Below are 55,146 nucleotides of genomic sequence, written 5' to 3' on the forward strand. Positions count from 1 at the left end.
CGGGTGCGGCAGGTCGCGGGCCCGCTCGGCGGACACCACGACGAGCGCCTGGCCGCCGTCGCTCTCCTGGCAGCAGTCCAGCAGGCGCAGCGGCTCGGCGATCCAGCGCGACGCCTGGTGGTCCTCCAGGGTGATCGGCCGCTCGTAGAACCACGCGTTCGGGTTGGTCGCGGCGTGCTTGCGGTCCACGACGGCGACGCGGCCGAAGTCCTCGGTCGTGGCCTTGTACTCGTGCAGGTACCGCTGCGCGAACATCCCGACCCACTGCGCGGGCGTCGACAGCCCGTACGGGGTCATCCAGGAGTACGCGGCGCGGTCGGCGCTGACGTCCATCGGCCGGTCGGCCTGGCCCAGCCCGTACCGCGTCCCGGACCGCTCGTTGAACGCCCGGTAGCAGACCACCACGTCGGCGATCCCGGTCGCGACGGCCATCGCCGCCTGCTGGACGGTGGCGCAGGCGGCGCCGCCGCCGTGCCCGATCCGGGAGAAGAACTTCAGCTCGCCGATGCCCAGGTTGCGGGCGATGTGGATCTCGGAGCTGGTGTCGGCGGTGAACGTCACCATCCCGTCCACGTCGGACGGTTCGAGCCCGGCGTCGGTGATCGCCGCCAGCACCGCCTCGCAGGCCAGCCGCAGCTCGCTGCGGCCGGAGTCCTTGGAGAACTCGGTGGCGCCGATGCCGGCGATCGCCGCCGCGCCGGGGAGCACGCCGCTCACTGATCATTCCCTTCCGGGAGTACTAGGGCCACGGTGCCGGTCACGTGCGGGCCGATCGCGTTGACGCCGCGGATCTCGATCTCGACCCGGCGGGCGTCGTCGTCCTTGGCCGTCACGGTCCCGGTCAGCACCATCGTGTCACCCGGGTAGTTGGGGGCGCCCAGCCTGATCTTGATGCGCTTCACCACGGCGGCGGGCCCGGCCCAGCCGGTGACGTAGCGGTCGACCAGCCCGTTGCTGGTCAGGATGTTCATGAAGACGTCCCTGGAGCCGCGCTCCTGGGCCAGCCCGGGGTCGTGGTGGACGTCCTGGTAGTCGCGGCTGGCCAGGGCCGTGGCCACGATGAGGGTACGGGTCAGCGGGATCTCCAGCTCGGGGAGCGCGTCCCCGACCGCCACGTCCTCGTACCGCCGGGTCGCGGGAACGACGGTCACGACGCCACGCTCCCCTCGACGGCGCGGCCGTCCGCGATCCGGTCGCCGAGGCGGGCCAGGTCGGACGAGGCGCCGCCGAGCGTCCCGGAGATCTGCTTGCCCCACAGGAAGAAGCGGTGCACCGGGTAGTCGACGTCCACGCCGATGCCGCCGTGCAGGTGCTGGGCGCGGTGGACGACGTTCAGCCCGCCCTCGCCGGCCCACCACTTGGCGACCAGCACGGCCGAGGAGTCGGCCCGCCCGTCCGCGCCGACCGACGAGATCGCCTGCCACACGCAGACCCGCATCGCCTCGATCTCGATGTAGCAGTCGGCCAGCTGGTGCAGCACCGCCTGGAACGATCCCAGCGGGCGCCCGAACTGCTCGCGCTCCCGCAGGTACGACGCCGACAGCCCGAGCGCGCCGTCCGCGACGCCCACCTGCACGGCGGCCAGCGCGATCCTGGCCAGGTCGACCGTCCCGGCCGCGGCGCCCTCGCCGGGGACCTCCCGGGCGGGCGCGCCGTCGAGCGTCAGGTTGCCGGCCATGTCGCGGCTGGTCGTCTCCGTGCGCTCCCAGCTCGCGCCGGACGCGCTCGACTCGACCAGGAACAGCCCGGTGCGGCCGTCCTCGCGGCGCGCCGAGACCAGCACGTGCCCCGCCCCGGCCGGGCTCGGGACGGCGGCCTTGACGCCGGTCAGCCGCCAGCGGTCGCCGCCGTCCGGCACCGCCGCGGTACGGGGTTCGGCCGGGTCCTGCGGGCCGAACTCCTCCAGCGCCACGGTGATCCGCGCCGAGCCGTCCACCAGCGCGGGCAGCAGGTCCTCGCGCTGCGCGTCCGTCCCGTACGAGGCCAGCGCGAGCGCGCCCACCAGCGCGGGCCACAGCGGAACGGGCGCGACGTGCCGGCCCTGCTCCTCCAGCAGCACGCCCAGCGCCGGGACGCCGAGCCCCGCGCCGCCGGCGTCCTCCGGGAGCGCGACGCCGAGCAGGCCCGCCCGCGCCAGCTCGCGCCACAGGGCCTCGTCGACCCGGTCGGCGCTCGCCTCCACCTCGCGCAGCCGCTCGTGCGCGGTGCGGTCGGTGAGGATCCGCCGCGCCAGGTCGCGGACCGCCTCCAGTTCCTCGCCAAGCGTGAAGTCCATCAGCGCTCCTCCTGCCCGGTGTCCGGCCGGAACACCGGAAGCGTGAGTTCGGGGTCCGCGTCGAGCCAGTCCAGGACGACCGGCATGCCGATCTCGACGTCCGCGGGTTCGATGCCGATCAGGTTGGTGATGAGCCGGGTGCCCTCGGCCAGCTCGACCACCGCGACCACGTGCGGGAAGTCGAACGCCGGGTGCCGCGGGTGGTGGTTGACCACGTACGTGTAGACGTGGCCGCGGCCGCCGGCCTCGACGGCCTCCCACTCGAACGACCCGCAGTGCGGGCAGGCCGGGCCCGGCGGGTGCCGGGGCGTCTCGCAGGCCGAGCAGCGCTGGATCACCAGCCGGTGCTCCTTGGCGGCCTCGAACCAGAACGCGTTGTCCGGGTTGATCGCCGGCCGCGGCCGCAGCGCCTTCGGCTTCTCCTGCTCCTTCGCCTTCTCCGCCGCCTCCTCCGGAGGCTTCGGCTTGAACCGCAGCAGCCGCCAGTGCTGGGTGGCGACGACCTCGCCGTCCTGGTCGCGGTACGTCCGGACCGTCGTCACGAACCGGCCCAGGCCCAGCCCGGTCTTCTTCTCCGGGGAGATCGACTCCACGACCTCCTGGACGCTGATGTGGTCGCCCGGCACCAGCTCGCGGTGGAACTCGAAGTCGGAGTCCGTCGCCACGACCGAGGTGTAGCCGCCCTCGGCGAGCACGTCGGTCAGCTCGTCGCCGACCGTCCTGGTCCCCTCGTCCGGCCGGACGGACGCCGCGTACCCGCGCATCGTCCACGCCTGCGCCATCGACGCGGGCGCCACGATCCCGTCGCGGCCGGTGGCGCGGGCCGCGTCCTCGTCCAGGTAGACGGGGTTCGCGTCCTCCATCGCCTCGACCCAGTGCCGGATCATCGGCACGTTCACCGGGTCCTGGCCGGGGCGCGGCGCGACCAGCTCGCGGCCCTCGAACGCCTTCAGCCTGCTCTCGTAGTCCATGTCCCGGCCCGTTCCGGGCGCCGCCTCGGTCATGACCGCCTCGCCCGGGGCATGCCCAGTCCCTGGGTGGCGACCATGTCGCGGAGCACCTCGTTGACGCCGCCGCCGAAGGTGTTGACGATGCCCTGCCGGGACAGCTGCTCGATCTGCCCGTACAGGACCGCGCCCGGCGACTCCGGCCGGATCCGCCCGGCCGCGCCGAGGATGCCGGTGAGCGTGCGCTGCACCTCGATGTGCGTCTCGGTCCCGTACGTCTTGGTCGCGCCCGCCTGCGCGCCGGACAGCTCGCCGGTCGCCTGGACGGTGGCGGTCATCTTCCAGTTGAGCAGCCGCATCGCCTCCAGCTTGGCGTACGTGCGGGCGAGGTCCTGGCGCACCCACGGCAGGTCGATGACGCCGTTCTCGCGGGCCCAGTCCACGACGTCCTCCCACAGCTTGATCATGCGGCCGCCCAGCGCGGCCAGCCCGATCCGCTCGTGGTTGAGCTGCGTGGTGATGAGCCGCCAGCCGCCGTCGACCTCGCCGATCACGTTGTCCGCCGGGACGCGGACGCCGCTGTAGTACGTGGCGGTGACCACCATCCCGCCGACGCACTGGATCGGGCTCCAGGAGAAGCCCTCGGCGTCGGTCGGCACCGTGATGATCGAGATGCCCTTGTGCTTGGGGGCGTCCGGGTCGGTGCGGGCGGCGAGCCAGATGTGGTCGGCGGTGTTGGCGCCGCTGGTGAAGATCTTGCTGCCGTCGATCACGTACCGGTCGCCGTCGCGGACCGCGCGGGTGCGCAGCGAGGCCAGGTCGGTGCCGGCGTCCGGCTCGGTGTACCCGATCGCGAAGACGATGTCGCCGGCCAGGATCCCCGGCAGGAACCGCTTCTTCTGCTCCTCGGTCCCGTACCTCATCAGCGTCGGGCCGACGGTGTTCACGGTGACGAACGGGAACGGCAGCCCGGCCCGCTGCACCTCGTCGAAGAACACGTACTGGTCGGCGATCGACCGGCCCTGGCCGCCGTACTCGACCGGCCAGCCGTAGCCGAGCCAGCCGTCCTTGCCGAGCATCTTGACGATCTCGCGGAAGTGGTCGCCGCCGACGCCCTCCTCGCCGGCGCGGCGGCGGACGTCGGGCGGCAGCAGTTCGGCGAAATAGGCCCGAAGTTCCGCGCGCAACTCCTGATGCGCCGCGGACTCTCGCAGATCCATGGAGGCCCTTTCTGTGTTCAGCGGGGCGGGGAGGTCACGGCAGGAAGCGCAGGCGGCCGTTCGCCGCGAACTCCTCGCGCAGCGCCGCCTTGTCCTCCTCGGTCATCAGCGTGTACGCGGGGGCGCCCCGGCCGGCCCACCGGTAGACCGGGTCGTCGCACCGCCAGCCTTCGAGCTGGAGCTGCTTCTTGCTCAGCTTGCCGGACCCGGTCGTCGGCAGGCCGTGCGAGACGCGGACGAAGCGCGGGGTGCCCTTGGTGCCGAGGTCCGCCTGCTCCGCCAGGAAGGCGGGCAGGCCGAGGTCGTCGAAGCCGACCCCCTCGGGGATCTCCAGGGCGGCCATCACCTGGTCGCCCGAGCGCGGGTCCGGGACGCCGAACGCGACCGCGTCCAGGACCTTGCCGTGCCGGCGCAGGACGTCCTGGGTCAGCAGCGCGGAGATGTTCTCCGAGTCGACCCGGATCCAGTCGCCGGACCGGCCCGCGAAGTAGAGGAAGCCGGCGCCGTCGAGGTAGCCGAGGTCGCCGGTCCAGTACCAGCCGTGCCGGACGCGCTCGGCGTCGGCCTCGGGGTTCTTGTAGTAGCCCTCGAACCGGGCGGCGCCGTGCACGTCGACGATCTCGCCGATCGCCTCCTCCGGGTTGGCGACCCGGCCGTGCTCGTCCAGGACGGCGGGCGCGCACGTCTCCCGGGTCTCCGGATTGACGATCCGCACCCCGTCGTGGGCGGGGACGCCGAACGCGCTCGGCGGCGCGTCCCTCGACAGCCTGATCATGCCGGCGCCCTCGCTGGAGCCGTACCCCTCGACGAGCGGGCAGCCGAAGCGGCGCAGGAACTCCTTCTTGTCGCCCGGCGACGCCTCCGTCCCGAACGCGTGCGTGAGCGTGTTGTCGCCCTCGCCCGGCCTCTCCGGCTGCGCCAGGACGTACGCGATCGCCTTGCCCACGTAGGTGAAGAAGGTCGCGCCGTAGAAGCGGACGTCGTCCATGAACCCGGACGCCGAGAACTTCGGCGTCAGGCAGATCGTCGCGCCCAGCGACAGCATCGGCGCCCACAGCGCCATCAGCGCGTTCCCGTGGAACAGCGGCATCGGGCAGTACGCGACGTCCTCGCGCGAGTGGCCGTACTTGGCGCTGTTGTCACGGGCCAGCTCGGCGAGCCGGCCCTGGGAGCAGCGCGCCGCCTTGGACGCGCCGGTCGTCCCGGAGGTGAAGAGGAGGAGGAACTGCGTCTCCGGCGTGATCTCGGGGTCGCGTTCGGGGACCCGGCCGGGGGCGAGCGCGTGCCGGGCCACCCGCTCCGGGTACGACCCGTCGTCGATCAGCAGGAAGCGGTCGCGGGGGACGCCGATGTCGAGGCCGTCCAGCAGCTTCGCGCCGGCCGCGTCGGTGACCAGCAGCTGGAGGTCGGTGTGCCGGACCTCCTGCTCCAGGTACGCGCCGCGCCGGGTGGAGTTGATCCCCACGATCGTCGCGCCGCACAGCGCCGCCGCGCCCAGCCACAGGACGTACTCGGGCACGTTGTCCAGCAGCACGCCGATGTGGAACGGCCCGTCGCGCCGCAGCTCGCGGGCCAGGTCCGCGCGCGCGGCGCTCTCCCGGACGACCTCGTCCCAGGTCCAGGTCCGCTCGCGGTCGCGCAGCCCGGGATGGCCGTCGCCGGCCCTCGCGAGCAGCAGATCCGCGATCGTCTCGTTGCGCACTCTCGCCCTCCCCTCTGCTTCCCGGGCGCGCGTCAGGCCGGCTGCGGGACGAGCACGCAGCGGGTGCCGCCGTAGATCGCGACCATGCACTTGTTGCAGTGGATGCACAGCGACTCGATGTCCGGGTCCTGCTGGAGCCGGTTGATCAGGTCGGGCTCGCGGAGCAGCGCCCGCGCCATCGCCACGTACTGGAAGCCCTCCTCCATGGCGAGGTCCATCGTCCGCTTGTTGGTGATGCCGCCGAGCAGCACCAGCGGCAGCTTCGTCTCCGCGCGGACCTGCCTGGCGTCGTTGAGGAGGTAGGCGTCCTCGTACGGGTAGCTCTTCAGCACGTGCTTGCCGAACAGCTGCACGCCGAGCTTCACCGGCTGCGGCATGACCCCGGCGAACTCGCGCAGCGGGGCGTCGCCCTTGAACAGGTACATGGGGTTGTGCAGGGAGCTGCCGGCGGTGAGCTCCAGGGCGTCGACGGAGCCGTCCTCCTCCAGCCACCTGACGACCTGGATCGCCTCGTCCAGCCAGAAGCCGCCGGGCACGCCGTCGTCCATGTTCAGCTTGGCGAGGATCGCGATCCGGTCGCCGACCCGGTCCCGGACCTCGCGGGCGATGTCGCGGGCGAAGCGGGCGCGGTTCTCCAGCGAGCCGCCGTACTCGTCCTTGCGGCGGTTGATCTTCGGGCTGAGGAACGAGCTGGCCAGGTAGTTGTGGCCGAAGTGGATCTCGACGGCGTCGAAGCCCGCCTCGATCGCCATCTTCCCGGCGACGCCGTGCCGCTTGACGATGCGGCGCAGGTCGTCGTGGGTGGCGGCCCTGGTGAAGCTCGTCGTGGTCTTGTGGAAGAAGCGGCCCGGCGCGAGCGCGGGCAGGCCGTTCGACTTGGGGTTGGCGACCGGCCCGGCGTGCCCGATCTGCGCCGACACCGCGGCGCCCTCGGCGTGCACGGCCTCGGTCAGCCGCCGCATGCCGGGCAGCGACTCGTCGGTCCACTGGAGCTGCCGCCGGTCGGTGCGCCCCTCCGGCGCCACCGCGCAGTACGCCACCGTCGTCATGCCGACCCCGCCGGCCGCGTGCCGGACATGGAAGTCGATCAGCTCGTCGGTGACCAGGCTCTTCCTGCTGAGCCCCTCGTACGTGGCGGCCTTGATGACGCGGTTGCGCAGCGTCACCGGCCCGAGCTTCGCGGGCGCGAAGACATCGGGGGCGTTTCGGGTACGGGTCGACTCGGTCACGTGTGGGGTCCTTCCGTTGGCACACCCGAACGGGTGGCGGCCTCGACGCTAAAACAGCGGGATGGCCGACATGCCGGCCATCCCGCTGATCGGGAGTTTCGGGGGCTGACGGGCCCCTCGGGCTAGGGCCTGCCCTCCAGGGCGGCGGCCAGCCGGTCGGCCTGCTGCTGCGACTCCACCAGCTGGCGCAGCAGCCACAGCCGCAGCACGCGGGCCACCGCGGCGGCCAGGTAGAGCGCGGCGCCCATCACGGTGACGGCCGCCCACGCGGTGGCCATCACCTGGAACGAGCCGACGTTGCGCAGGTCGTCCTGCGCGAGCGAGTTGTTGTAGCAGACGAACGCGCCCACCACGCCGGTGATCATGAGCAGCACGCCGGCGACGCGCAGCGCGCCGTCGTACTTGCCCTGGTCGGTCTTCAGCTTCTGCCGCGCCACGTCGTCCTTGAACCGCGCGCGCCGTTCCTCGGTCAGCATCCCGTCAACCTCCTAGATAGTCGCTGGACAGCCGGTCCTCGATCGCGTCCGGGTCGCCGGCCGCCACCACGCGCCCGTTCAGCATCAGCGCGGCGGTGTCGGCGATCGGCAGCACCGCCCGGGCGAACTGCTCGGCGACCAGCACCGACAGGCCGCCCTCGACCAGTTCGGCGACCGTCTCGTACATCCGGCTGACGATCATCGGCGCCAGCCCCATGGACAGCTCGTCGAGCAGCAGCACCGCCGGATCGGTGCCGAGGGCCCGGGCCAGGGCGAGCATCTGCTGCTCGCCGCCGGACATCGAGCCGGCGAGCTGGGTGCGCCGCTCGCCGAGGACCGGGAACCGCGCGTACGCCTTCTCCTCCAGGTCCTCCAGCCGCGCCCCGGTGCCGGTCGCGGCCCACAGGTTCTCCCGCACGGTCAGGTTCGGGAAGATCCCGCGGCCCTCGGGAACGGAGCACACGCCCAGCCGGGCGGCCTCCTGCGCCGAGACCCCGTTCACCGCGCGGCCCGCGTACCGCAGCTCCCCGCCGGTCGCGGGCATGAGGCCGGCGCAGACCTTCATCGTGGTGGACTTGCCGCCGCCGTTCGGGCCGAGCAGCGCCAGCAGCGAGCCGGGCCGCAGCGCCAGGTCCACGCCGTGCAGAACCTCGATGGCGCCGTACCCGGCCCTGATCCCGGCCAGTTCGAGCAGCGGCTCTGCTTCCGTGTGGGGGGGCGACCCCCCACTCCCCCCGCACCCGAGGCGGGCGCCCCCCGCGCCCCCCGCTGGGGGCTTCGCCCCCTCGACCCCCTTGATCTCGGTTCGCTTCGTCATGACGCGGCCTCCGCTGTTCCGATGTAGGCGGCGATGACCTCGGGGGACTCCTGGACCTCCTGGGGGCTGCCGGAGGCGATCAGGGCGCCGTAGTCGAGGACGTGGATCGTCGCGCACAGCCTCATGACCAGCGGCAGGTCGTGCTCGACCAGGCAGATCGCCAGGCCCTCCGCCGCCAGTCCGGTGAGCATCTCCGCGAACGCCTCGGTCTCGGCCTCGGTCTGGCCGGAGGCGGGCTCGTCCAGCAGCAGCACGCGCGGCGAGGTCATCAGCGCGCGGGCCACCTCGACGACGCGGGCGCGGCCGATCGGGATGTCCGACACGTCGCGGTCCGCAATGTCGGCGAGCCCGGTCCGTTCGAGGATCTCGTCGGTCCGCGCGTCCAGGTCGAAGCGCTTGCGGGTCGTCGTCCTGAGGATGTCGCCGGCCACCCGGACGTTGTCGCGCACCGACAGCGACAGGAACAGCTCCAGCCGCTGGAACGTGCGCGCCATGCCCTTCCGGGCGCGCTTGGCCGGGGACAGCCGGGTGATGTCGGCGCCGTCCAGCAGCACCCGGCCGGAGTCGGGCTTCTGCAGGCCGGTCATCGTGTTGAACATCGTCGTCTTGCCGGCGCCGTTCGGACCGATGAGGCCGGTGATCTGCCCCTCGGCCACGGTGAGGCTCACGTCGTTCACGGCGGTGTTGCCGCCGAAGCGGACGACGATGCCCCGTGTTTCGAGAATGGGCGTCTCAAGCGGTGACACTGGCCTCTCCCTTCGTCGCCGGGATCGGCACGGGCCGGTGCGTGACGGGCAGGCCGAGCTCGCGGTCGAGGCGGGCGCGCAGCTCGTCGGTGTACGGCTCGTCCACGCCCACCAGCGCCAGCGGCGTCGCGCGGCGGCGGCCCTCCTCCAGGACCATCCGCCCGACGACGGGCAGCAGCATGATCACGCAGAGGGCGGCGATGGCGAACGTCCAGGCGCCGATCACGTCCGCCAGCGCCAGCGCGTACAGCAGCACGCCGAGCGCGGCGCCGCCGTACAGGACGGGCTTGGCCGCGCGCAGCCCCCGGTAGGACTCGACGATGTCGTGGACGAAGCCGCTGGGGTTCTTCCCGACGCCCATCCCGACCAGGGCGGTCGCGACCAGCACCAGGTTGCCGAGCGCGGTGTAGATCGGCGCCGCCGCCTCGTGCTCCAGCGCCAGGTCGGTGAACGTGCCGACCAGCACGTGCGCGCCGACGCCGATCATCAGGCCGCCGATCAGGGCGCCGCTGATGTAGCCGATGCCGGCGACCACGGTCATCATCACCAGGCCCAGGCTGGCGGTGATGATGAAGGTCTCCTGGGCGACCGAGCCGGTGGCCGACGACATCAGCACGCCGCCGAGCCCGGCGATCGCCGCGGAGATCATGAAGACGCTGAGCTTCAGCCGGACCAGGTTCTGGCCGAGCATCGCCGAGGCGGCCGGGCTGTCCTTCATGGCGGCCAGCCGCCGCCCGTAGCCGCTGTTGCGCAGCGCCGCGATCCCGACGGCCAGCACCGCGAACAGCACGGTCGCGGTCATCAGGGCGGTGGTGCCGTTCCGCAGGTCGAGCGGGCCGATCTTCAGCGGCGGCACGACCAGCGCGCCGTCCGGGAAGATCGTGAACTTCATCCCGAACAGCTCGTGCTCGGTGGTGTCGCGCAGCACCATGTTGGACAGGAAGACACCGAACGCCATGGTCGCCAGCGCCAGGTAGAGCCCGCGCAGGCGCAGCGCCGGGAGCGCCACCAGCCCGCCGACCAGGGCGGTGAACGCGACCGCGAGCAGCACGCCCTGGACGTTCAGCCGGGCGTCCAGCCCGGTGCCCTGGATCCCGAAGTGGAACGCGACGATCGTGGCGATCGCGCCGAACGACAGCGGGGCCAGGTTCAGCTCGCCCGCGTACCCGGTGAGGACGGTGAGCGAGAGCGCGATGATCGCGAAGGTCATGCCGAGGGCCAGCGTGGTGACGCCGGAGTCCTCCAGCAGCAGGCTGTAGAGGAACACGACGCCGACCAGCACCGCGCCCCAGACCGCCGCCGACCGCACGGTCGGGGCCCGGTAGCGCTCGCGGGTCCGGATCGCGGCCCCGCGCAGCCGGTCCTGCGGCAGCACCACCAGCACCACGAACAGGATGATCATGGGCAGCGAGACCCGCAGGTTGCCGGTCAGCGTGCCCGCCGAGGGCAGGTAGGCCAGCACGTACGTGGCGGCCAGGCCCAGCACCATCGCGCCCACGAAGGTGCGCGGGATGCTGCGCAGCCGGCCGAACATCGCCGCCGCGAACGCGTCGATCACCAGCAGCGTCAGCGCGTTGGCCTCCAGCGCGCCGCCGCTGATCGGGACCACCAGCACGCCGGCGATCACCGCGAGGGTGGAGCCGAGCGCCCAGGACAGCATGGCCGCGCGCTCGGGGTCGTGGCCGTTGAGCCGGAGCAGGTCGGGGTCGTCCACGGAGCCGCGCATCACCACGCCCATCCGGCTGCGGGTGAAGAGCACCCTCAGCCCGACGGCGATGGCCACGGCGGCGACCAGGCAGACGATCTCGTGGTACCGGATCACGACCCCGGCCACGGTCAGCTTGGCGTCCGCGCCGAAGAACATGTCGACGGTGCGGGTCTCGTCCGGGTTCCAGGCCCAGTGCGCCAGGTAGACCGCGCCGAGCATCACCGCCACGGTCACGATGATCTTCGTGACGTCGGCGGTGTCGCGCAGCCCCTTCATGATCACCGCGTGCAGCGCCGCGCCCATGGCCGGTCCCACCACGCCGATCACCACGACGGCGGCGAGCCATACCGGCCAGCCCCAGCCCTTGGTGAACTGCCAGAAAAGGAACGTTCCGAACATGGCCTGCGCGCCGTGCGCGAAGTTGAAGATGCCCGAGGTGTTGTAGGTCAGGACCAGCCCGGACGCCGCGATGGAGTACACCGCGCCCAGGACGAGCCCGAGGATCGTGTACGTCAGGAATGTCGTCATATCGCGCCTTTGGTCGCCGCCGCGGCGGTCAGGACTGGGGCTTGATGATGTCGTCGGTCAGGAACGTCGTGGCGATCCGGTCGCCGTTCAGCTTCGTGCCCCAGGTCTTCGGGTCGGTCTCGATCACGAAGTCCGCGCCGCACTCGAACTCGCCGGCGTTCTTCGGGTGGACCTGCTCGTACTTGCTCCCGTTGAGCTTCACCATCAACGCGCAGGAGGCCGGCTTGTTGTTGCCCGGGTCGGACGGCGCGTGCAGCCCGCCGCCGGTCCACTCGTGCACCTTCGACAGCTCGTTGATCACGCACTGCCGGGTGAGGTCGGAGCCGCACTTCTGGGCCGACTGCGCCCACAGCAGGAACGAGGAGGTGGCCTGCATGCCGAGCAGCGCGACCTTGCCCTTCTGGGCGTTCACCAGGTCCATGTACTGCTTGACCGCCGGCACCTTGGCCGCGTTCTCGAACGGCTGGAACATCATCCCGATGTGGATGTTGTCACCGGCACCGGCCTTGTTCCAGCCCGACACCGCGCTGCTGTACCAGGTCGCCTCGAACAGGTAGTTCGGCTTCAGGCCGGCCCGCTCGATCGACTCCAGCAGGCTGAACTGGCCGGGGTCGGGCGAGTCGGAGGTCCACAGCACCTCGGCGCCGCACTCCTTGATCTTCTGGGCGAACGGCATGTAGTTGCTCTCGCCCTTGTCGTTCAGCCGGACGCCGCAGTTCAGCGGTTCGACCCCGCTCTTCTTCATCGCGGCGGCGATCTTGTTGGTGCCGGTGGTGACCGCGGGCGAGGTGGACAGCAGCAGGTCGCCCTTGTCCTTGAACGCCGGGAACCTGTCCTTCCCGATCTTGATCCCGCCGATGTTGAGCAGGTCCACCGGGTACGGGAGGGCCTCGTACTTCATCGGGCCCATCGTCACGTTCGGGCCGATGGCGAAGCCCGCGACCGTGGGCAGCCTGCAGCCGACCCGGTACTGCTCGGCGGCCTCGTCCATCGCGAAGCCCTGGCCCACCATCATGAAGTCCTGCTTGCAGGACTGCTGCATGACCTTCACCGACTGCGTCATCGCCGCGTCGTACTGGTTGCCCTTGATCTTGCGGCCGTTGATGCCGCCCTGCTCGTTGCACCAGTCGATCATCGCCTTGACGGCGTCGCCCATCTCCTTGGACAGGCCCGGGGCCTGCGGGAAGCCGCGGTCGTCGCCGAAGCCGATGGTGATCTCCTTGTCGGTGATCCCCTGGTCGGTGGCGCCCTTGGCGTCGCCCTTGCCGCACGGCGAGGGCAGCGTCCCGAACGTCCTGCTCCCGCCCGCGGCCGCGTTCCCGCCGCCGCCCTGCTGGTCGGGCAGCCCGACGGTGCCGGAACGCTCGGCCGCGCACGCCGTCGAGAACAGCGCGAGGGCCAGCGCGCCCGCGGCGAGGCGCCCTGTCTTGTCGACCTTCATCCGGTCGTACTCCTTTCACCGGCCGCCGCCCGGCGGCGTGGTGGGGGTGGAAATGAGCTGGCGGGGGGCGCGGGCCGGGATGCCTCCGCGGCCCGGGTCATCCGAAGAACGCCTGCCCGCCGTCGAGCGGCACGGTGGCGCCGGTCAGGTAGCGCATGGCCGGCGAGACGAGCGCGGCGACGGCCTTGCCGATGTCCTCCTCGCAGTCGCCGATGTAGCCGAGCGGGATCGTCTTGCGGAACTCCTCGGCCGCCTCCGGGTTGGTCTCCGCCCACCACTTCAGCCCGGGAGACAGGGCGTGCGGGGCGATGGAGTTGGCGCGGATCCCGTCGGGCCCCCACTCGGCCGCCGCGGTACGGGTCAGCGAGCGCAGCGCCTGCTTGGCCGCCGCGTACGCGCCGTACGTGGTGGGGTCCCAGCGGACCATGGCGGAGGTGACGAGGTTGACGATGTGGCCGCCGCCGCGCTCCTTCATGTGCGGGTGGCACGCCTTCATGAACGCGAACGCGGCGAACGGGCCGGTCCGGAACCCCTTCTGGAAGTCGGAGTCGCTCATCGACAGCAGCGGGCCGTACTTCCCGTAGTAGGCGTTGTTCACCAGGACGTCGATCCCGCCGAGCCGGCCGGCGATCTCGTCAACCAGGCCGGGGACCGCCTCCAGCTCCGACACGTCGCAGGCGAACGGCACGGCCGTGCCGCCCCGCTCGGCGATCAGTTCGCAGGTGGCGGTCAGCTTGGCCTCCGTACGGCCGAGGACGGCGACGGCCGCGCCCTCGTCCGCGAGCGCGAGCGCGATGCCCTGCCCGACGCCCTGCCCGGCGCCGGTGACGATCGCGACCTTGTCGTCGAGGAATCCCATGCTTCTCCCGGTGTTGGCGCGCGCGAATACGCGGATGACGTGCGTGGATGGGTGGGCGGCCGGTGATCCGTCCCGGTGAACGCCCATGGTGATGTGACCTGCCACACCCAATAGAGTCAGTCCCGCTCACCGGGAGTAAGGCGCGTTTCCGGGGCCGCCTGAGGCGGTCTCACTCAGCGGGAAGTCCTGATCAGAGCCGGATTCGGGAACGACAATGAGCGCCCGGGCAGGCGCCCGGAGACACCCGGCGAGGCGAAGGAGCTCATGGCCATGACGGCGATGGAGATCATCCAGGGGCTGACGGGCCCCGGCGGTGAGTTCGAGCTGCGCGAGGAGGAGGTGCTGGGCGCCCGGATCCCGGTGTTCGCCGGGCGCTCCCGGAACCTGGGCGAGGTGCTCGCCCGCTCCGTGCGGTACGGCGACTCCGACTACATCGTCACCGCCGGGGACCGGCTGAGCTACGCCGAGCACGCGGCCCTGGTCGCGTCGCTGGCGGCGCTGCTGCGCGAGGAGCACGGGGTCGGCCCCGGCGACCGGGTCGCGATCAACGCCGCGAACTCGGCCGGGTGGATCGTCGCGTTCTGGGCCACGGTGGCCACCGGCGCGATCGCGGTCGGCTACAACGCCTGGTGGACCCGGCCCGAGATCGAGTACGCGCTCGGCCACACCGAGCCGAAGGTCGTCTTCGCCGACGCCAAGCGGGCCGCGCGGATGCCGGCCGGGCCGGCCGTGCTGCCGGTCGAGGAGATCGCCGCCACCGCCCGCACCCGCTACCCGGACGCCGAGCTGGCCGTCCCGGACGCCGCCGAGGACGACCCCGCGGTGATCCTCTACACCAGCGGGACGTCCGGCCGGCCCAAGGGCGCCGTCCACACCCACCGCAACCTGGCCTCGGTGATCGAGTACCACCGGCTGAACGACGCGATGGCCGCCGCGTTCGGCATGCCCGGCTCCCCCGCGGACAACCGCTACCTGCTGGCGCTGCCGCTGTTCCACATCGCGAGCCTGCACAACCTCGCCGTCCCGCGGCTGGCGACCGGCAGCGCGGTCATCCTGTACGAGGGCGCGTTCGACGTCGACCGGGTGCTGGGGCTCGTCGAGCGGGAGCGCGTCACCCACTGGGGCGCGGTGCCGACCATGGCGAACCGGATCATGGAGCACGGCGACGTCTCCAAGTACGACCTGTCGTCGCTGCGGGGGTTCGCGCTGGCGTCGGCGCCGTCGTCGCCCGCGTTCAAGGAGCGGCTGCGCAAGGCGTTCCCGCCCGCGCGGGACGCGCTGGTGGACAGCTACGGCCTGACCGAGACCTGCACCGCGGTGTCGGCGGCGACCCCGCTGGACCTCGCCGAGTCGCCCGGGACGCTGGGCCGCCCGATCGCCGGCGTCGAGGTGCAGATCCGGGACGCCGAGGGGAGGCCCCTCCCGGAGGGCGAGGAGGGCGAGGTCTGCGTGCGCAGCGCGTACGTCATGCTCGGCTACTGGCGCGACGAGGAGGCCACCGGGAAGTCGATCCGTGCGGACCGGTGGCTGCACACCGGCGACATCGGCATGGTCGAGCAGGGCCGGCTGCGGCTGACCACCCGGCGCTCGGACCTGATCCTGCGCGGCGGCGAGAACGTCTACCCGGCCGAGGTCGAGAACGTGCTGGCCGAGTACCCGGGCGTGCGCGAGTGCATCGTGGTCGGCACCCCGCACCGGGACCTCGGCCAGGAGGTCGCGGCCGTGGTGGTCATGGACGAGGCCGCCTCGGAGAAGGAGCTGGCGGACTTCGCGGCCGAGCGGCTGTCGTACTTCAAGGTCCCGTCCCGCTGGAAGATCACCACGGCTCCGCTGCCGCGCAACGCCACCGGCAAGGTGATCCGGAAAGAGGTCGAGTCGGTCCTCTGACGCGGGCGCGGCACGGCCCCGGCACGTCCCGCCGGGGCCGCCTCATTCGAAAGTTTGTTCGATGTTTGCCTGGGGCGCTCCCGCATGAAGGTTCCGCGGTGTCTTGCGTTCGCTTCGTTTGTTTCGCATACTGCGAATAGAGGGACGGCTTGGCGGAGCGAGGGGGAGGCATGGCGGACATCCAGGTCAGGCGGATCGAGCCCGGGGCGATCGACTCCGAGCAGGCCGCGCGGGCCGTCCAGCGGATCAAGGCGTACCTCCAGCGCAACCCCGACGAGCAGACCATCCGGGTGCAGGCCGAGATCGGCGGCGAGGAGGCGCTGGTGCTGCCGCGGCAGGCCGTCAGCCTGCTCGCCTACATCCTTTCCCAGGCCGCCGCCGGGCGCGGCGTGTCGGTGATGCCGTCGCACGCCGAGCTGACCACCCAGCAGGCCGCGGACCTGCTGAACGTCTCCCGCCCGTACCTGATCGGGCTGCTGGAGTCGGGCACGATCCCGTTCAAGCTGGTCGGCCGGCACCGCCGCGTCCGGTGGGACGACCTCATGGACTACAAGCGCGAGACCGAGGCGCAGGGCCGCGCCGCCGCCGACGAGCTCGCCGACCTCGGCCAGGAACTGGGCATCTAGCCGTGACGTTCGTGGTGGTCTACGACGCCTGCGTGCTGTACGGCAACACGCAGCGCGACATGCTGATCCGCATCGCGCAGTCCGGCCTCGTCCAGGCCAAGTGGTCCAACGCCATCCTGGACGAGATGCAGCACAACCTCGCCGCCAACCGCCCGGACATCCCGGTGGAGAAGCTGTGGAGGCTGCGCGCCCTGATGAACCGGGCGGTCCCCGACGTGCTGGTCGAGGGCCACGAGCCGCTGATCGAGGCGCTGAAGCTGCCCGACCCGGCGGACCGGCACGTGCTGGCCGCCGCGATCAAGGCGCACGCGCAGCTGATCGTCACCTCGAACCTGCGGGACTTCCCGGCCGACATGCTCGCGCCGTGGAACGTGGAGGCCAAGAGCCCCGACGACTTCGTCCTCGACCAGATCGACTTCGACGACCGGGTGATCTGGGCCTGCGTGCAGCAGATCGTCGACTCGCGGAGCAACCCGCCGGAGACGCTGGAGGACGTCCTGGACGCCCTGGAGCGCGCCGGCCTGGTCGAGTCCGTGGCCGCCCTCCGCACCCGCGACTAGGCCCGGCCGCCATGGACCTTCTCGACGACCACCTCGGCGGCGTCCGGACGCGCGGCGCGGTGTTCTGCCGCTCGCTGGTCGAGCCGCCCTGGAGCCTCCGCTTCATCGGGCCGGTGCCGCTGGCGCTGGCCACCGTCCTCACCGGCGACGCCTGGATCACTCTGGACGGCGCGGCGCCGGTGCCGCTGCGCAAGGGCGACATCGCGCTGGTCCGCGGCACCCGGCCGTTCACCGTCGCCGACGATCCGGCCACCCCGGTGGGGATCGTGATCGAGGACGAGAGCACCTGCCACACGGTCGGCGACGGTCCCGCGCTGGGCGCCGACGGCCTGGTCCTCGGCCCGCGGACCTGGGGGCTCGGCACCGCGGCGGCCGGCGCCGACACGTTCCTGTTCGCCGAGTACCCGCTGCGCGGCGACGTCGGCGACCGGCTGCTCGACTCGCTGCCGGACCTGGTGATCGTCCCGGACGGGCCGGAGCTGGCGCCGCTGACGGCGCTGCTGGCGGTCGAGACCACCCGGGTGGACCCCGGCCAGCAGATCGTCCTGGACCGGCTGCTGGACATGCTGCTGGTCAAGGCGCTGCGGTCGTGGTTCGCCCGGCCGGAGGCCGAGCCCCCGGCCGGGTACCGCGCGCTGGCCGACCCGCGCATCGGGAGCGCGCTGCGCGCCGTCCACGACGAGCCCGGCCGGCCGTGGACGGTCGCGACGCTGGCGGCGGAGGCCGGGATGTCGCGGGCGGCGTTCGCGCGCGTGTTCACCGAGCTGGTCGGCATGGCGCCGATGGCCTACGTCACCGAGTGGCGCATGACGCTGGCCACCGACATGCTGCGGGAGCGCGGGGCGAGCGTGGCGGCGGTCGCGCGCCGCGTCGGCTACTCCGACGGCTTCGCGTTCAGCAACGCGTTCAAGCGCGTCCGGGGCCGGTCCCCCAGCGCCGTGCTCGCCGAGGCCCGTCAGCCCTGAGCCGCGCCGGGCTTCCACGCGCCCGCGGCCGCCGCCTCCTCCGCGTAGTCGGCGAACGAGCGCGCGGGGCGTCCCAGGACCCGCGGCACGGCGTCGTCGACCGCCTCGCCCGCGCCGCGGCCGATCGTCTCCATCAGGTCGGCCACGACCTCGACGACCTCGTCCGGGTAACCCTGCCCGGCCAGGGCGCGGGCGTAGGTGGCGCGGTCGACGGGCGTGTAGCGGACCTCGCGGCCGGACGCCTTCGCGATGAGGTCCGCGGCGGTACGGAAGGAGAGCGCCTCCGGGCCGGTCAGCTCGTACACCCGGCTGGCGTGCGCGGCGTCCGTGAGGGCCGCGACGGCGACGTCCGCGATGTCGCCCGCGTCGACGAACGCCTCGCGCCCCTCGCCGGCGGGCAGCGCCAGCTCCCCGGACAGGACCGGCTCCAGGAGGAAGTCCTCGCTGAAGTTCTGCGCGAACCAGGCGGCGCGCAGGATCGTCCACTCCGGGACCGACTCCCGGACGACCCGTTCGACGGGTTCCTGGTGGGGATGGGCCTCGTGATCCTCGCCGCGCGCCGACAGCAGGACGATCCGCCGGACGCCCTCCCCGGCGGCCCGCCGGACGAACGCGGCGACCGTGGCCGCGTCCACGAACTCGAGCATCGGGACGAGGTAGACGGCCCGGACGCCGTCGAGCGCCGGGCCCCAGGTCGTCTGGTCGGCGTAGTCGAAGCGGGCTCCCGCGGGCGGGGACACGGCGGTACGGGAGGCGGCCCGGACGGGCAGGCCGCGGTCGCGGAGCCCGGCCACCACGCGGCGGCCGGTCTTGCCGCGGCCGCCCAGGACGAGGATCGGTGCGCTGGTCACGGATGCGTTGGTCATGGCCCCATCACACCGCGCCCGGTGAGACGATCACATGGTCGTACGTCTCGTTCGCATGCGAGATCATCTCACCGGGGCGGCGGGGGCTCAGCGCGGGCGGCCGAGGTCCTTGGCGATGAACAGCCCCTCGGCGGTCACGCACTCCTCGCCGTCCGCCCAGATCGAGCCGACGGTACGGATCTTGCGGCCGTCCACGGCGACCTGCCGGCCGGTCACGGTGAGCGGCCGGAACAGCGGGACGCGGCGCCGGTAGCGCAGCGTCAGCTCGGCCGTCATCCCGGCGGTGCCCGCCCAGGAGTTGGCGACGCCGAGCGTGTGGTCCAGGAGCAGCGCGGAGACGCCGCCGTGCACGCTCGCCGGCGGCCCCTGGTACGGCAGGTCCAGGGTCACCTCGCTCTCGATCGAGCCGTCGTCCCCGCCCTCGTACACCAGCGGCGGGGCGATCGGGTTCTCCGGGCCGGTGACGGCCTCGTGCCGGGTGATCCCGTCGCCGCGCCACATGTCGACCAGGCGCTCCTCCAGGTCGGGGGCGTGCCGGTCGAGCTCGTCGGCCACGGCGTCCAGCCGGGCGGCGATGTCGTCCATGTCGGCGCCCGACATGTTCCCGGCGCGCACCAGCCCGGCGATCACCCGGCGGGCCGCGGCGACCGCCGCGTCCACGCCGGAGTCGGTGGCGGCGGCGTTGAGCTCGACCGACGTCGTCATGGCGTTCATCTCCTCCCGGCCGGCTCGGGGTCGCGGGGCAGGCCCAGCAACCGCTCACCGATGATGTTGAGCTGGACGTCGGTGGTGCCGCCGGCGATCGTCATGCTGCGCGAGCTGAGGAAGCGCCAGGTGATGTCGCGGCCCTCGACGCCCCCACCCTCCCCGACCGTGTTGTCGGTGCAAACGGCGGGGTACCCGGTCCAGTCCATCGCGGTCTCCCAGACGCGCTGCATGTGGTCGCCGCCGAGCAGCTTGCCGATGCTGGCCTCGGCGCCGGGCTGCCCGCCGGCCAGCGAGCGCAGCGTGGTGCGCAGCCCGAACAGGCTGTTGGACTGGGCCTCGCACAGCAGGTCGCCCAGCTCGGCGAGGCGCGCGGCGTCCACGCCGTCCGGGTCGGCGGCCAGGATCTCCAGCAGCGCCTCGCCGCCGCTGCCGAGCGAGGAGCCGCTGCCGAGGTTCACCCGCTCGTTCGACAGGGTCGTGCGGGCCAGCTTCCAGCCCTCGCCGGGCTTCCCGACGAGCATGTCGTCGGGGACGAAGACGCCGTCCAGGAACACCTCGTTGAACAGCGCCTCGCCGGTCAGCTCCTTGAGCGGCCGGATGTCGATGCCGGGCGCGGACATGTCGAGCAGGAAGTACGACAGGCCCTTGTGCTTGGGGGCCTCCTGGTCCGTCCGGGCCAGCAGGATGCCGTAGTCGGCCTGGCGGGCCATGGACGTCCACACCTTCTGGCCGGTGACCTTCCAGCCGCCCTCGACCTTCTCGGCGCGGGTGGACAGCCCGGCCAGGTCGGAGCCCGCGCCGGGCTCGCTGAACAGCTGGCACCAGACCAGGTCGCCGCGCAGCGACGGCGGCAGGAACCGCTCCTGCTGCTCCGCCGAGCCGTGCGCGATGATCGTCGGCACCACCCAGTTGCCGATGACCATGTCGTGCGGGCGCAGCCCGGCGTCCTTCAGCTCCTCGGCGATCACCAGCTGGGTGACCGCGTCCGCGCCCTTGCCCCACGGTGCGGGCAGGTGCGGGGAGGTGTAGCCGCGCTCGGCGAGGTACGCGGTGCGCTCGGCCCCGACCAGTTCCCTGGCGGGCGCCAGCTCGGCGCGGACGTCCGCGCGGATCGCGGCGGCCTCGGGCGGCAGGTCCACGCCCAGCTCGCGGCGGACGCCGTCCAGGGTCAGCCGGGCGACGCGCTGCCGCCAGCGGGAGGTGGAGCCGAGCAGGATGCGCAGGGTCTGCGCGCGGCGCAGGTAGAAGCCGGCCTCGTGCTCCCAGGTGAAGCCGATGCCGCCGAGGGTGTTGATGCAGTCCTTGGCGACGGCGAACGCGGCCTCGACGCTGATCGCCCCGGCGACGGCGGCGGCCAGCGACGCCTCGCCCGGGCCGGTGCCGGGGTCCTGGGCGCGGGCGGCGTCCCAGGCGCAGGCGCGGGCCTGCTCGGCGCGCGCCAGCATCCGGGCGCAGCGGTGCTTGACGCCCTGGAACTGGCCGATCGGGCGGCCGAACTGCTCGCGGACCTTGGCGTACTCGGCGGCGGTGGTCGTGCACCAGTCGGCCATCCCGGACGCCTCGGCGGCGAACAGGACGGCGGCCAGGTCCAGCACGTCCTGCGAGTCCAGGCCGGCCAGCACGGCGCCGTCCGGTACGGGCACGTCGTCCGCGGTGACCCGCGCCGGGCGCCGGGTCGGGTCGTGGCTGAGCATGTCGACGACCTGGAGCGCCTCGCGCGGCAGCACGATCCAGGCGGTGGCGTCGCCGTCCTGGGCCGGGAGGACGAACAGGTCGGCGATCTGGCCGCCGAGCACCGGCTCGTACGCGCCGCGCACGGTGGTCCGGCCGCCGTCGCGGACCAGCGCGAGCCCGCCGGGCCGCAGCCCGACCGCGCCGATCACGGTGCCCTCGGCGAGCCCTGCCAGATGGGTCTCGTGACCTGCCCCGCGGTCGGAGGCACGGGCGAGGACGGCGCCCGCGAGCGTGGTCGGCAGGAACGGCCCGGGAGCCAGGACGCGGCCCAGCTCCTCGGTCACCACCGCCAGCTCGACCAGCCCGAAGCCGCCGCCGCCCGCCTTCTCCGGCAGGTGCAGGCCGAGCAGCCCCTGCTCGGCGAGCCCCGTCCAGAACGGGGGCACCGCGTCCCGGCCGGCGTCCGCGGCCGCGCGGACGGCCTGCGCGGTCACGTGCCGGGCGGCGAAGGCGCGCACCGCGTCGCGCAGGTCGCGATGCTCCTGGGTCAGTCCGATGGTCATGTCCGCCTCAGATCGCTCGATGGTGGCCGGCCGGGCGGCCGGCGGGGAGTCCGGAAAGCGAAGACTAGAATTCATTCTCACTCGCGCTCCGGGCCGTCCCGCTGAGTGGGTCATCACCACTGACCGGAGCCTCGCTGACCACTGGGCGGGACCCTGGCCAGCAGAAAACTAGAATACATACTAGTTTGCGATGCCCCATCGCGATCACTTTCGGGAGCCTTCGATGAACGCTGACCTCACCCTGGCGGGCCGTTCCGCCATCGTCACCGGCGCGGGCGCCGGGCTCGGCCGCGCCGAGGCCCTCGCCCTGGCAGCCCAGGGCGCCGACGTGGTCGTCAACGACGTGGGCCCGGCGGCCGAGGACGTCGCCGCCGAGATCCGCGCCCTCGGCCGCAAGGCCGTCGCGGTGACCGGCGACGTCGGCGACTGGTCCCTCGGCGACAGGCTCGTCGAGACCGCCGTCGACACCTTCGGCTCGCTCGACATCCTGGTCAACAACGCCGGCGTGCTCCGCGACAAGATGCTGTTCAACCTGGCCGAGTCCGACTGGGACGACGTCATCCGCGTCCACCTCAAGGGGCACGCGTCCGTCTCGCGCGCCGCCGCCGTCCACTGGCGCGCCGCGAGCAAGGCCGCCGGCGGCCCCGTCTACGGCCGGGTGATCAACACCTCGTCCGAGGCGTTCCTGTTCGGCAGCGCCGGCCAGCCCAACTACTCCGCCGCCAAGGCCGGCATCGTCGCGCTCACCCTGTCCACCAACCAGGGCCTGTCCCGGTACGGCGTCCGCGCCAACGCCATCTGCCCGCGCGCCCGCACCGCCATGACCGAGGCGTCGTTCGCCGAGGGCACCGCGCCCGGCGGGCTGGACGCCATGGCCCCCGAGCGCGTCGGGACGTTCGTGAGCTACCTGGCCTCCCCCGCCGCCGGGAACATCGGCGGGCAGGTCTTCGTCGTGTACGGCGACATGGTCGCGCTGATGGCCGCCCCGACCGTCGAGCAGAAGTTCACCGCCAAGGAGGGCGTGTTCACGGTCGAGGAGTTCGGCGCCCGGCTGTCGCCGTACTTCGAGGGCCGCGAGCCGCACCGCACGTACGCCGCGTACAGCGTCGCCGCCCTGGACGACACGGGCACCACGAACGTCCGACCCAAGTAGGCCGGCGGGGCGGCCGCCTTCCGGCGCGGGGAGGCGGCCGCCGCACTCACATGTGCGCGCCGCCGTCGACCCGGATGTCGGCGCCGGTGAGGTACCCGGCGTCGGCCGAGGCCGCGTACGCGATGGTGCCCGCGATCTGCTCCGGCGTCGCGACGCCCAGCGGGGCCAGCAGGCGGGCGTAGTAGCCGGCGTCGGCCCCCTCCGGGAACGCCACCGACCGGACCAGCGGGGTGTCGGTCGACCCCGGCGACACCGTCACCACCCGGATGCCGCGCCCGCTGACCTCGGCGGCCAGCGTGACCGAGAACCCCAGCACGGCCGCCTTGGACGCCGCGTACGCGCTCATGAACGGGTTCCCCTGCGTCGCCGACAGCGACGACACGTTCACGATCACGCCGGACCGGTCGGGCAGGTGCGGCAGCGCCTCGCGGCAGAACAGCGCGGTGCCGACGAGGTTCACCGAGAACAGCTCCTGCAGGTCCTCGACCGACAGCGTCGCGATCGGGGTCGTGCGGTGCATCCCGGCCACGTTCGCCAGGACGTCGATGCCGCCCAGCTCCGCCGCCGCCTCCCGCACGGTCTCGATCACCGCAGGCTCGTCGGTGACATCGGTCGTCCGGAAGGTGAACGTCCCGGGCCCGGCCACCGCCGCCGCGGTCTCCTTCAGCCCCTCCTCGGCGCGGTCGACGCCGAAGACGTGCGCGCCCTCCGCCGCCAGCCGGATCGCGGTGGCCCGCCCGATGCCCGACGCGGCACCGGTGAGCAGCACTTTGTGATTACCGAAGCGGGACGGCGCACCATCGAAGCGATTCATGGCGGAACGGTACAGTCCGCCCTCCGCCGCCCGGCCGGACCGTCCCGTTGATCAGGACGGGGCGTTGGAGCGCCGTGCCAGCAGCAGCCGGCAGGCCAGCCGGATGTCGTCCTCCAGGTCCGCCAGGGACGCCCGCCCGTTGAGGCTCGACTGGAGCACCCCGTACCAGCACTGCATCATCAGCCGCACCAGCGTGACGTCCTGGACGGTGGCGTTCTCGATCCCGAGCGCCTCCAGCACGATCTCCCGGAACGAGGTGTCGATCTTGATGGCGTCGGCGACGGTCGCGTACCCCGCCGTGTTCGACGACTGGAGCATCGCGTTGGCCAGCATCGGCCTGGCCAGCAGCTCCCGGCTGGCCCGCACCAGGATGTCGCCGACGGCGTCCTCGGGCGACACGTCCGGCCCGGCCGGGCGCACGCTCTCCCGGAACCGGTCCACCTGCGCCGCCATCACCGCCGTGAACAGATGCGTCTTGGACGGGAAGTAGCGGTACAGCGTCCCGATCGCCACCCCGGCGGCCTTGGCCACCTCGTGCATCTGGACGCGCTCGAACGCCTTGTCGCTGCCGATCCGCGCCGCCGCCCGGAGGATCCGCTCGCGCCGATCGTGCTGCTCGGGAGAGCTGGGCTCGGCCGCCGGCCGGGCCGATGCGATCCTCGGCACGATGTCCCCCGTTCACTTCCACCAACGTCATGACAATACATAGATCCCCGGGTCACCCGGCGTCCTCCCGATACCGGTGAGTGGGATGGAAAGTTCCGCCCGGCCGTCCGTTGCGCTTGCCTGTACCCGCCGAGACCTGAAAGGACAGCGCATGGGTTGGGACGACACGTTCGACGTGGTGGTGGCGGGTTCGGGCGCGGGGGCGATGACCGGCGCCCTGGTGGCGGCGGCGAGCGGGCTGCGCACCCTCATCCTGGAGAAGACGGACCTGCTCGGCGGCACCTCCGCCTACTCCGGCGCCTCCATCTGGCTGCCCGGCACGCAGGTGCAGGAGCGCGCGCGGCTCGACGACTCCACCGAGAACGCCCGCACCTACCTGCGGGCCCTCCTCGGCGACGAGAACGAGGCGCACCGCGAGGCGTTCCTGGAGGCCGCGCCCCAGGTCGTGGAGTTCCTGGAACGCGACCCCGCCATCGAGTTCAAGTGGAGCCCCTTCCCCGACTACTACGCCGCCCCCGGCCGGCTGGACCTCGGCCGCTCCTTCATGCCGCTGGACCTCCCCATCGCCGAACTCGGCGAGTCCGCCGCCCTCGTCCGCCCGCCGGTCGAGCGCGACCGCCCCGGCCTCGGCCACGACCCGGACCAGCCGCTCGGCGGCGGCCGCGCCCTGATCGGCCGCCTCCTGCTGGCGTTCCTCAACAGCGGCAACGGCACCGTCCGCACCGGGACTGCCCTCACCGGCCTGATCGTCGAGGGCGGCCGGGTCACCGGCGTCGAGGCGGGCGGCACCCGCATCCGCGCCGCGCGCGGCGTCCTGCTGGCCGCCGGCGGCTACGAGAACGACGACGCCATGCGCGGCGACCTGCCCGGCGGCGCCGCCTGGACGATGGCCCCCGGCGGCAACACCGGCGACGCGATCGGCGCCGCCGTCCGGATCGGCGCCGCCACCGCCCAGTTCGACCAGGCGTGGTGGTGCCCCGGCTCCGTCGACCCCGACGGGCGCGCCTCGTTCACCCTCGGCTTCCGCGGCGGCCTCATGGTGGACGGCACCGGCCGCCGCTTCTTCAACGAGTCCCTCCCCTACGACCAGGCGGGCCGGGCCATGAACGGCCACGTCCCGGCGCACCTGATCTTCGACTCCCGGTCCAAGGGCCGCCTGCCCGCCATCGCCCTCCCGGGCGCCGCCGCGGCCGACCACCTCGAAGCCGGGACCTGGGTCAAGGCCGGCACCCTCCCCGAACTCGCCGGGAAACTGAACCTGCCCGCCGACGCCCTCACCGCCACCGTGGAACGCTTCAACGGCTTCGCGGAGAAGGGCGTCGACGAGGACTTCCACCGCGGCGAGGACCCGTACGACCTGTTCTTCGCCGCCGGCAACGACGGCCCCAACCCCTGCCTCGTCCCCGTCGACCGGCCCCCGTACTACGCGGCCCGGATGGTCCTGAGCGACCTCGGCACCAAGGGCGGCCTCCGCACCGACACCGAGAGCCGCGTCCTGGACGCCTCCGGCGCCGCCATCCCCGGCCTGTACGCGGCGGGCAACACGACGGCCTCGTTCACCGGCCCGTTCTACCCGGGCCCCGGCATCCCGATCGGCTCCGGCATGGCGTTCGCCTACCGCGCCGTCCAGGACATGAAGGAAAGCGCATGAAGAAGCTCCTGGCGATCGCGGCCGCGGCCACCGCCGTGACCGCCCTCGCCGCCCCCGCCCAGGCCGCCCCCGGCCAGCGCGGGAAGGTCCTGAACGTCCAGCCCCTCACCAACGCGGCGGCACTGCCATCGGCCCGCGCGAACCACCTGGTCACCTACGTCTCCGAGGGCGTCACCGGCAGGCCGATCAAGGTCACCGGCACGGTCGCCCTCCCCCGGACCCCGGCACCGCCCGGCGGCCACCCCGTGATCACCTGGACGCACGGCACCACCGGCAACGCCGACCTCTGCGCCCCGTCCCAGGACACCCCGGACGGCCCCGCGCACGGCTACCTCTCCATCACCCAGAAGTACCTGGACAAGTGGGTGGCCAAGGGCTACGCCGTCGTCCAGACCGACTACGAGGGCCTCGGCACCCCGGGCGGGCACCCGTACATGAACGGCACCAGCGCCGCCAACACCGCGATCGACATGGTCCGCGCCGCCCGCGCGGTCGACCGCCGCGTCGGCCGCGGCTACTTCGTCATCGGCCACAGCCAGGGCGGCCACGCGGCCCTGTTCACCGCCGCCGCCCGCCAGCGTCCCAAGGACGTCGACCTGAAGGGCTCCGTCGCCCTCGCGCCCGGCTCCATGACGAGCCAGACGCCCGACTACGTCCGTACCGGCCGGCCCGGTGCCGGGGCCGCGATGTCGTTCCTGTTCATCATCCTGAACGGCGCGAAGGCCGCCGACCCGTCCCTCGACGTCGACGGCCTCCTGACCGGCGAGGCCGCCGCCATCCTGAAGGCGGGCCGCACCACCGCCTGCAACGCCCAGCTCGCCGAGATGAGCAGGACCCTCGCCCCCGAGAAGGTCTTCAAGCCGGACGCCGACCTCGGCCCCCTGACCGCCTACCTGCGCACCCAGGAGCCGATGGGCCTCACCCTCAAGGTCCCCACCCTCGTCGTCCAGGGCGCCGCCGACACCCAGGTCTCCACCCCGGCCACCGACGCCGTCGTGAAGGACCTCTGCAGCCGCTACAAGGGCATCACGTACAACCACTACGAGGGCGCCGACCACCGCGGCGTCATCGAGGCTTCGTACAACGACGCCTTCGCCTACGTGGAGGCCCTCCGCAGGGGCCGCGCCCCGCAGCCCACCTGCTGACGAGAAGACCCGAGGCCCGTGCCCACCCACCCCGGGGCACGGGCCTCACCCTTCGACAAAGCCTCCGCTGCGGCCGGGGTCCGGTTCACCCCGTGGTCGCGGGCCGGACTCGCGACGGCCATGGACGGCACGTGGTGCGCGAGGCAGGCTGGACGCGAGGGCAGTGATCCAGGAGGTCGGGCCTTGATCGTCTTTGTCTCCTTTGTCGGCGCGGTCGTGGCGGGGAGCCTCCTGGGGTTTCCGGGCTGGCTGACCATCATCAGCGCCTTCGGCGCGTTCTTCCTCGGCGCGATCATCGACACGCTGGTGCGCGGCGAGCGGCTGTCGGGAGGCGGCGGCGACGGCGGCTCCTGCGGTGGCGGCTGCGGGTGCGGCGGCGAGTAGGGCGTCCCTGCGGCCGGATCAGCCGACCTTCCAGAGCCGTACGGTGTTGTCGAAACTGCCGCCGGCCAGGGCACGGCCGTCCGGGCTGAACACGCAAAAGAACATCAATGTCTGCCGCCAGGGTACTGATCCGCCGCCCATGTGAACGGGCTTCGGGCCTCGTACGTCTCATGAACGTTCCAGCGCATCAGAGGCGAGCTCCCCGCCCCGGTGCCGCCGACCGGACAGGGGAGTTCGCATGCGCGTCCGCGTCGCCGTGGGGGTTCTCGGCGCCGTGCTCGTTCTGGCGGGGTGCGGCGGGCCGGGCACGGCGCCGGACGGTGGCGCGGTCGCGGTGCCGTCCGGGAAAGTGCAGGTCCCGAACGTCGTGGGCCGGGCCCCGCAGGAGGCCCTGGACACGATGCGGACGGCGGGATTCCGCTCGCTGGTGGAGAAGAGTGCGGGTCGCGGCGCCGAGCGCGTCGTCGTACGGCAGGATCCGCCGGCCGGCTCGGTGGTGCCGGTGGACGGCACGGTCACGCTGTACTCCGGGACGCTCGACGTGGGCCGCCCCACGTCCACGCCGAAGCCGTCGGCGACCGTCCGGCCCCGCGCGACCTCGCCCGCACCGCGCGCCACCGGCCGCGACGAGAGGCGCCGGGACCGGCGCTGCTCACGGGAGGACGCCTGGGACCGCTGGACGGACGGGTGCGACCGCCGCGACCGGTGGCGCCCGCGGCGGTAGCTCCTGTTGTACGGTCGGCTCATCGACCGGAGAGGTGACGATCGTGGCCGCACGAGGAGACCCGCCGGACATCGACGACATCGCGGAATGGGCCGAAGCCGTCCTCGGCGAGGAGGACGACCCGGAGCCCGAGGCCCCGCGGCCTCATGGCTCCGAGATGCGGTGGCTCCAGTCGACCGTCTCCCAGGACGACCCCTCGTAGCCGTCCCGGGCGATCCGCCTGAGCCGCGCGGCGGCATGGTGGGCCTTCGCGTGGGATGGCGGGCCTCTGCGCCATGCCCCATCGTCCTCCCGGATCCCGCCCGGGGCTACGGCTTCGGTTCGTAGACGTGGACGACGATGCCGGACGCGAACGGCGTGGACCTCACCAGCTTCAGGTGGGTGGTGCCGAGCCCGTCGAAGAGGCGCTCGCCGCTTCCGGAGACGACGGGGAACACCCAGAAGTGGTACTCGTCCACGAGCTTGTGTTCCAGGAGCGTCCGGTCGAGTTCCCCGGTCCCGTACTTCAGGATGTTCTTGCCCGGCCGTTCCTTGAGCGCGGCGACCTCCTCGGCGACGTCTCCCTCGATGATCGTGGCGTTCCAGGTGGCCTGGTCCGGCTTCAGGGTCCGGGAGGCGACGTGCTTGGGGAGGGCGTTCATGCGGGAGGCGTAGTCGCCCTCCTCCTGCTCCATCTGCGGCCAGACCTGCGCGAACGCCTCGTAGGTCACGCGGCCCAGCAGGAGGGCGTCGGAGGCCGAGAAGAGCTTCTCGCCGTATCCCGAGTGCTCCTCGTCCCAGTAGGGCGAGCCCCACTTCTCCGGCGAGGAGATGACCCCGTCCAGCGTCACGAACGTCGATTCGATGAGCTTGCGCATGGTTCCTCCGGTGCCGGTGCGAAATCCCTGTCAGCGGCCCATTGTGCTCCGGGGGTCGGACAGAATCACGTGCCGGCGCGGGTGGCGGCCTCGTGGCCGGCGACGCGGCCGAAGGCCAGGGCGTCGGCTATGTGGAAGCCGCCGTCCTTGAGGAAGCCGTACGTGGAGCTGACGGTGCCGGCGGCGTAGAGGCCGCCGATCGCGGTGCCGCGGGTGTCCAGGACGCGGGCGCGGCCGTCGCGGCGGGGGCCGCCGTTGCTCCAGCCGAGGAGCGGGTGGCAGCGGACCGCGTGGTACGGGGGCTGCGAGACCGGGGCGAGGGTGGCGGGGCGGCGGCCGAAGGCGTCGTCGCGGCCCTGGGCGGCCGACTCGTTGTACGCGGTGATCGTGCGTGCGAGCCGGTCGCCGGGCACGTCGATGAGGGCGGCGAGGTCCTCGATGGTGTCCGCCCGGTGGATCAGGCCCTTGGCGATCTCGGCGGAGTTGTCGGGGCTCCAGGCGTGGCCGTCCATGAGGACCGGCCAGCCGACGGGCAGCGACTCGGGGCTCGGGACGATCGGGCCCGCCGCGCGGACGCGCTCGTCGAACACCAGGTACAGGGGGTGCAGCGGGAAGTGCTCGTAGTAGCCGTTCCGCAGGACGTGGCCGTGCTTGTTGCGGGCGCTCTCGTCGATGAAGCGGCGGCCCTGGCCGTTCACGAAGACGTAGTTCTGGGCGTGCCAGAGCGCGAGGAGGTGGCCGCGGCCGCCGCCGGTCGGGACGCCGACGATCGTCATCATGTTGCTCATGTTCCACAGGTCGGCGCCGACGTCCTGCGCCATCCGGTGGCCGTCCCCGGTGGTGTACGGCGAGCCCCACGTGACGTGGCCGGTGACGCGCAGGTAGTTCGCCACCATGCCGGGGTCGGCCTCGAAGCCGCCGGTTGCCAGGACGACGCCGCCGCGCGCGCCGATGCGGAACGGGCGCCCGCCGCGGAGGGTCTCGACACCGGTCACCGCGCCGCCGGAGGTGAGGAGGCGCTGTGCCGGTTCGGAGAAGCGGACCTCGGCGCCGTTCTCCTTCAGCGCCGACAGCAGGAAGTCGTAGAGGAGGAAGTCGCCCATCCGGCCGCCGACGGTCTCCATGCCGGCGTAGCAGTCGCTGCCCTCGATGTCGTCGTACTCGGGGCCCACGTGGAAGTGGGGGTTGGTCTTCGCGTCGGCGCCCAGGCGGCGCATCCAGTCCGGGACGGCGGCGGTCTCGCGGGCCCAGGCCGCCACGACGTCGTCGGGTACGGGGAAGCCGGCGCTCAGGTTGCGCAGGAAGACCTCGGCGCGGGCGCTGTCGGCGTTGACGAACCAGCCGCCGCCGCTGACGCGGGTGTTGCCGCCGGCCGTGCCGGGGTCGCACTTCTCCACGACCAGCACCCGGGCGCCCGCCTCGCGGGCCGCGAGGGCGGCGGCGGCACCGGCCGCGCCGGCCCCGGCGACGACGACGTCGTACTCCTCGTCGAATCCCCCGGCGGGCGCCATCAGACGAGGTTGTCCTCGACGGTGAGGCCGAAGACGCCGCGGCCGTACATGGACAGGCCGCGCTCCACGTCGTTGGCCACGTGCAGGCTGCCGGCGTGGGCGTCGCGCCAGGCGCGTTCGAGGGCGTGGCCGCGGTGCAGCGAGTTGCCGCCGGCGGTCTTGAACAGGATGTCGATGGCCTCGATGGCGCGCTCGGTGCCGCGGACCTGGTCGCGGCGGGCGCGCAGCCGCAACTCCATCGGGATCGTCTCGTTCTTGACGGCGAACTCGTACATCTCGCGGATGTTGCGGTCGGTCTGGAGCGCGGCCGCGTCGATCTCGGACGCGGCGCGGGCCACCGACACCTGGGCGAACTGGTCCTCGACGAAGCGGCCGCCGCCGAGGCTGAGCCGGATGCGGTCGCGCATCTGCTCGACGTACGACTCGTAGCAGCCCTCGACGACGCCGATCACGCAGGCGGTGACGGCCGAGGTGAAGATCGTCCCGAACGGCATCCGGTAGAGGGGGCCGGGGTTGACCTTGCGGCCGGGGGTGCGCAGCTGGGCCTGGTCGAAGTTGCGGACGGTGCGGTGCTCGGGCACGAACGCCCGCTCGATCACGATGTCGTCGCTGGCGGTGCCGCGCAGCCCCATCGAGTCCCACACCTGGCGGATCTCGTAGTCCTGCCGCGGGACGAGCAGCGTCATGAAGTCGACGGGCTTGCCCTCGGCGCCGACGACCAGGCCGCCGAGCAGCGCCCAGGAGCCGAACTCGCAGCCGGACGAGAAGCCCCACCGGCCGGAGACCTCGTAGCCGCCCTCGACGGGGGTGATCCGGCCGACCGGGGCGTACGAGGAGCAGACGAGCGTGTCCTGGTCGCGGCCGTACACCTCGCGCTGCGCGGACTCGGGGAACAGGCCGAGATGCCAGGAGTGGACGCCGAGGATGCCGGCGACCCAGCCGGTGGACGCGCAGGCGCCGGAGATGGCGCGGACGGCCTCGTAGAACCGGGACGGATCGGTCTCGGTCCCGCCGAAACGGCGCGGCTGGAGCATCCGGAACAGGCCCGATCCGATGAGATCGCGGATGCTGTCGTCGGGGATCCGCCCCTTCTCGTCGACGGACTTGGCCCGCTCGGCCAGCTGCGGAAGCAGCTCGCGCACCGCTGCCTGGACCTGGTTGCTCATCCGGCCGCTCCGATTCCCGATGGTGCTCTCCTTACCATTGCAGCAGATCACCCATGGCGTCCCGGCGGGGAGACCGTCCCGGCCAATGGGACGGGGAGGCCGATTCGGCCCTCCACGACCTAGCGTTCATCCTGAGAAGACCCTCCCCTGGAAGGGATGATCCACGTGACCGCAGCCGAGACCGACGAAGTCCGCCTCATCGAGGCGGAGGAGGTCCCCACCCGGTTCGCCCGCGGGTGGCACTGCATTGGCCTGTCCAGCGGTTTCAAGGACGGCAAGCCGCACACCATCAACGCCTTCGGCACGAAGCTGGTGGTGTTCCAGGGCGAGGACGGCAAGCTCAACGTCCTGGACGCCTACTGCCGGCACATGGGCGGGGACCTGTCGCAGGGCACGGTCAAGGGCAACGAGATCGCCTGCCCGTTCCACGACTGGCGCTGGGGCGGCGACGGCCGCTGCAAGAAGATCCCGTACTCGCGCCGGGTCCCGCTGCGCGCCCGGACGAGCGCGTGGCCGACGCTCGACCAGGACGGGATGCTGTTCGTCTGGAACGACCCTGAGGGCAACCCGCCCCTGCCGGAGCAGGCGATCCCGCTGATCCCGGGCGCCACCCGCGACGACTGGACCGACTGGGTCTGGAACGAGACGATCGTGCACACCAACGTGCGCGAGGTGATCGACAACGTCGTCGACATGGCGCACTTCTTCTACATCCACCAGTCGTTCCCGACGTACTTCAAGAACGTCTTCGAGGGGCACGTCGCCACCCAGGTCATGAACGGCAAATCTCGCCCCGACAGCGGCCAGAAGGGCGGGAAGGGGCCCAAGCTGCTGGGCAACAGCTCGGTGGCGTCGTACTTCGGCCCGTCCTTCATGATCGACGAGCTCACGTACCACTACGAGGGCTTCGACCTGGAGTCGGTGCTGCTCAACTGCCACTACCCGATCGACGAGAACTCGTTCGTCCTGATGTCGGGGATCATCGCGCAGCGCTCGGACGTGCTGCCGGGCGACGCGGCCGACCAGATGGCCAGGACGATGTCGAAGTTCATCCTGACCGGCTTCAACCAGGACGTGGAGATCTGGAAGCACAAGGCGCGGATCGACAACCCGCTGCTGTGCGAGGAGGACGGCCCGGTCTACCAGCTGCGCCGCTGGTACGAGCAGTTCTACGTGGACGTCGCGGACATCGACCCGGAGATGACGGCGCGGTTCGAGCACGAGCTCGACACCACCCGCCCGGTCGAGGCGTGGCAGGCCGAGGTCGAGGAGAACCTGGCCCGGAGGGAAGCGGCCGGTTCGGCATGAGCGTGCGGCAGGACGAGCGGCTCGCCGAGGCCGCCCCCGGGGTGCCGATGACGGAGGTGGACTGCGCGCGGTGCGGCGCCGCCGTGCTCGCGCGCAAGTCCAGCTGGGAGCAGACGAGCATCCAGTGGAGCGCGCAGGCGATGGTCCTGTGCGCCGCCCCGCCGGCCGACCGCCACACCACGTGCCCGGCGCTGCGGGAGTCGATCGCGAGGGCCGCCGCGGAGGGCCGCCTCCCCATCCTCGACGAGGCGACCCCGTCCTACGGCGCCGAGGTCACGGACCGCCCCGACCATGACCACTGAGCCGCCCGCGAAGCGCCGAGCGGACGCGAGGCGATGAGCACTGATCGGATGAACGCTGAACTGGAGGGGCGGGTCGCGGTCGTGACCGGGGCCGGGGACGGCATCGGGCGCGGCGTGGCCCGCCGGTTCGCGGCGGCCGGGGCGAAGGTGGTCGTCGCGGAGCTGAACGAGGAGAGCGGCCGCCGGGTCGCGAAGGAGCTGGAGTCCGAGTTCGGCGCCGAGGCCCTCTTCGTGGCCACCGACGTGACCGTGAAGGCGCGGGTCGAGGCCATGGTGGCGGCGGCCGTCGAGGCGTGGGGCCGGGTGGACGTCCTGGTCAACAACGCCTGGGGCGCGGGCACCGTCGGCCGGGTCGAGGCCAAGACCGACGCGCAGCTGGAACGCGGTTTCGCGATGGGCTACTACGGCCCCCTGTGGGCGATGCAGGCCGCGTTCCCGCACATGAAGACGCGCGGCTGGGGCCGCGTGATCAACATGTGCTCGCTGAACGGGGTCAACGCCCACATGGGGACGCTGGAGTACAACTCCGCCAAGGAGGCGCTGCGGACGCTGACCCGTACGGCGGCGCGCGAGTGGGCGCCCACGGGCGTGGTCGTGAACGCGGTGTGCCCGGGCGCCAAGAGCGCGGCGTTCCGGCGGATGGCGGCGGCCCATCCGGAGATCGAGGCGGCCGCCGACGCGGCGAACCCGATGGGCCGGCTGGGCGATCCCGAGGAGGACATCGCGCCGGTGGTGCTCTTCCTGGCGAGCGAGGGGGCCCGCTACCTGACCGGCAACACGCTGTTCGTGGACGGCGGATCGCACATCAACGGCGTCCGGTGGACGCCGGATCTGGACGGAGAAGAATGATCGATAAGGACCGGTACGGGCCCTGGGCCGTCATCGCGGGCGGTTCGGAGGGCGTCGGCGCGTCGTTCGCGATGCGGCTGGCGGAGGCGGGCCTGAACCTGGTGCTGATCGCCCGCAAGCCCGGTCCGCTGGACGAGACCGCCGAGCGGGTGCGGGCCACGACGGGCGCCGAGGTCCGCACGATCGAGCTGGACCTGATCGCGCCGGAGCCGCTGAAGGCGATCCGGGCGGTCACCGACGGCCTGGACGTCGGCCTGATGATCTACAACGCGGGGGCCAACAGCTACGGGCACGAGTTCGTGACCGGCGACCTGGAGCGCTTCCAGGACGTGATCGACCTGAACATCACCGCGCAGCTCGCGATCACGCAGCACTTCGGCGCGCTGATGAAGGAGCGCGGCCGGGGCGGGATCATCCTGGTCGGCTCGATGGCCGGATTCATGGGGCAGGCGCAGATCAGCGTCTACTCGGCGGTCAAGGCGTTCGGCCGGATCTTCGCCGAGGGGCTGTGGCTGGAGCTGGGCGAGCACGGCGTGGACGTGCTGGAGCTGGTGCTGGGCGTGACCCGCACCCCGGCGATGGAACGCGCCGGCCTCAACATGGACATCCCCGGCCTGAACGTGGCCGAGCCGGACGACGTCGCGCGCGAGGGCCTGGAGCACATCGCGGACGGCCCGGTGTGGGTCGCGGGCGGCAACCTGGAGGCGGCGGAGAAGCGCGGCGGCTTCCCGCGCGCGAAGAAGGTCGCGGGCGCGCACGCGGCGATGAAGCGGATGCTTCCGCCGAGCAGCTGACGGATGCTGACGCCGGAGGCCGGCGCGGCGCCCGGCGGGCGCCGCGCGGGCCCGTCTCAGCTCAGGAGCGTGTAGCCGGCCCCGTCTCGCCTGTAGACGGGGTCGGCCGTCTTCCACGCCTCGGTGCGCAGCGGCCGCTTGATCACCTTGTTGGTGGCGGTGCGCGGCAGCTCGGTCACCACGCGGACGTACCTCGGCGCCCACTTGGTGCCCAGATCGGGCTGCGCGTCCAGGAACGCCGCGAACGCGGCGGGATCGAAGGACGCGCCGGGCACCAGCGCCACCGCGGCCATCACCTGGTCGCCGACGTGCTCGTCCGGTACGGCGTACACGGCGACGTCGTCGAACGCGTCGAAGCGGGCGAGCAGCCGCTCGACGGGGGCGGCGGCGAAGTTCTCGCCGTCCACCCGAAGCCAGTCGCTGTCGCGGCCGGCGAAGTACCAGTAGCCGGCCTCGTCCCGGTACGCCAGGTCGCCCGACCACACCCAGCCGTTGCGGACGCGCTTGGCGGTGGCCTCGGGGTTGTTGTAGTAGCCCTCGAAGCGCGCGGCGCCGGTCTTGTCGACGATCTCGCCGATGGCCTCGTCGCCGTTCAGCAGCGAGCCGTGCTCGTCGAAGCGGGCGGGCGGGCACTCCTCCATGGTGTCGGGGTCGACGACGGCGGTGCCCTCGGGCGCCACGCCGAGCGAGCCGGGCGGCGTGCCGGGGACGCGGTTGAGCCGGATCTCGCCCTCGCTGGACCCGTACGAGTCGATCACCTGGCAGCCGAACCGGCGGCCGAACGCGGCGATGTCGCGCTCGGCGGCCTCGTTCCCGAACGCGATCTTGAGCGGGTTGTCGGCGTCGTCGTCCCGCTCGGGGACGGCCAGGATGTAGCTGAGCGGCTTGCCGACGTAGTTGAAGAACGTGACGCCGTACCGCCGCACGTCCGGCAGGAACCCGGAGGCGGAGAACCTGCGGCGCAGGACGAGCCGCCCGCCGGTGGCGACGGCGGGCGCGATCCCGGCCATGATCGCGTTGGAGTGGAACATCGGCATCACGACGTAGAAGACGTCGTCGCTCGTGAGGCCGCGCCGGTCGCGCTGCTGGAGGGAGATCCGGCCGAGCCGCTCCTGGCTGCAGATGACCGCCTTGGGCGCGGACGTGGTCCCCGACGTGAAGACCAGCGAGAAGTAGGTGTCCGGGCTGACGGCGGGGGCGTCCTCGGGCAGCGGCGCGGCGGCGGCCAGGCGTTCCTTGTACGCGTCCGCGTCGGCCGTCAGCAGCGGGACGTCCGGGACGAGGCCGTCGATCAGCGGTGACCGCGAGGTCTCGGTGACGACCACGCCGCAGTCGGTGAAGCCGATGTCGCGGGCCAGCTCGGCGCCGCGCCGGGTCGGGTTCAGCTCGACGACGGGGATGCCGGCGAGGGCGGCGCCGAGGAGCCAGAAGAGATGCTCCGGGCCGTTCTCCAGGAAGAGGCCGAGGTGCCAGGGGCCGTCGGCGTCGGCGCTGAGCTCGCGGGCGAGCCCGCCCCGGCGGCGCGCCTCGGCGACGACCTCGCGCCACGTCCAGGTGTCGTCCTCGAAGCACAGCCCGGTCCGGTCGTCCGCGGAGCGCGCCGCGACCAGTTCCGCGAACGTGACCGGGGCCGCGCCCGCCCGCTCGTCCGCGGGCAGCGTGCCCGTCGCCGTGTTCCCCGAACCGCCGGCCATCGCGTTCCCTTCCGCAGACGCAGTGCTCCACCAGCGAACATGGCCGCAACCGCGGCGGTGGAGTGACGCAGGTCTCAGTCAGTGGGACTGCCGCTCCCGGATGCGGTCTGCGCTGTTTATGTCGTTCCGGCCTTACCGAAGCGCGGTTGGCGGCGGTTCTCGGGAGGAATGTGAACACCTTCGGCAGCAGACGGCCACGATTCATCGGTGGCCTTCTCGTCACCGCTCTGCTGGCGGCCTCGTGCGCCTGGCAGGGCGAGGGGAAGGGCGCGGGCGGCACCGCCGCACCGGACGGGCCCCGCAACGAGTACAAGATCGGGATGATCGGCCGAGAGGGCGGCGACGGCGGCGGCCCGGTCAAGGGCGGCACGCTCACGATGAGCGCCTACTCCGAGGAGGGGCTGCTCGACCCGGCCGACGCGATCGTCGCCGGCTCCACCGGCGGCATAGAGCTGGCCGCCGTCTACGACGTGCTGATGCGGTACGACACCGCCTCCGGGAGGCTCGAACCCCAGCTCGCCAAGGATCTCAAGGTGAGCGAGGACGGGAGGAGCTGGACGCTCACCCTCCGCGACGGCGTCACGTTCAGCGACGGGAAGCCGCTGGACGCCCAGGCCGTCAAGTGGAGCATCGACCGGTACGTCAAGAACGGCGGCGACGAGGCGGCGCTCTGGAAGGCGAACGTCACCGCCACCGAGACGCCCGACGACGGCACCGTCGTGTTCCGGCTGGCGAAGAAGTGGCCGACGTTCGGGTACGTGCTCGCCGGCGGCGCCGGGATGATCGTCGCGAGGTCGGCGGAGAAGGGCGGCAAGTTCACCCCGGTCGGGGCGGGCGCGTTCACGTTCGGCTCGTACAAGCCGCAGGAGGAGACCGTCCTCGAAGCGCGCGAGGACTACTGGGACGGCCGCCCCAACCTCGACCGGGTCCGCGTCGTGTACGTCAACGACCCGAACGCCGCGCTGGACGCCCTCAAGAGCAGGCGGACGCAGGCCGCGTTCTTCCGCGACCCCGTCATCACCCAGGAGGCGCTGGACGGCGGCTTCCACGGCTTCTACAACCTCGTCGCGCTCGGCAACGTCGGGGTCATCAACTCCGCCCCCGGACGGCCCGGCGCCGACGCCCGGGTGCGCAGGGCGATGTTCCACGCGATCAAGCCGGAGGTCATCTACCAGCGCGCCTACCCGGGGACCACGAGCCTCGCGTCCAACGAGATCTTCCCGAGGTTCTCCACCTGGCACACCGGCACCCCGCCGCTCGCGTACGACCCGGAGAAGGCCCGCCGGCTCCTCAAGGAGGCGAAGGCCGGCGGGTACGACGGCAAGGTCAGCTGGCTGGACGGCCAGGACCCCGCCTCCCGCACCACCGCGCTCGCGGTCAAGGCGATGCTGGAGAACGTCGGCTTCGACGTCGAGCTGGACCTGGTCCGCTCGATCGCCGACCAGACCGCCAAGGTCGCCGTCCGCAAGAGCTACGACATCGCCGGCTGGGGCATGAGCTGGCGCGAGGCGGGACCGTTCGGCCGGATGTACGCCACCCTGCACACCAAGGGCAACGCCCGCTTCGGCATGCCCGCCTCACCCGAGATGTCGGGCCTGATCGAGGAGTTGCAGAGCGCCGAGACCCCGGAGGCCGAGCGCGCGGTGATGGGCCGCATCCAGCGGCGCTGGAACGAGGACGTCCCCGCGCTGGTCTTCGGCCCGCAGCCCGAGCTGCTCGCCTGGCAGAAGGAGGTGCGGGGCGTGATCGGCACCGTCAACGCCATGGTCCTGCTGGACGACGCCTGGATCGCCCGATGACCGGGCCCGCGGCGAGAGAGGGGAGGTGACCGCCGTGACGAGCAAGGCGCGGACCCTGGCGAAGCGGCTGGGCGAGCTGGTCCTGGTGCTGTTCATCGTGAGCGTCGGCACGTTCGCCCTGGTGGACCTGATGCCGGGCGACCCCGCCGTGGTCGTGCTCGGCGAGGGGCACGCCCCGGCCGAGTACGAGGCGCAGCGGGAGAAGATGGGGCTGAACGACCCGTTCCCGGTGCGGTACGGCGAATGGGTGGGCTCGGCCGTCACCGGCGACCTGGGCGACTCGTTCCTGCCGCCCTACAGCGACGTCGCCGAGCGCATCGGGGCGGCGCTGCCGGTCAGCGTCCAGCTGGCGCTGATGGCGCTGGTGATGGCGCTGGTCGCGGCCGTCCCGCTCGCGATGTGGTCGGCCTACAACTCCGGCGGCCGGGTCGACCGGATCATCAGCGCGGGCACGTTCGGCGTGCTGTCGGTGCCCAGCTTCCTGTGCGGGATGCTGCTGATCGCCGTCTTCGCGAACGGGCTCGGCTGGTTCCCCCGGCTGGAATGGGCCCGGATCAGCGACGGCCTCGGCCCCAACCTGCACCACGCGTTCCTGCCCGCGCTCACGATCGCGCTGGCCGAGACCGCAACGTTCGCCCGCGTGCTGCGCGGCGACCTGATCACCACGCTGCGCGAGGACTTCATCCTCGCCGCCCGGGCCAAGGGCATGTCGCCGCTGCACGTGCTGGTCAGGGACGCGCTGCGGCCGTCCTCGTTCTCGCTGATCACGCTGCTCGGCATCAGCATGGGGCGGCTGGTCGGCAGCACGGTGATCGTGGAGTACCTGTTCGCGCTCCCCGGGATGGGCTCGCTGATCATCGGCTCGGCCGACCAGGGCGACGTCCCGATGGTGCAGGGGGCGGTGCTGGTCATCGCGCTCCTGTACGTCCTGGTGAACGCCCTGATCGACCTGTCCTACGGCCGTCTCGACCCACGAATCAGGCGGGCCCATGTCTGACACCCTCACCGTCCCTCCACCGACCGCGTCCCCGTCCCCCGCGGCCCCGCGCCGTACATCGTGGCCCGGCCTGGCCGCGGCCGTCCCCGGCCTGGTGGTCTCCGGGCTGTCGGTCACCGTCCTCGCCGGCTCCGGCTGGCCGCAGGTCGTCGCGGTGGTCGCCGGGCTCGGCGCCTCGTACTGGGGCCTGAACGCCCTGGGCCGCGCCCGGTTCGGCGCCTCGTTCGACCTGATGTTCTGGCTGTGCGCGATCTGGCTGATCACGCTGGTGGCGGCCGCGATCGCGGCGCCGCTGCTGCCGATGAGCGAGCACCAGGACATCGTCCGGACGCTGAACTCGCCCGGCATGGCCGTCCCGGACCTGTCCACCGCGCACCCGCTCGGCACCAACAACTTCGGCCTCGACCTGCTCGGACGCATCGTGTACGGCGCCCGCTCGTCGCTGGTGGTGTCGCTGGCCGCCGTGCTGATCGGCATGATCGTCGGCGGTGCGATCGGGATCGCGGCCGGCTACTTCCGGCGCGCCACCGACGCGACCGTCGGCGTGCTCACCAACGCGCTGCTGGCCGTCCCGCCGCTGATCCTGCTGATCGCGCTGGGCACCGTGCTGGAGCCCAGCCTGCGCAACATCTCGATCGCGCTGTCGCTGCTGGCGCTGCCCGGCATGATCCGGATGGCCCGCGCGAACACCCTCGCGTTCGCGCAGCGCGAGTTCGTGCTGGCCGCCCAGGCGCTCGGCGCGTCCAAGTGGCGGATCATGCTGCGCGAGCTGGCGCCGAACGTGGCGCTGCCGCTGGCCTCGTACGGCATGGTCATGGTGTCGGTGCTGATCGTCGCCGAGGCGTCGCTGAGCTTCCTCGGCCTGGGAATCCAGCCGCCCGCCCCGTCCTGGGGCAACATGATCGCCGAGGGGCAGGACAACAACGCGTTCTCCGAGCACCCGCACATCGTGCTCGTCCCCGGCGTCACGCTCTTCCTGACCGTCTTCGCGTTCAACCTGATCGGCGAGAAGGCCCGGAAGCGCTGGGACCCCCGACAGGCGAAGCTCTAGTGCCCGCGGCGAAAGGGAGCGCATCCATGGAACAGAGCACCCGGGAGCAGGGGCCCCTCCTGTCCGTCGAGGACCTGCGCACCGAGATCCGCACCGAGCGCGGCACCGTGCGCGCGGTGGACGGCGTCTCGTTCACCGTCGGGCGCGGCGAGATGTTCGGCATCGTCGGCGAGTCCGGATCGGGCAAGTCCGTCCTCGGCCGCACCGTCATGGGCCTGTACTCCACCGGCCCCACGATGACCGTGACGGGGAAGGCCGTACTGGACGGCAAGGACGTGCACGCGCTGCCCGAGGCCGAGCGGCGCAAGCTGTGGGGAACGGGCGCCGGCATGGTCTTCCAGGACCCCTCGACCGCCCTCAACCCGGTCAAGAAGGTGGGCCGGCACCTCACCGAGAGCCTGCGCAAGCACGGCGGCCTGTCCCGCGCCGCCGCCCGCGCCAAGGCCGAGGAGCTCCTGGCCCTCGTCGGCATCCCCGAACCGCGCCGCCGCCTCGACCAGTACCCGCACGAGCTGTCGGGCGGCATGCGCCAGCGCGTCGTGATCGCGATGGCGCTGGCCGGCGAGCCGTCCCTGCTCATCGCCGACGAGCCCACCACCGCGCTGGACGTGACCGTGCAGAAGCAGATCCTGGACCTGCTCGCGCGGCTCCAGTCCGAACTCGGCACCGCGATCATCCTGATCAGCCACAACCTCGCCGTCGTCGCGGGCCGCGCCGACCGGGTCGCGGTCATGTACGCGGGCCGGATGGCGGAGCTGGCCCCCGCCGGCGCGCTGTTCGCGAGCCCGCGCCACCCGTACACCGAGGCCCTGCTCGCCTCGGTGCCGCGGCTGGGCGACCCGCCGCACACCACGCTCCAGGCGATCGACGGCACCCCGCCCGACATCGCCGCCCTGCCGCCCGGCTGCCGGTTCGCGCCGCGCTGCCGGTACGCGGCGGACGACTGCCGCACGGACCTGCCCGTCCTCGTACCGGATCCGGGCGGTGCCGGCGGCCACTCGTTCGCCTGCCACCACCCCGTCACCAATGGAGGTGCCTGATGGCCGGTACCGGCACCGCGCACATGCGCCCGGACGGCGACCGCGTCCTCACCGTGACCGACCTCGTCGTGGAGTTCCCGGCCGGCGGCGGCCAGAAGGTCCACGCGGTCTCCGGGATCAGCTTCGACCTCCTGGACGGCGAGACGCTCGGCATCCTCGGCGAGTCGGGCTGCGGCAAGACCAGCGCGGGCCGCGCCGTCATGCAGCTGCCGCCGCCCACGAGCGGTTCGGTCGCGTTCGGCGGCACCGAGCTGACCGGCCTGTCCCCCGCGGCCCTCCGCGAGCAGCGCCGCAGGCTCCAGATCATCCTGCAGAACCCGGTGGCCGCCCTGAACCCGCGCCGCAAGGTCAAGGACCTGGTCGCCGAGGGCCCGTCCGTCTGGGGCGGCAGGCCGGACCGCGCGCGGATCGAGGAGGTCCTGCGGGCGGTCGGCCTCGACCCGGCCACCGTCTGGGACCGCCGCCCGCACGAGCTGTCCGGCGGCCAGTGCCAGCGCGTCTGCATCGCCCGCGCCCTGATGCTGGACCCCCGCGTCCTCATCTGCGACGAGCCCGTCTCCAGCCTGGACGTCTCCGTCCAGGCGCAGATCCTCAACCTGCTGGAGGAGACCAAGTCCCGGTACGGGCTCAGCATGGTCTTCATCGCCCACGACCTGGCCGTGGTGAAGAACATCAGCGACCGGATCATGGTGATGTACCTGGGCAAGGTCTGTGAGGTCGTCCCGTCCGCGACGCTCGCCGAGGAGGCCCGGCACCCGTACACGAGGCTGCTCCTGGAGTCGGTCCCCGAGGCGGACACGGACGGGGCCGCCGGCGCGGCGCGGGAGAACACCGAGCCCCCGTCCCCCCTGAACCCGCCGTCCGGCTGCCGCTTCCGCACCCGCTGCCCCCTGGCCACCGACCGGTGCGCCGAGGAGGAGCCGGTCCTCCGCGAGGCCGCCGCCGGCCACCACGTCGCCTGCCACCACGCGGACGTCTGACACGGCGGCGCGCCGTCGCCACCTCAGCGAAGACCCTCCGGCCCGGCGCGCCGCCTACGATTCGCGAATGCTGCGAAACCGTGCCTTGCTGGGCTCGCTCGCGGGATCAGCGTGCGTCCTCGATGGACGAGTGCAGCGCCGTCGGGAGGGCTACGCGGTCGTGGGCACGTGCAGCGGCAATGACATCGCGACGGGGCTCGACGAGCCCCACCGCGGCGAGAACGGCGATTACGCAGTGAACCGGCCGGGCCGGGGGAATTTCTTCCGGGAGCGCTGACCGCTCGCGCCGGGGTCAGGCGCGGTGGGGGCGGTTGGTCCAGCCCCGGTCGTCGGCGCGGACGAACCAGCCGGATGCGGCGAGGGTGCCGCCGTCGACCGGGATCGTGTGGCCGGTGACGAAGCGGGCGTCGTCGGACGCCAGGAACGCGACCACGGCCGCGTAGTCGTCGGGCTCGCCGAAGCGGGCGAGGGGGACCCAGGTGTGCTCCAGCCCCTCGTCGTAGCCGCGCCGCATCCACTCGACCGGCGTCTGCTCGGTGTTGGCGAGGTCCGGGGCGATCGCGTTGACGCGGACGCCGTGGCGGCCGACCGCGACCGCGAGGCTGCGCGTGAACGCCGAGACGCCCGCGTTGAACGCCGCGTACACCGGGTGCTGCGGGATGCCCCGGAACGCCTCGACCGTGGAGTTGTTCACGATGCTGCCGGAGCCCTGCTCGATCATGGTGGGGAGCAGGGCGTGGGTCAGCTTGAAGACGTGCAGGAGGTTGAGCTCGTAGAGGCGCTGCCACTGGCCGGGCGTGCTGTCCTGGAAGCTCTTGGCGGCCGGGCGGAAGTCGCCGACGTTGTTGACCAGGACGTCGATCCGGCCCCCGGTCGCGGCCGTGACGGCCTCGACGGTCGCGTCCTCGACGATGTCGCCGGGGACCACCCGTACGTCGCCGCCCGCCGCGGTGATGGCGGCGGCGGTGCGGGCGGCGGCCTCGGGGTCGATGTCGTTCAGGATGACCAGGTCGCCGCCGGCGGCGAGGCGGCGGCTGATCGCGCCGCCGATCCCCAGCGCGCCGCCGGTGACCACGGTGGTCCGGCGGTCAGCCATGGCGCCACCTCCGTACGGGTCGGGTCTCGATCGAGTCGATGGCCAGCTCGCGGCGGGAGATCCGCCAGGTGCCCTCGTCGAGGCGGTACGCGTCGGTGTAGCGGAGGTGCCAGACGAGGTCGGACGGCTTGCCGTCGCGTTCGGTGAGGTGGTGCGCGACGCACGCGACCTCGCCGGCCGCCGTGTCCGGTCCGGGTCCCGCGTCGAAGACCTGGCCCACCAGGGCGTGGAAGGTGAGGGGGACGGCGTCCAGCGAGGCGAACGAGGCGGCGATCTCCGCGCGTCCGGTGAACGCGCGGGCCGGCGCCAGTTCCTTCGGCGGATCGGGCAGGACGAGGGTCGCGTCCTCGGTGAAGAGGCCCGCGAGGTCGTCCATGCGGCGGCGGTCGGTGTACAGGGCGTAGCGGGCGACCAGGTCGCCGAGGGCGACCCGGTCCACGACTCCCAGGCTCATGAGCCGCTCAGGCCGAGGCGTTCGGCGCAGGCCGACAGCTCGTCCTTCGCCTCGTTCAGGTCCTTGGTGGGGTTGCCGCGCAGGACGAGCCGGTCGGCGCCCAGGGCGGCGAGCTTGTCAGCCTTCTCCGGGGTGATGGCGGAGAACGCGTGGCCGAGGGTGAGCTGGAGGGCGTCCGGGTCGCGGCCGTTCCTCTCGGCCTCCTCCCGCATCAGCTTCACGAGGGCCTGGAGCTCCTCGCCGGCGACGCCGAGCGGCTGGAGGCCGTCGCCGTACCGGCCGGCGCGGCGCGCCGCGGCCTTGCTGTGGCCGCCGACGTGGATCGGCACGCCGCCCTCCTGGACCGGCTTCGGGTAGCTCATCGCGCCCTTGAAGCGGAAGAACTCGCCGTCGTGGTCGGCGCCGGCGGGCGCCGTGTCGGCCCAGAGCTTGCGCAGGACCTGGAGCTGCTCGTCGCCGCGGCGGCCGCGGGCGTCGAAGTCGCCGCCGCACGCCTCGACCTCCTCGCGCATCCAGCCCATGCCGACCACCAGCCGCAGCCGGCCGCCGGACAGGGCGTCGATGGTGGCCAGCCGCTTGGCCAGCACCACCGGATGGTGGTTGGGAAGGACGAGCACGCCGGTGGCCAGCCCGATCCGCCGGGTCCGCCCGGCCAGGTAGGCCAGCAGGTCCAGCGGATCGGGGATGTCGAGGTCGTCGGCCAGCTCCATCTTCCCGGACCTGTCGTACGGGTAGACGCTGGAGTAGCCGCTGGCCACCACCGCGTGCTCGACCGCGCCGACCGACTCGTAACCGCATGCCTCGGCGTGCTGCGCGTAGGCCCCGATCCACTCGGGATCGGCGGTGACGCCCGCGGCGACGGGGAGCAGGACGGCGTACTTCATTCGGTTCCTCTCAGGTTTCCTGCAGTGCGGCGGCGGCGCGGCCGGCCCGGCGGCCGAAGAACGTGCCGTCGCCCAGGGACGTCCCGCTGACGTAGCCCTCGCCGTGCATGCCGGAGGCGGCGCGCCCCGCGGCGTACAGGCCGGGCAGCGGGACGCCCGAGTTGTTCAGGACCTCGCCGTCCACGGTGGTGTGCAGGCCGCCGAGGGTGAACCCGGCCGCGCCGGTGCCCTTGCCCTCGCCCGCGCCGGACCCGAAGAAGCCCATCCGCGGGTCGACCGCCGCGAACGGGGACCGCAGCGGCCGCAGCCACTTCGGGTCCTTGTGGAAGTACGGGTCCTCGCCCTTCTCGGCGTACCGGTTGTACGTCTCGACCGTCGCCTCCAGGGACCCCGGGGGCATCCCGAGCGACTCCTCCAGCTCGGCGAGCGTCTCGCAGACGTACGAGGGGCGCATCTGCCAGCGGTCCGCCTCGGGGATGTCCTCGTACCCCTCCTCGTCGATGATCGTCCAGTACGGGCCCGGCTGGTGCTTGACGGCGTGCACGCTCCAGTGGCCCGGGTAGACGTCCTCGTTGAGGAAGCGGCGGCCCAGGGCGTCCACCAGCATGCCGCGGCACACCATGGCGGGCAGCGCGGTGAGGGCGATCTCGACGACCGACATCCGCCGGGTGGCGGCGCCGGCCGCGGTGGCCATCCGGATCCCGGACCCGTCGTCGAGGCCGTCGCTGACCTTCCCGTGCCCCAGCAGCAGCGGGGCGTGGTCGGCCAGCATCTCCTCGTTGTCGACGAACCCGCCGGTGGTCAGCACGACCGCCTTGCGCGCCCGGTAGGTGACGGTCTTGCCGTATTTCCGCGCCACCACCCCGGCGACCCGGCGGTCGCCGTCCAGGACGAGGTTGGTTGCCTGGACGTCGGTGTGGGTGGTGGCGCCGGCCTCGGTGGCGGCGGCGACGAGCCGGTCCATCAGCACGTTGCCGCCGAATCCGGCCGCCGGCGGCCGGTGGCCGCGCGGGACGGCCCGCGCGACGGTGTTGTACGGCCAGGAGTTCTCCCCCAGCCACATCAGCCCGTCGTTCGTGAACGGCATCCACGTCGGCTTGTCGAAGAACGACGGCTCGAACGGCACTCCGCGCGCCCTGAACCATTCGAAGTGCTCGACGCTGCCGTCGCAGTACAGCCGGAGCTTCTCGGTGTCGGCGTTGGGGCCGAGCGCCGCCTCCAGGTAGGCGTACATGTTGTCGGCGTCGTCCTCGAAGCCGCACGCCTTCTGGATCTCGGTGCCGCCGCCCAGGTACAGCTCGCCGCCGGACTGCGCGGACGAGCCGCCGGGGCCGCTCGCCCGCTCCAGCACCAGGACGTCCGCGCCGGCCGCGGCCGCCTCGTACGCCGCCGCGGCGCCCGCGCAGCCGAAGCCGACGACCAGCACGTCGCATTCGTGGTCGAACCCGTCGACGTCGGCGGCGGCGACGGGCTCGACCGATGAGCGCTGACTCACCCGATCACTTCCCGGGCGGGGTGAACGCGGCCAGCGGCTCGGAGCCGGACCAGTCGTGGCCCCAGTAGCTGTCGGCGGTGATCTCTTCGGCGGTGTAGTGGGTCTCGTCGACGAGCATGCCCTCGCAGCCGTACTCCACGTCCCAGCCGCCGGGGGCGCGCACGTAGAACGACACCATCTTGTCGTTGGTGTGCCGGCCCAGCGTGGACGAGATCGAGAAGCCCTTCTTCTTGACCTTGTCCAGCGCGATGCCGACGGCATCCAGGGTGTCGACCTCGACCATCAGGTGGACGAGGCCGGGGGCGCCGTCGTGCGGGGCGGGGCAGATGGCCAGGCTGTGGTGGCGCTGGTTGATCCCCATGAAGCGGATCCGCACGCCGGGGCCGACCTTCATCGCACCGCGCGGCAGGAACCCGAGCACCTCGTTGTAGAACGTGGTGACCTCGGCGAAGTTCGGCGTCGGCAGCACCACGTGGCCCATGCCCATGGAGCCGGTGACGAACTTCTGCGCGTTGCCGGTCAGCAGCGGGCTGTGGTCCAGCACCGGGCCGAAGAACACCTCGACCGGGGTGCCGCCCGGGTCCTTGAACGCGATGACCTCCTCGGCGTCGCGCTCGTCGGCCTCCTCGGGCGTCAGCGCCGTCACCTCGATGCCGGCCTTCTCCACGGCCTCGCGGACGGCGGCCAGGGCGTACTGGTCGCGGACCTCCCAGCCGATCGCCAGCACCCTGTCGGTGTCGCCGGGCACCAGTTGGAGGCGGGAGCGGCGCTCGTCCATGCGCAGGTACAGGCCGTCCGGGTTCGCGCCCTTGCCTTCGGCGAACCCGAGCCCCTCGACCGCGAACTCGCGCCAGCGGTCGATGTGCTGCGTCTGGACCTTCAGATAGCCGAGCCCTTTCAGGTGGGTCACTGTGACTCCTTCAGTCGTCGGGGTCGTGCGGTGGCCGGGCGGTCAGATCATGGAGCGCATCGGGCCCTGCGGGACCTCGACGTCCAGGTCGGTGAGGGCGGAGGCGTGGTAGACCGAGCCGGGCACGTGGATGGCGTGCGCCAGGCCCATGTGGGCGTCCCGCCAGAACCGCTGGATGGGGTTGGTGTCGCGCAGCGCGTTGCCGCCCGAGCGCATCATGATCTCGGTGGTGGCGTGCGCGGCGCGCCAGGCGGCCCGGACCTGGATCCGGCGGCCGGCGGCGCGCTCGGCGAAGGTGATCTCCTCGCCGGCGGCGACCTTGTCGTACATGCGGTCGACGTTCTCCAGCAGCGCCGCGCGCGACGCCTGGATCTCGGCGGTGGCCTCGCCGATCGCGTACAGCACGTACGGGTCGTCCTTGACCTTGGTGCCGGTGATCTGCACCCGCTCGCGCTGCCAGGCCAGGTGGTGCGCCAGCGCGCCCTCGGCCATCCCGATCACCGCGGAGGTGATGCCCAGCGGGAACGCGCACGAGAACGGCACGTGGTACAGCGTGTTGGTGAGCCCGGCCTCCTTGGGCTGGATGCCCTCGACGACCTTGTTGAACTCGATCGTCCGGTAGGCGGGGACGAACGCGTCCTTGACGATGATGTCCTTGCTGCCGGTGCCGCGCAGCCCGGCGACGTTCCACGAGTCCTCGACGATCGTGTAGTCCGAGCGCGGCAGGATCATGTGCAGCGAGGTCGGCGGCATGGCCATCTTGCCGTCCTTGTCGCCGAGGAAGGCGCCCAGGAAGATCCAGTCGCAGTGGTCGGTGCCGGACGAGAACTGCCAGCGGCCGTTGAAGACGTAGCCGCCGTCCACCGGCCGGGCGATGCCCATCGGCGCGTACGGCGAGGCGATCCACACATCCGGGTCCTCGCCCCAGATCTCCTCCTGCACCTTGGGGTCGGCCATCGCCATCTCCCACGGGTGGATGCCGACGATGCCGGCCACCCAGCCGGACGAGCCGTCCAGCGCGGCGATGCCCATGACGGTCTCGGCGAACTCGCGCGGATGCGTCTCCAGGCCGCCGTGGTTCTTCGGCTGGAGCATCCGGATCATGCCCGCGTCCCGCAGCATCTTGGCGGCCTTGTCGTCGAGCCGGCCCAGCGACTCGTTGACCGGGCCCAGCTCGCGCAGCTCCGCGGCCCGTTCCATGATCTTGTCGAGCACGCCGTTCTTGTTCGGCACGGTCATCGCCTGTCTCCCCTGGGGTTTCTGGAGTCTGTGTCGCGTCAGCCGTCGTAGCTGACCTTGAGCCGGTCGCTGACCGGTTTCGCCTGGCAGGCGAGGACGAGCCCGTCGGCGAGGTCCTGCTTGTCGAGCACCGTGTTGGCGTCCATGGTCGCCTCGCCCTCCACCAGCACGCAGGCGCAGGCGGCGCAGGAGCCCTCCCGGCAGGAGGACGGCGCGTCCATCCCGGCGCGCAGCATGACGTCGAGCAGATGCTGGTCGCGGGGCCAGGTGAGCGTCGTGGTCGCGCCGTCCATCTCGACCTCGACGGTGGCGGCGTCCTCGTCGCCCGCACCGTCCGTGCCGGACGCCGCCGCTGTGTCTTCTGCGGTCTCCACCTGCGCCGCGAACGGGTCGCCCGCCAGCGAGAAGAACCGCTCCACCCGCACCCGGGCGTTCGGCATGCCCAGGCCCTTCAGCGCGGCCACCGACAGGTCCATGAACGCCTGCGGCCCGCAGATGAACGCCTCGTGGTCGGTGTACGGCCGGCAGAGGGCCTGCAGCGCCGGTCCCGTGGGCAGTTCCTGCACCGACTGGAGCCAGTGGACCACCGTCAGCCGGTCGGCGTGCTCGGCCGCCAGGGCGCGCAGCTCCGCCGCGAAGATCACCGACCGCTCGTCCTGGTTGGCGTAGATCAGCACGACCTTCCCGGAGCCGCCGGCGAGCGCCGACTTCAGGATCGACATCACCGGGGTGATGCCGCTGCCGGCCGCCAGCAGCAGGAAGTCCTCGTCCAGCGAGCGGGGGGTGAACGTCCCGGCGGGCCGCAGCACCTCCAGGACGTCGCCCTCGGTCACGTTGTCGCAGATCCAGTTGGAGCCGACACCGTCCGCGACCCGCTTGACGGTCACCTTGAGCCGCTCGTCGACGATCGGCGAGCTGCACAGCGAGTAGCAGCGCGCCGCCCAGCCGTCCCCGGCCGGGACCCGGACCGTGAGGAACTGGCCGGGCCGGTACGAGAACCGGTCCGCGTCCCCCTCGGCGGGTTCGAGGACGAGCGTGTGCGCGTCCTCGGTCTCGCGCACGACATCGACGACGCGCGCCTTGAGCGATGCCGGACCGGTCATTTCCTGTTTGCTGCCTCTCCGTTTCGGGTCGTCCCGCCCTCGGCCGCCCCGCCCTCGGCGGCACGGCCCGCGGCGTGCCGCGCGGCGATGTGCCCGAACACCATGGACGGGCCGATGGTGGCGCCGGGGCCGGCGTACTCGTTGCCCATGACCGCGGCCGAGGTGTTGCCGGTTGCGTAGAGGCCCTCGATCACCGAGCCGTCCGCGCGCAGCACCCGGGCGTGCTCGTCGGTGACCAGCCCGCCCTTGGTGCCGAGGTCGCCGACCTCCAGCCGGAAGGCGTAGAACGGCCCGGTGTCGATGACGTCGAGGTTGGGGTTCTTCAGGGTGGGGTCGCCGTAGTAGTGGTCGTAGGCGCTCTCGCCGCGGCCGAACTCGGGGTCCTTGCCCGCGCGGGCGTACCCGTTGAACGTCTCGACCGTCTCGACCAGCGCGTCCGCCGGTACGCCGATCTTGTCCGCCAGCTCGGCCAGCGTGGGGGCCTCGAAGGCGATGCCGGCCTTGTAGAACCGGCCGGGGATCTTGGCGCCCGGCAGGATCTGCGCGAACGGGTACCGGGCCCGGGTGACCGAGTCCATGACGAACCAGGCCGGGACGTGCCCGCCGGCGAGCTGGTCGTGCACGAAGTTGACGTACGGCGAGGCCTCGTTGGTGAACCGCTTCCCGTCCGCCGACACGATCACCTGGCGCGGGATGGCGCGCTCGGACACCAGCGGGATGATCGCGCCGGACGGGTGCCGGACGGCCGGCATCCACCAGGCGTCGTCCATCAGGTCCAGCGTGCCGCCTGCCTGCTCGCCGATCCGGATGCCGTCGCCGGTGTTCTCCACGGCGCCCATCGCGAAGTTGTCGCGCCCACCTTCGGGCAGGTACCGGTCGCGCATCTCCTGGTTGTGGTCGAAGCCGCCGGTCGCCAGCAGCACGCCGCGCCGGGCGCGCAGCCGCTTGGCCTTCCCGTCCGGGCCGGTCACCACGATGCCGGTCACGGCGCCGTCCTCGCCGTGCACCAGCTCGGTCATCGGGGTTTCCAGCCAGAGCGGGACCCCGGCGTCCTTGAGCGCCATCCGCAGCCGGGCGATCAGCGCCCGGCCGGTGGTGGCCATGTGCCGGCGCCGGATCGAGTTGGACGCCACCCGCCACGCCGCCACCAGCGTCATCCGGCGCCCGGCCCAGGTCCGCTTGGCCATCGCCAGGTCGTGGTAGTCCTTCGCGGTGATCCACAGGCCCATCGGGCCCTTCATCAGGTTCGGCTTCTGGTACTGCTCGTCCTCGCCGAGCTTGCGGGTGTCGAACGGCTTGGCCTCGATCGACCGGCCGCGCGGTCGCCCGCCCTCGTACTCGGGGTGGTAGTCGGCGTACCCCTTCACCCAGAAGAACCGCATCCACTTGCTCTTGTGCAGCAGCTCCATGGTGGCCGGGCCGTGGTCGACGAACGCGTCCAGCCGCGCGGCCGGGACCTTGCCGTCGGTCAGCTTGTCCAGGTACGCGCGGATCGACTCGCGGCTGTCGTCGTGCCCGGCCTTGCGCAGCGTCGGGTTGTTGGGGATCCAGATGCCGCCGCCGGAAAGGGCGGTGCTGCCGCCGTACGACGCGCTCTTCTCGACGATCAGGGGCTTGAGGCCGGCGTCCGCGGCGCTGAGCGCGGCGGTCATGCCGCCGCCGCCGCTCCCGACGATGACGAGGTCGTACTCGGCGTCCCAGTCCTTCGTCATGAGGCGTCCTTACGGGTCAGGAAGGCCAGGACGGCGTGCTCCCATGCCTCCTTCTGCTCGATCATCACCCAGTGGCCGCAGTTCGGGAAGATGTGCACCTCCACGTCCGGGATGGTGCGCATCGGCACCAGGACCATGTCCATCGGGCTGACCCGGTCGTCGCGGCCCCACGTGATGAGGGTGCGGGCCTTCAGCTTGTGCAGCATCGCCCAGTACGGCGGCGTGTCCGACTCGGCCTGGAACTTGGCGGTGAAGGCCATCGCGGCCTTGCTGTACATCTTCCGGGCGCTGGCGAGGGTGGCCGGGTCGGTGGCCTGCTCCCAGCGCTCCTCGATGAGCTCCTCGGTGACCATCTTCGGGTCGTACACCATCGAGTGCAGCCACTGGATCAGCCGCTCGCGGGTGGGCTCCTCGGTGAACTCCATCAGCAGCCTGATGCCCTCGCCCGGCCCCGGGCTGAAGATGTTGCGGCCGACGCCGCCGACGGTGACCAGCCGGCCGATCCGCTCGGGGTTCGCCAGCGCCACGTTGGTGCCGACGATGCCGCCCATGGAGTTGCCGATGACGTCGACCCGGTCGATGCCCAGGCCGTCCAGGAAGCGGATCACCGAGCCGGGCGCGGCCAGCATGGGGTGCTCGTCGGTCGGGTCGCTGACGCCGAACCCCGGGAACTCCAGGACGAGGCAGCGGAAGTGCTGGGAGAGCACCGGCAGGTTGCCGCGGAAGTTCCGCCAGCCGGTCACTCCGGGGCCGGAACCGTGCAGCAGCAGAAGCGGCGGGCCCTCGCCGGCCTCGTGGTAACGCAGCACGCCCTTGTCGGTGGCGAGTTCGCGCAACGTCGACTCGTAGGTCAGCTCCGTGGTCATGGTCCCTCAGCTCTTCGGGGGATGGGCACCTTCGTGGGGCACTATGGGTGGCGTACCCGAAGGTAATCAAGCGCTCGTCCAAGTCGGCGGACCGGATCCCGATCAGCGGGACGCGGCTCCGCTCCGGGAGGTGGGTCGGGGTGGGCCGGACGGGACGGGCACGCCGCACGGCGCCCGCCCCGCGGCGGGTTCCACTCATCGGGATCGCGTCACGCGGGCGGTACGGGCCGCGACCTACCGTCGTGGCAACGTCGCACGTGCCTCCCGTTCGCACACCGCGGCCCGCAGAGAGCAACCGAGGTGACACATGTCAGCCGAGCCCGCGCTCACCGCAGACCCCGGCGCCGTGGCGCCGGGCCCGCCTCCCACGCCGGACCTGTTCCGCAAGGCGATGGCGGAGTTCGCCACCGGCGTCACGGTGGTCACCGGCATGGAGGACGGCGGCGAGCCCGTGGGCTTCGCGTGCCAGTCGTTCACGTCGGTGTCGCTGGAGCCCCCGCTGGTGCTGTTCTGCGCCGACCACCGCGGCCGCTCGTGGCCGCGGATCCGGGCGGCGGGCCGGTTCTGCGTGAACGTGCTCGGCGAGGACCAGCGCGACCTGTGCTCGCGTTTCGGCTCCAGCAAGGGCCGCAAGTACGAGGACCTCGACTGGGAGGTGTCGCCCTGGGGCACCCCGTCGCTGCCGGAGGTGCTGCTGCGGGTGCACGCCGGGATCGAGAACGTGCACCGCGCCGGCGACCATGACGTGGTGATCGGCCGGGTGCTGGCGGTCGAGACGCCGCTCGCGGAGACCGGCCGGCAGGACGGCGAGAACCGCGAGCGGCCGATGATCTTCTTCCGCAGCCGGTTCGGGATCGAGGAGCCGGACGGCCCGATCGCCCCCTACCCGTGGTCGCGCGGCGACCGGTGGGGCTGACGCCGCGCGACCTCTCACATCCAGTCGCCGCGCCCGTCCATCGCCAGCAGCCGGTTGAGGGTCTCCGGCGACCACGAGGAGTCGGTGGCCGGCGCGGCGCAGGTGCCGCGCCGGGCGCGCGGGCGCCGGGCCGTGGCGGGGCCGAGGAACAGTTCCTGGGACGCCTCGCGCGCGGCGGTCGCCACCAGCGGCGCGACGTTCTCCAGCGGGGTGCGGATGTCGCCGACCAGCGAGATGCCGGCCACCGGCCCCTCGTGGCCGCGGATCGCGGCGGCCACGCAGGCGATGCCGGGGAACGACTCGCCGCGCTCGAACGCCAGCCCGCGGCGCTGCCGGATGCGGTGCAGCTCCTGGTGCAGCGTGCTGAACTCGCCGATGGTGCGGCTGGTGAGCCGGCTGAGCCCGGCGCCGAGGCTGGCCTCGACCTGCTCGGGCTCCAGCCAGGCCAGCATCGCCTTGCCCAGCGCGGTGGAGTGGGCCGGGGCGCGGCCGCCGACCCGGGACGGCACGACCGAGGCGTACCGGCCGCCCATCTTGTCCAGGTAGTAGATCTCGGCGCCGTCCAGCACGGCCAGGTGGGCCACCAGCCCGGTGGTGATCTGCAGCTCGTGCAGCAGCGGCGCGGCGGCCTCCCGGATCCTGCCGTGGCCGCCGTCCCGGCCACCGAGACCGAGCGCTCGCTGGCCCAGCCCGTAGCCGTAGGAGTTGTGCTCCAGCCAGCGCTGCCGGACCAGCTGGTCCAGGATCCGGTGCGCGGTGGAACGGGGCAGACCGGTGTGCCTGGCTACGTCCTCCAGGGTCAGCCGGGCCGACCGGCCGCTGAAGGCGTCCAGGATCAGGGAGATTCGCTCGACCATCGACGGAGGGGTGGTGTCACGGCCGACGGCCGGTTCCATCGTCTGCTCGCTCATCACAGCTCCCACTGACTGAAATGAATTCTTGTTAATCGGAACCTAGCAACCCGCGGCGCCTGATGGAAGAGGTTGAGTTCCAGCAGGTGGAGTTGGTCTTGCCAGGATCCTCAGCCGCACCACGAGCCACCGGCCGTCCGGCTGAAGATCGTTAGAATGTTTTCTTGCACGCGGCGTGCTGTCACGGCGTGCACGGACAGGGAGGGACGACGCATGCGCATCGGCATCGTCACCCCGGTGGTGGCCCAGCCGCCCCCGGGCAACGCGGAGTGGGAGCGCGCCGCCGGCATCGAGGAGATCGGCCTGATCGCCGAGACCGCCGACCGGCTCGGCTACCACCACGTCACCTGCAGCGAGCATGTGGCGGTCCCCGCCGAGGCGGCCGAGCGGCGCGGCGGCGTCTACTGGGACCCGCTCGCCACGTTCGGCTACATCGCCGCCCGCACCGAGCGGATCCGGCTCGCCACCCAGGTGCTCGTCCTCGGCTACCACCACCCGCTCGCCATCGCCAAGCGGTACGGCACCCTCGACCGCGTCAGCGGCGGGCGGCTCGTCCTCGGCCTCGGCGTCGGCAGCCTGGAGGAGGAGTTCGCGCTGTTGGACGCCCCGTTCAAGGACCGCGGCGCCCGGGCGGACGAGGCCCTGGCCGCGCTCCAGGGGTCCCTGTCGCAGCGGATGCCGAGCCACCACGGCGCGTACTACGACTACGAGGGCCTGGTCGTGGAGCCGCACGCCGTCCAGGAGCGGGTGCCGATCTGGATCGGCGGCCGGTCGGCGCGCTCCCTGCGCCGGGCCGCGCGCGCCGACGGCTGGGTGCCGTTCGGGCTGCCGCTCGACACGATGGCGGAGATGCTCGCCGGGACCGACCTGCCGGACGG

At 72.4% G+C, this 55,146-nt stretch carries 54 protein-coding genes (2 of these 54 running past the window's edge); 22 read left to right on the forward strand and 32 right to left on the reverse strand.

Annotation, left to right across the window (positions count from 1 at the left end):
- The 13 genes from ACA361_RS34000 to ACA361_RS34060 form a co-directional block, all read right to left on the reverse strand.
- Positions 1-717 carry the 5' portion of a lipid-transfer protein gene (locus ACA361_RS34000; RefSeq protein WP_375018940.1) on the reverse strand. 462 nt of this gene lie to the left of the window's left edge, so 717 of the gene's 1,179 nt are visible here — the first part of the coding sequence; it begins with the start codon at positions 715-717; its stop codon lies off the left edge, out of view.
- On the reverse strand, positions 714-1,151 hold the full coding sequence (locus ACA361_RS34005) for a MaoC family dehydratase (RefSeq protein ID WP_375018941.1): 438 nt from the start codon (positions 1,149-1,151) through the stop codon (positions 714-716). Before ACA361_RS34005 ends, ACA361_RS34000 begins: the two co-directional genes overlap by 4 nt.
- Positions 1,148-2,275, reverse strand: a complete 1,128-nt coding sequence (locus ACA361_RS34010) for an acyl-CoA dehydrogenase family protein (protein ID WP_375018943.1) — start codon at positions 2,273-2,275, stop codon at positions 1,148-1,150. Before ACA361_RS34010 ends, ACA361_RS34005 begins: the two co-directional genes overlap by 4 nt.
- Positions 2,275-3,279 (reverse strand): bifunctional MaoC family dehydratase N-terminal/OB-fold nucleic acid binding domain-containing protein, encoded by a 1,005-nt coding sequence (locus ACA361_RS34015; RefSeq protein WP_375018945.1) that lies wholly within the window; start codon positions 3,277-3,279, stop codon positions 2,275-2,277. Before ACA361_RS34015 ends, ACA361_RS34010 begins: the two co-directional genes overlap by 1 nt.
- On the reverse strand, positions 3,276-4,442 hold the full coding sequence (locus tag ACA361_RS34020; protein ID WP_375018947.1) for an acyl-CoA dehydrogenase family protein: 1,167 nt from the start codon (positions 4,440-4,442) through the stop codon (positions 3,276-3,278). Before ACA361_RS34020 ends, ACA361_RS34015 begins: the two co-directional genes overlap by 4 nt.
- A gap of 34 nt (positions 4,443-4,476) precedes the next feature.
- Positions 4,477-6,144, reverse strand: coding sequence for an AMP-binding protein (locus ACA361_RS34025; RefSeq protein WP_375018948.1), 1,668 nt, complete (start codon positions 6,142-6,144; stop codon positions 4,477-4,479).
- Between the two features lie 32 nt (positions 6,145-6,176).
- Entirely contained in the window at positions 6,177-7,373 is a 1,197-nt protein-coding gene (locus ACA361_RS34030) for an NADH:flavin oxidoreductase (protein ID WP_375018950.1), read from the reverse strand.
- A 122-nt stretch (positions 7,374-7,495) separates the two neighbouring features.
- Entirely contained in the window at positions 7,496-7,849 is a 354-nt protein-coding gene (locus ACA361_RS34035; RefSeq protein ID WP_375018952.1) for a hypothetical protein, read from the reverse strand.
- A gap of 4 nt (positions 7,850-7,853) precedes the next feature.
- A complete protein-coding gene (locus tag ACA361_RS34040) occupies positions 7,854-8,666 on the reverse strand; it encodes an ABC transporter ATP-binding protein (protein WP_375018954.1) in 813 nt (270 codons plus the stop codon).
- On the reverse strand, positions 8,663-9,412 hold the full coding sequence (locus ACA361_RS34045; protein WP_375018956.1) for an ABC transporter ATP-binding protein: 750 nt from the start codon (positions 9,410-9,412) through the stop codon (positions 8,663-8,665). Before ACA361_RS34045 ends, ACA361_RS34040 begins: the two co-directional genes overlap by 4 nt.
- Entirely contained in the window at positions 9,399-11,648 is a 2,250-nt protein-coding gene (locus tag ACA361_RS34050) for an ABC transporter permease (protein ID WP_375018958.1), read from the reverse strand. The genes ACA361_RS34045 and ACA361_RS34050 overlap by 14 nt, the downstream gene beginning before the upstream one ends.
- Before the next feature lie 28 nt (positions 11,649-11,676).
- Positions 11,677-13,089, reverse strand: a complete 1,413-nt coding sequence (locus ACA361_RS34055) for an ABC transporter substrate-binding protein (RefSeq protein WP_375018960.1) — start codon at positions 13,087-13,089, stop codon at positions 11,677-11,679.
- Positions 13,090-13,186: 97 nt separating this feature from the next.
- A complete protein-coding gene (locus tag ACA361_RS34060) occupies positions 13,187-13,948 on the reverse strand; it encodes an SDR family NAD(P)-dependent oxidoreductase (protein ID WP_375018962.1) in 762 nt (253 codons plus the stop codon).
- Positions 13,949-14,218: 270 nt separating this feature from the next.
- On the opposite strand from ACA361_RS34060, the gene ACA361_RS34065 reads away from it, so the two are divergent.
- From ACA361_RS34065 to ACA361_RS34080, 4 genes are all read left to right on the forward strand, one after another.
- Positions 14,219-15,835, forward strand: coding sequence for a class I adenylate-forming enzyme family protein (locus ACA361_RS34065; RefSeq protein ID WP_375018964.1), 1,617 nt, complete (start codon positions 14,219-14,221; stop codon positions 15,833-15,835).
- A gap of 170 nt (positions 15,836-16,005) precedes the next feature.
- On the forward strand, positions 16,006-16,461 hold the full coding sequence (locus ACA361_RS34070) for an excisionase family DNA-binding protein (RefSeq protein WP_375018965.1): 456 nt from the start codon (positions 16,006-16,008) through the stop codon (positions 16,459-16,461).
- 2 nt (positions 16,462-16,463) lie between these two features.
- Positions 16,464-17,021 carry a PIN domain-containing protein gene (locus ACA361_RS34075; RefSeq protein WP_375018967.1) on the forward strand — a complete coding sequence of 186 codons (558 nt, stop codon included), beginning with the start codon at positions 16,464-16,466 and terminating at the stop codon, positions 17,019-17,021.
- A gap of 11 nt (positions 17,022-17,032) precedes the next feature.
- Entirely contained in the window at positions 17,033-17,986 is a 954-nt protein-coding gene (locus ACA361_RS34080) for an AraC family transcriptional regulator (RefSeq protein WP_375018969.1), read from the forward strand.
- Here the strand turns inward: ACA361_RS34080 and ACA361_RS34085 are convergent.
- From ACA361_RS34085 to ACA361_RS34095, 3 genes are all read right to left on the reverse strand, one after another.
- Positions 17,977-18,852 (reverse strand): NAD(P)H-binding protein, encoded by an 876-nt coding sequence (locus ACA361_RS34085; protein ID WP_375018971.1) that lies wholly within the window; start codon positions 18,850-18,852, stop codon positions 17,977-17,979. The two genes, ACA361_RS34080 and ACA361_RS34085, sit on opposite strands and share 10 nt — an antisense overlap.
- A gap of 87 nt (positions 18,853-18,939) precedes the next feature.
- Positions 18,940-19,557, reverse strand: a complete 618-nt coding sequence (locus ACA361_RS34090; protein WP_375018973.1) for a PaaI family thioesterase — start codon at positions 19,555-19,557, stop codon at positions 18,940-18,942.
- A gap of 5 nt (positions 19,558-19,562) precedes the next feature.
- Positions 19,563-21,797, reverse strand: coding sequence for an acyl-CoA dehydrogenase (locus ACA361_RS34095; protein WP_375018975.1), 2,235 nt, complete (start codon positions 21,795-21,797; stop codon positions 19,563-19,565).
- A gap of 223 nt (positions 21,798-22,020) precedes the next feature.
- Between ACA361_RS34095 and ACA361_RS34100 the strand changes: the two genes are divergently transcribed.
- On the forward strand, positions 22,021-22,950 hold the full coding sequence (locus ACA361_RS34100) for a 3-oxoacyl-ACP reductase (protein ID WP_375018977.1): 930 nt from the start codon (positions 22,021-22,023) through the stop codon (positions 22,948-22,950).
- A gap of 46 nt (positions 22,951-22,996) precedes the next feature.
- On the opposite strand, the gene ACA361_RS34105 is transcribed toward ACA361_RS34100, so the two are convergent.
- Positions 22,997-23,764 carry an SDR family NAD(P)-dependent oxidoreductase gene (locus ACA361_RS34105; protein ID WP_375018979.1) on the reverse strand — a complete coding sequence of 256 codons (768 nt, stop codon included), beginning with the start codon at positions 23,762-23,764 and terminating at the stop codon, positions 22,997-22,999.
- Between the two features lie 51 nt (positions 23,765-23,815).
- Positions 23,816-24,430 carry a TetR/AcrR family transcriptional regulator gene (locus tag ACA361_RS34110; RefSeq protein ID WP_375018981.1) on the reverse strand — a complete coding sequence of 205 codons (615 nt, stop codon included), beginning with the start codon at positions 24,428-24,430 and terminating at the stop codon, positions 23,816-23,818.
- A gap of 151 nt (positions 24,431-24,581) precedes the next feature.
- On the opposite strand from ACA361_RS34110, the gene ACA361_RS34115 reads away from it, so the two are divergent.
- The 5 genes from ACA361_RS34115 to ACA361_RS34135 all read left to right on the forward strand — a co-directional run bounded on the left by ACA361_RS34115 (position 24,582) and on the right by ACA361_RS34135 (position 28,536).
- Positions 24,582-26,081: an FAD-dependent oxidoreductase gene (locus ACA361_RS34115; RefSeq protein WP_375018983.1), complete on the forward strand. Its 1,500-nt coding sequence runs from the start codon at positions 24,582-24,584 to the stop codon at positions 26,079-26,081.
- Positions 26,078-27,226, forward strand: a complete 1,149-nt coding sequence (locus ACA361_RS34120) for an alpha/beta hydrolase family protein (protein ID WP_375018985.1) — start codon at positions 26,078-26,080, stop codon at positions 27,224-27,226. Before ACA361_RS34115 ends, ACA361_RS34120 begins: the two co-directional genes overlap by 4 nt.
- Before the next feature lie 183 nt (positions 27,227-27,409).
- Positions 27,410-27,610 (forward strand): hypothetical protein, encoded by a 201-nt coding sequence (locus ACA361_RS34125; RefSeq protein WP_375018987.1) that lies wholly within the window; start codon positions 27,410-27,412, stop codon positions 27,608-27,610.
- A gap of 238 nt (positions 27,611-27,848) precedes the next feature.
- Positions 27,849-28,334, forward strand: a complete 486-nt coding sequence (locus ACA361_RS34130; RefSeq protein ID WP_375018989.1) for a PASTA domain-containing protein — start codon at positions 27,849-27,851, stop codon at positions 28,332-28,334.
- Positions 28,335-28,377: 43 nt separating this feature from the next.
- Positions 28,378-28,536: a hypothetical protein gene (locus tag ACA361_RS34135; protein WP_375018991.1), complete on the forward strand. Its 159-nt coding sequence runs from the start codon at positions 28,378-28,380 to the stop codon at positions 28,534-28,536.
- Positions 28,537-28,642: 106 nt separating this feature from the next.
- On the opposite strand, the gene ACA361_RS34140 is transcribed toward ACA361_RS34135, so the two are convergent.
- From ACA361_RS34140 to hsaA, 3 genes are all read right to left on the reverse strand, one after another.
- The gene (locus ACA361_RS34140; RefSeq protein ID WP_375018992.1) at positions 28,643-29,191 is read right to left on the reverse strand and encodes a dihydrofolate reductase family protein; all 549 of its coding nucleotides are present in this window, start codon (positions 29,189-29,191) and stop codon (positions 28,643-28,645) included.
- A 65-nt stretch (positions 29,192-29,256) separates the two neighbouring features.
- The gene (locus ACA361_RS34145) at positions 29,257-30,702 is read right to left on the reverse strand and encodes an FAD-dependent oxidoreductase (RefSeq protein WP_375018994.1); all 1,446 of its coding nucleotides are present in this window, start codon (positions 30,700-30,702) and stop codon (positions 29,257-29,259) included.
- On the reverse strand, positions 30,702-31,868 hold the full coding sequence (hsaA, locus tag ACA361_RS34150; RefSeq protein ID WP_375018996.1) for a 3-hydroxy-9,10-secoandrosta-1,3,5(10)-triene-9,17-dione monooxygenase oxygenase subunit: 1,167 nt from the start codon (positions 31,866-31,868) through the stop codon (positions 30,702-30,704). Before hsaA ends, ACA361_RS34145 begins: the two co-directional genes overlap by 1 nt.
- A 156-nt stretch (positions 31,869-32,024) precedes the next feature.
- On the opposite strand from hsaA, the gene ACA361_RS34155 reads away from it, so the two are divergent.
- Genes ACA361_RS34155 through ACA361_RS34170 form a run of 4 tightly spaced genes read left to right on the forward strand, consistent with a single transcriptional unit; the run spans position 32,025 to position 35,121 of the window.
- The gene (locus ACA361_RS34155) at positions 32,025-33,176 is read left to right on the forward strand and encodes a Rieske 2Fe-2S domain-containing protein (protein WP_375018998.1); all 1,152 of its coding nucleotides are present in this window, start codon (positions 32,025-32,027) and stop codon (positions 33,174-33,176) included.
- Positions 33,173-33,478 (forward strand): ferredoxin, encoded by a 306-nt coding sequence (locus ACA361_RS34160; protein ID WP_375019000.1) that lies wholly within the window; start codon positions 33,173-33,175, stop codon positions 33,476-33,478. Before ACA361_RS34155 ends, ACA361_RS34160 begins: the two co-directional genes overlap by 4 nt.
- Before the next feature lie 48 nt (positions 33,479-33,526).
- Entirely contained in the window at positions 33,527-34,327 is an 801-nt protein-coding gene (locus ACA361_RS34165) for an SDR family NAD(P)-dependent oxidoreductase (protein ID WP_375019001.1), read from the forward strand.
- A complete protein-coding gene (locus ACA361_RS34170) occupies positions 34,324-35,121 on the forward strand; it encodes an SDR family NAD(P)-dependent oxidoreductase (RefSeq protein ID WP_375019003.1) in 798 nt (265 codons plus the stop codon). Before ACA361_RS34165 ends, ACA361_RS34170 begins: the two co-directional genes overlap by 4 nt.
- A gap of 56 nt (positions 35,122-35,177) precedes the next feature.
- Here the strand turns inward: ACA361_RS34170 and ACA361_RS34175 are convergent, their stop codons facing one another.
- Positions 35,178-36,815: an AMP-binding protein gene (locus ACA361_RS34175; RefSeq protein WP_375019004.1), complete on the reverse strand. Its 1,638-nt coding sequence runs from the start codon at positions 36,813-36,815 to the stop codon at positions 35,178-35,180.
- Positions 36,816-36,985: 170 nt separating this feature from the next.
- Between ACA361_RS34175 and ACA361_RS34180 the strand changes: the two genes are divergently transcribed.
- From ACA361_RS34180 to ACA361_RS34205, 6 genes are all read left to right on the forward strand, one after another.
- Entirely contained in the window at positions 36,986-38,614 is a 1,629-nt protein-coding gene (locus ACA361_RS34180) for an ABC transporter substrate-binding protein (RefSeq protein WP_375019005.1), read from the forward strand.
- A 34-nt stretch (positions 38,615-38,648) separates the two neighbouring features.
- Positions 38,649-39,611 (forward strand): ABC transporter permease, encoded by a 963-nt coding sequence (locus tag ACA361_RS34185; protein WP_375019007.1) that lies wholly within the window; start codon positions 38,649-38,651, stop codon positions 39,609-39,611.
- A complete protein-coding gene (locus tag ACA361_RS34190; protein ID WP_375019009.1) occupies positions 39,604-40,662 on the forward strand; it encodes an ABC transporter permease in 1,059 nt (352 codons plus the stop codon). The genes ACA361_RS34185 and ACA361_RS34190 overlap by 8 nt, the downstream gene beginning before the upstream one ends.
- Positions 40,663-40,688: 26 nt before the next feature.
- The gene (locus ACA361_RS34195; RefSeq protein WP_375019011.1) at positions 40,689-41,702 is read left to right on the forward strand and encodes an ABC transporter ATP-binding protein; all 1,014 of its coding nucleotides are present in this window, start codon (positions 40,689-40,691) and stop codon (positions 41,700-41,702) included.
- Complete coding sequence (locus ACA361_RS34200; protein WP_375019013.1) at positions 41,702-42,682, forward strand: ABC transporter ATP-binding protein; 981 nt, start codon at positions 41,702-41,704, stop codon at positions 42,680-42,682. Before ACA361_RS34195 ends, ACA361_RS34200 begins: the two co-directional genes overlap by 1 nt.
- A gap of 67 nt (positions 42,683-42,749) precedes the next feature.
- Complete coding sequence (locus tag ACA361_RS34205) at positions 42,750-42,959, forward strand: hypothetical protein (RefSeq protein WP_375019015.1); 210 nt, start codon at positions 42,750-42,752, stop codon at positions 42,957-42,959.
- 15 nt (positions 42,960-42,974) lie between these two features.
- Here the strand turns inward: ACA361_RS34205 and ACA361_RS34210 are convergent, their stop codons facing one another.
- From ACA361_RS34210 to ACA361_RS34250, 9 genes are read right to left on the reverse strand one after another with little or no spacing between them, the layout of a single operon-like run.
- Positions 42,975-43,778 (reverse strand): SDR family NAD(P)-dependent oxidoreductase, encoded by an 804-nt coding sequence (locus tag ACA361_RS34210; protein WP_375019016.1) that lies wholly within the window; start codon positions 43,776-43,778, stop codon positions 42,975-42,977.
- Positions 43,771-44,232, reverse strand: coding sequence for a nuclear transport factor 2 family protein (locus ACA361_RS34215; RefSeq protein WP_375019017.1), 462 nt, complete (start codon positions 44,230-44,232; stop codon positions 43,771-43,773). The genes ACA361_RS34210 and ACA361_RS34215 overlap by 8 nt, the downstream gene beginning before the upstream one ends.
- The gene (locus ACA361_RS34220; protein ID WP_375019018.1) at positions 44,229-45,116 is read right to left on the reverse strand and encodes an LLM class F420-dependent oxidoreductase; all 888 of its coding nucleotides are present in this window, start codon (positions 45,114-45,116) and stop codon (positions 44,229-44,231) included. The genes ACA361_RS34215 and ACA361_RS34220 overlap by 4 nt, the downstream gene beginning before the upstream one ends.
- A 10-nt stretch (positions 45,117-45,126) precedes the next feature.
- Positions 45,127-46,611 carry an FAD-dependent oxidoreductase gene (locus ACA361_RS34225; RefSeq protein ID WP_375019020.1) on the reverse strand — a complete coding sequence of 495 codons (1,485 nt, stop codon included), beginning with the start codon at positions 46,609-46,611 and terminating at the stop codon, positions 45,127-45,129.
- A 4-nt stretch (positions 46,612-46,615) separates the two neighbouring features.
- The gene (locus ACA361_RS34230; protein ID WP_375019021.1) at positions 46,616-47,521 is read right to left on the reverse strand and encodes a VOC family protein; all 906 of its coding nucleotides are present in this window, start codon (positions 47,519-47,521) and stop codon (positions 46,616-46,618) included.
- A gap of 42 nt (positions 47,522-47,563) precedes the next feature.
- A complete protein-coding gene (locus tag ACA361_RS34235; protein ID WP_375019023.1) occupies positions 47,564-48,760 on the reverse strand; it encodes an acyl-CoA dehydrogenase family protein in 1,197 nt (398 codons plus the stop codon).
- 38 nt (positions 48,761-48,798) lie between these two features.
- Entirely contained in the window at positions 48,799-49,863 is a 1,065-nt protein-coding gene (locus ACA361_RS34240) for a 2Fe-2S iron-sulfur cluster-binding protein (RefSeq protein WP_375019024.1), read from the reverse strand.
- Complete coding sequence (locus tag ACA361_RS34245; protein ID WP_375019025.1) at positions 49,860-51,575, reverse strand: FAD-binding protein; 1,716 nt, start codon at positions 51,573-51,575, stop codon at positions 49,860-49,862. The genes ACA361_RS34240 and ACA361_RS34245 overlap by 4 nt, the downstream gene beginning before the upstream one ends.
- Positions 51,572-52,441, reverse strand: a complete 870-nt coding sequence (locus ACA361_RS34250; RefSeq protein ID WP_375019026.1) for an alpha/beta fold hydrolase — start codon at positions 52,439-52,441, stop codon at positions 51,572-51,574. The genes ACA361_RS34245 and ACA361_RS34250 overlap by 4 nt, the downstream gene beginning before the upstream one ends.
- A gap of 307 nt (positions 52,442-52,748) precedes the next feature.
- Here ACA361_RS34250 and ACA361_RS34255 point away from each other — a divergent pair, with 307 nt between their 5' ends.
- On the forward strand, positions 52,749-53,357 hold the full coding sequence (locus ACA361_RS34255; RefSeq protein WP_375019027.1) for a flavin reductase family protein: 609 nt from the start codon (positions 52,749-52,751) through the stop codon (positions 53,355-53,357).
- Positions 53,358-53,371: 14 nt separating this feature from the next.
- Here the strand turns inward: ACA361_RS34255 and ACA361_RS34260 are convergent, their stop codons facing one another.
- Positions 53,372-54,268: an IclR family transcriptional regulator gene (locus ACA361_RS34260; RefSeq protein ID WP_375019028.1), complete on the reverse strand. Its 897-nt coding sequence runs from the start codon at positions 54,266-54,268 to the stop codon at positions 53,372-53,374.
- A gap of 213 nt (positions 54,269-54,481) precedes the next feature.
- Between ACA361_RS34260 and ACA361_RS34265 the strand changes: the two genes are divergently transcribed.
- Positions 54,482-55,146: the 5' portion of a TIGR03619 family F420-dependent LLM class oxidoreductase gene (locus ACA361_RS34265; RefSeq protein WP_375019030.1), read on the forward strand. Its footprint extends 223 nt past the window's final position; the window shows 665 of its 888 coding nt (coding positions 1-665); it begins with the start codon at positions 54,482-54,484; its stop codon lies beyond the right edge, outside the window.

Origin of the sequence: Actinomadura sp. 21ATH, from assembly GCF_041951345.1 — a bacterium.
In the GTDB taxonomy this organism is placed as follows: domain Bacteria; phylum Actinomycetota; class Actinomycetes; order Streptosporangiales; family Streptosporangiaceae; genus Spirillospora.

What these genes read in the sequence shown, in the direction of transcription:
- ACA361_RS34010 (WP_375018943.1), bottom strand. Translation starts at nt 2,275, where the DNA reads ATGGACTTCACGCTTGGCGAGGAACTGGAGGCGGTCCGCGACCTGGCG.
- ACA361_RS34015 (WP_375018945.1), bottom strand. Translation starts at nt 3,279, where the DNA reads ATGACCGAGGCGGCGCCCGGAACGGGCCGGGACATGGACTACGAGAGC.
- ACA361_RS34020 (WP_375018947.1), bottom strand. Translation starts at nt 4,442, where the DNA reads ATGGATCTGCGAGAGTCCGCGGCGCATCAGGAGTTGCGCGCGGAACTT.
- ACA361_RS34035 (WP_375018952.1), bottom strand. Translation starts at nt 7,849, where the DNA reads ATGCTGACCGAGGAACGGCGCGCGCGGTTCAAGGACGACGTGGCGCGG.
- ACA361_RS34040 (WP_375018954.1), bottom strand. Translation starts at nt 8,666, where the DNA reads ATGACGAAGCGAACCGAGATCAAGGGGGTCGAGGGGGCGAAGCCCCCA.
- ACA361_RS34050 (WP_375018958.1), bottom strand. Translation starts at nt 11,648, where the DNA reads ATGACGACATTCCTGACGTACACGATCCTCGGGCTCGTCCTGGGCGCG.
- ACA361_RS34055 (WP_375018960.1), bottom strand. Translation starts at nt 13,089, where the DNA reads ATGAAGGTCGACAAGACAGGGCGCCTCGCCGCGGGCGCGCTGGCCCTC.
- ACA361_RS34060 (WP_375018962.1), bottom strand. Translation starts at nt 13,948, where the DNA reads ATGGGATTCCTCGACGACAAGGTCGCGATCGTCACCGGCGCCGGGCAG.
- ACA361_RS34065 (WP_375018964.1), top strand. Translation starts at nt 14,219, where the DNA reads ATGACGGCGATGGAGATCATCCAGGGGCTGACGGGCCCCGGCGGTGAG.
- ACA361_RS34070 (WP_375018965.1), top strand. Translation starts at nt 16,006, where the DNA reads ATGGCGGACATCCAGGTCAGGCGGATCGAGCCCGGGGCGATCGACTCC.
- ACA361_RS34080 (WP_375018969.1), top strand. Translation starts at nt 17,033, where the DNA reads ATGGACCTTCTCGACGACCACCTCGGCGGCGTCCGGACGCGCGGCGCG.
- ACA361_RS34085 (WP_375018971.1), bottom strand. Translation starts at nt 18,852, where the DNA reads ATGACCAACGCATCCGTGACCAGCGCACCGATCCTCGTCCTGGGCGGC.
- ACA361_RS34090 (WP_375018973.1), bottom strand. Translation starts at nt 19,557, where the DNA reads ATGACGACGTCGGTCGAGCTCAACGCCGCCGCCACCGACTCCGGCGTG.
- ACA361_RS34095 (WP_375018975.1), bottom strand. Translation starts at nt 21,797, where the DNA reads ATGACCATCGGACTGACCCAGGAGCATCGCGACCTGCGCGACGCGGTG.
- ACA361_RS34100 (WP_375018977.1), top strand. Translation starts at nt 22,021, where the DNA reads ATGAACGCTGACCTCACCCTGGCGGGCCGTTCCGCCATCGTCACCGGC.
- ACA361_RS34105 (WP_375018979.1), bottom strand. Translation starts at nt 23,764, where the DNA reads ATGAATCGCTTCGATGGTGCGCCGTCCCGCTTCGGTAATCACAAAGTG.
- ACA361_RS34115 (WP_375018983.1), top strand. Translation starts at nt 24,582, where the DNA reads ATGGGTTGGGACGACACGTTCGACGTGGTGGTGGCGGGTTCGGGCGCG.
- ACA361_RS34120 (WP_375018985.1), top strand. Translation starts at nt 26,078, where the DNA reads ATGAAGAAGCTCCTGGCGATCGCGGCCGCGGCCACCGCCGTGACCGCC.
- ACA361_RS34130 (WP_375018989.1), top strand. Translation starts at nt 27,849, where the DNA reads ATGCGCGTCCGCGTCGCCGTGGGGGTTCTCGGCGCCGTGCTCGTTCTG.
- ACA361_RS34140 (WP_375018992.1), bottom strand. Translation starts at nt 29,191, where the DNA reads ATGCGCAAGCTCATCGAATCGACGTTCGTGACGCTGGACGGGGTCATC.
- ACA361_RS34145 (WP_375018994.1), bottom strand. Translation starts at nt 30,702, where the DNA reads ATGGCGCCCGCCGGGGGATTCGACGAGGAGTACGACGTCGTCGTCGCC.
- hsaA (WP_375018996.1), bottom strand. Translation starts at nt 31,868, where the DNA reads ATGAGCAACCAGGTCCAGGCAGCGGTGCGCGAGCTGCTTCCGCAGCTG.
- ACA361_RS34155 (WP_375018998.1), top strand. Translation starts at nt 32,025, where the DNA reads ATGATCCACGTGACCGCAGCCGAGACCGACGAAGTCCGCCTCATCGAG.
- ACA361_RS34160 (WP_375019000.1), top strand. Translation starts at nt 33,173, where the DNA reads ATGAGCGTGCGGCAGGACGAGCGGCTCGCCGAGGCCGCCCCCGGGGTG.
- ACA361_RS34165 (WP_375019001.1), top strand. Translation starts at nt 33,527, where the DNA reads ATGAACGCTGAACTGGAGGGGCGGGTCGCGGTCGTGACCGGGGCCGGG.
- ACA361_RS34170 (WP_375019003.1), top strand. Translation starts at nt 34,324, where the DNA reads ATGATCGATAAGGACCGGTACGGGCCCTGGGCCGTCATCGCGGGCGGT.
- ACA361_RS34175 (WP_375019004.1), bottom strand. Translation starts at nt 36,815, where the DNA reads ATGGCCGGCGGTTCGGGGAACACGGCGACGGGCACGCTGCCCGCGGAC.
- ACA361_RS34190 (WP_375019009.1), top strand. Translation starts at nt 39,604, where the DNA reads ATGTCTGACACCCTCACCGTCCCTCCACCGACCGCGTCCCCGTCCCCC.
- ACA361_RS34195 (WP_375019011.1), top strand. Translation starts at nt 40,689, where the DNA reads ATGGAACAGAGCACCCGGGAGCAGGGGCCCCTCCTGTCCGTCGAGGAC.
- ACA361_RS34200 (WP_375019013.1), top strand. Translation starts at nt 41,702, where the DNA reads ATGGCCGGTACCGGCACCGCGCACATGCGCCCGGACGGCGACCGCGTC.
- ACA361_RS34205 (WP_375019015.1), top strand. Translation starts at nt 42,750, where the DNA reads ATGCTGCGAAACCGTGCCTTGCTGGGCTCGCTCGCGGGATCAGCGTGC.
- ACA361_RS34210 (WP_375019016.1), bottom strand. Translation starts at nt 43,778, where the DNA reads ATGGCTGACCGCCGGACCACCGTGGTCACCGGCGGCGCGCTGGGGATC.
- ACA361_RS34215 (WP_375019017.1), bottom strand. Translation starts at nt 44,232, where the DNA reads ATGAGCCTGGGAGTCGTGGACCGGGTCGCCCTCGGCGACCTGGTCGCC.
- ACA361_RS34220 (WP_375019018.1), bottom strand. Translation starts at nt 45,116, where the DNA reads ATGAAGTACGCCGTCCTGCTCCCCGTCGCCGCGGGCGTCACCGCCGAT.
- ACA361_RS34235 (WP_375019023.1), bottom strand. Translation starts at nt 48,760, where the DNA reads ATGACCGTGCCGAACAAGAACGGCGTGCTCGACAAGATCATGGAACGG.
- ACA361_RS34240 (WP_375019024.1), bottom strand. Translation starts at nt 49,863, where the DNA reads ATGACCGGTCCGGCATCGCTCAAGGCGCGCGTCGTCGATGTCGTGCGC.
- ACA361_RS34245 (WP_375019025.1), bottom strand. Translation starts at nt 51,575, where the DNA reads ATGACGAAGGACTGGGACGCCGAGTACGACCTCGTCATCGTCGGGAGC.
- ACA361_RS34250 (WP_375019026.1), bottom strand. Translation starts at nt 52,441, where the DNA reads ATGACCACGGAGCTGACCTACGAGTCGACGTTGCGCGAACTCGCCACC.
- ACA361_RS34255 (WP_375019027.1), top strand. Translation starts at nt 52,749, where the DNA reads ATGTCAGCCGAGCCCGCGCTCACCGCAGACCCCGGCGCCGTGGCGCCG.
- ACA361_RS34260 (WP_375019028.1), bottom strand. Translation starts at nt 54,268, where the DNA reads ATGAGCGAGCAGACGATGGAACCGGCCGTCGGCCGTGACACCACCCCT.